This window comes from Corallococcus aberystwythensis (assembly GCF_003612165.1).
Classification (GTDB): Bacteria; Myxococcota; Myxococcia; order Myxococcales; family Myxococcaceae; genus Corallococcus; species Corallococcus aberystwythensis.
The window spans coordinates 1-44162 of the sequence record NZ_RAWK01000044.1 but is presented as its reverse complement, the minus strand read 5'-3'; the positions used below and the strand labels follow the sequence as shown (position 1 = coordinate 44162).

31 protein-coding genes are annotated in these 44162 nt (G+C 69.2%); 15 read left to right on the top strand and 16 right to left on the bottom strand.

Going from position 1 to position 44162, the window contains the following annotated elements; all coding sequences use genetic code 11:
* The coding region (locus tag D7W81_RS42960; RefSeq protein WP_497747164.1) for a response regulator at positions 1-225 on the bottom strand (225 nt) is incomplete at its 3' end.
* 138 nt (positions 226-363) lie between these two features.
* On the opposite strand from D7W81_RS42960, the gene D7W81_RS09645 reads away from it, so the two are divergent.
* Both D7W81_RS09645 and D7W81_RS09640 read left to right on the top strand, forming a co-directional pair.
* Positions 364-1152, top strand: a complete 789-nt coding sequence (locus tag D7W81_RS09645) for a glycosyltransferase family 2 protein (RefSeq protein WP_120555048.1) — start codon at positions 364-366, stop codon at positions 1150-1152.
* Positions 1153-1158: 6 nt separating this feature from the next.
* On the top strand, positions 1159-1995 hold the full coding sequence (locus D7W81_RS09640; RefSeq protein ID WP_120555044.1) for a ChbG/HpnK family deacetylase: 837 nt from the start codon (positions 1159-1161) through the stop codon (positions 1993-1995).
* A 157-nt stretch (positions 1996-2152) separates the two neighbouring features.
* Here the strand turns inward: D7W81_RS09640 and D7W81_RS09635 are convergent, their stop codons facing one another.
* From D7W81_RS09635 to hemE, 5 genes are all read right to left on the bottom strand, one after another.
* Complete coding sequence (locus D7W81_RS09635) at positions 2153-2812, bottom strand: class I SAM-dependent methyltransferase (protein ID WP_120555043.1); 660 nt, start codon at positions 2810-2812, stop codon at positions 2153-2155.
* A 67-nt stretch (positions 2813-2879) separates the two neighbouring features.
* Positions 2880-4019 (bottom strand): mannosyltransferase family protein, encoded by a 1140-nt coding sequence (locus D7W81_RS09630; protein WP_438503354.1) that lies wholly within the window; start codon positions 4017-4019, stop codon positions 2880-2882.
* A 96-nt stretch (positions 4020-4115) separates the two neighbouring features.
* The gene (gene fadJ, locus D7W81_RS09625; RefSeq protein WP_120555042.1) at positions 4116-6353 is read right to left on the bottom strand and encodes a fatty acid oxidation complex subunit alpha FadJ; all 2238 of its coding nucleotides are present in this window, start codon (positions 6351-6353) and stop codon (positions 4116-4118) included.
* Positions 6353-7654 (bottom strand): acetyl-CoA C-acyltransferase FadI, encoded by a 1302-nt coding sequence (gene fadI, locus D7W81_RS09620; RefSeq protein WP_120555041.1) that lies wholly within the window; start codon positions 7652-7654, stop codon positions 6353-6355. Before fadI ends, fadJ begins: the two co-directional genes overlap by 1 nt.
* A gap of 118 nt (positions 7655-7772) precedes the next feature.
* A complete protein-coding gene (hemE, locus tag D7W81_RS09615) occupies positions 7773-8816 on the bottom strand; it encodes a uroporphyrinogen decarboxylase (RefSeq protein ID WP_120555040.1) in 1044 nt (347 codons plus the stop codon).
* Positions 8817-8997: 181 nt separating this feature from the next.
* Between hemE and D7W81_RS09610 the strand changes: the two genes are divergently transcribed.
* Together D7W81_RS09610 and D7W81_RS09605 are read left to right on the top strand one after the other, a co-directional pair.
* Positions 8998-9468: a hypothetical protein gene (locus D7W81_RS09610; protein WP_147445410.1), complete on the top strand. Its 471-nt coding sequence runs from the start codon at positions 8998-9000 to the stop codon at positions 9466-9468.
* A gap of 74 nt (positions 9469-9542) precedes the next feature.
* Complete coding sequence (locus D7W81_RS09605) at positions 9543-10196, top strand: hypothetical protein (protein ID WP_147445409.1); 654 nt, start codon at positions 9543-9545, stop codon at positions 10194-10196.
* A gap of 3 nt (positions 10197-10199) precedes the next feature.
* On the opposite strand, the gene uvrA is transcribed toward D7W81_RS09605, so the two are convergent.
* From uvrA to D7W81_RS42760, 3 genes are all read right to left on the bottom strand, one after another.
* A complete protein-coding gene (gene uvrA / locus D7W81_RS09600; RefSeq protein ID WP_120555046.1) occupies positions 10200-12746 on the bottom strand; it encodes an excinuclease ABC subunit UvrA in 2547 nt (848 codons plus the stop codon).
* A 115-nt stretch (positions 12747-12861) separates the two neighbouring features.
* Positions 12862-13965 (bottom strand): serine hydrolase domain-containing protein, encoded by a 1104-nt coding sequence (locus D7W81_RS09595; protein ID WP_120555037.1) that lies wholly within the window; start codon positions 13963-13965, stop codon positions 12862-12864.
* A 44-nt stretch (positions 13966-14009) separates the two neighbouring features.
* Entirely contained in the window at positions 14010-14180 is a 171-nt protein-coding gene (locus D7W81_RS42760) for a hypothetical protein (protein ID WP_167508043.1), read from the bottom strand.
* 146 nt (positions 14181-14326) lie between these two features.
* Between D7W81_RS42760 and D7W81_RS09590 the strand changes: the two genes are divergently transcribed.
* From D7W81_RS09590 to D7W81_RS09575, 4 genes are all read left to right on the top strand, one after another.
* Complete coding sequence (locus tag D7W81_RS09590) at positions 14327-14869, top strand: hypothetical protein (RefSeq protein WP_120555036.1); 543 nt, start codon at positions 14327-14329, stop codon at positions 14867-14869.
* A gap of 91 nt (positions 14870-14960) precedes the next feature.
* Positions 14961-16415, top strand: a complete 1455-nt coding sequence (locus D7W81_RS09585; RefSeq protein ID WP_120555035.1) for an SDR family oxidoreductase — start codon at positions 14961-14963, stop codon at positions 16413-16415.
* A gap of 26 nt (positions 16416-16441) precedes the next feature.
* Entirely contained in the window at positions 16442-22939 is a 6498-nt protein-coding gene (locus D7W81_RS09580) for a type I polyketide synthase (protein WP_120555034.1), read from the top strand.
* 27 nt (positions 22940-22966) lie between these two features.
* The gene (locus tag D7W81_RS09575; RefSeq protein ID WP_120555033.1) at positions 22967-24040 is read left to right on the top strand and encodes a fatty acid desaturase family protein; all 1074 of its coding nucleotides are present in this window, start codon (positions 22967-22969) and stop codon (positions 24038-24040) included.
* A gap of 52 nt (positions 24041-24092) precedes the next feature.
* Here D7W81_RS09575 and D7W81_RS09570 read toward each other — a convergent pair whose 3' ends face one another.
* Positions 24093-26600 carry a DNRLRE domain-containing protein gene (locus D7W81_RS09570; protein WP_120555032.1) on the bottom strand — a complete coding sequence of 836 codons (2508 nt, stop codon included), beginning with the start codon at positions 26598-26600 and terminating at the stop codon, positions 24093-24095.
* Positions 26601-26804: 204 nt separating this feature from the next.
* On the opposite strand from D7W81_RS09570, the gene D7W81_RS09565 reads away from it, so the two are divergent.
* A complete protein-coding gene (locus D7W81_RS09565; protein ID WP_244227096.1) occupies positions 26805-28151 on the top strand; it encodes an FAD-binding oxidoreductase in 1347 nt (448 codons plus the stop codon).
* 3 nt (positions 28152-28154) lie between these two features.
* Here D7W81_RS09565 and D7W81_RS09560 read toward each other — a convergent pair whose 3' ends face one another.
* Positions 28155-29126 (bottom strand): hypothetical protein, encoded by a 972-nt coding sequence (locus D7W81_RS09560; protein WP_120555045.1) that lies wholly within the window; start codon positions 29124-29126, stop codon positions 28155-28157.
* Positions 29127-29273: 147 nt separating this feature from the next.
* Positions 29274-30899, bottom strand: coding sequence for a leucine-rich repeat domain-containing protein (locus tag D7W81_RS09555; RefSeq protein WP_120555030.1), 1626 nt, complete (start codon positions 30897-30899; stop codon positions 29274-29276).
* Between the two features lie 138 nt (positions 30900-31037).
* Between D7W81_RS09555 and D7W81_RS09550 the strand changes: the two genes are divergently transcribed.
* The 5 genes from D7W81_RS09550 to D7W81_RS09530 all read left to right on the top strand — a co-directional run bounded on the left by D7W81_RS09550 (position 31038) and on the right by D7W81_RS09530 (position 40823).
* A complete protein-coding gene (locus tag D7W81_RS09550) occupies positions 31038-35012 on the top strand; it encodes a hypothetical protein (RefSeq protein ID WP_244227095.1) in 3975 nt (1324 codons plus the stop codon).
* Between the two features lie 185 nt (positions 35013-35197).
* Positions 35198-36409, top strand: a complete 1212-nt coding sequence (locus D7W81_RS09545) for an acetyl-CoA C-acetyltransferase (RefSeq protein WP_120555028.1) — start codon at positions 35198-35200, stop codon at positions 36407-36409.
* Positions 36410-36443: 34 nt separating this feature from the next.
* Positions 36444-38621, top strand: a complete 2178-nt coding sequence (locus tag D7W81_RS09540; RefSeq protein ID WP_120555027.1) for a 3-hydroxyacyl-CoA dehydrogenase NAD-binding domain-containing protein — start codon at positions 36444-36446, stop codon at positions 38619-38621.
* A gap of 244 nt (positions 38622-38865) precedes the next feature.
* Complete coding sequence (locus tag D7W81_RS09535; RefSeq protein ID WP_244227094.1) at positions 38866-39843, top strand: hypothetical protein; 978 nt, start codon at positions 38866-38868, stop codon at positions 39841-39843.
* A 59-nt stretch (positions 39844-39902) separates the two neighbouring features.
* Positions 39903-40823, top strand: coding sequence for a diiron oxygenase (locus D7W81_RS09530; RefSeq protein ID WP_120555025.1), 921 nt, complete (start codon positions 39903-39905; stop codon positions 40821-40823).
* Positions 40824-40851: 28 nt separating this feature from the next.
* On the opposite strand, the gene D7W81_RS09525 is transcribed toward D7W81_RS09530, so the two are convergent.
* The 4 genes from D7W81_RS09525 to D7W81_RS09515 all read right to left on the bottom strand — a co-directional run bounded on the left by D7W81_RS09525 (position 40852) and on the right by D7W81_RS09515 (position 43912).
* Positions 40852-41457, bottom strand: a complete 606-nt coding sequence (locus D7W81_RS09525) for a hypothetical protein (RefSeq protein WP_147445408.1) — start codon at positions 41455-41457, stop codon at positions 40852-40854.
* A 103-nt stretch (positions 41458-41560) separates the two neighbouring features.
* Positions 41561-42091: a hypothetical protein gene (locus tag D7W81_RS09520; protein ID WP_147445407.1), complete on the bottom strand. Its 531-nt coding sequence runs from the start codon at positions 42089-42091 to the stop codon at positions 41561-41563.
* A gap of 47 nt (positions 42092-42138) precedes the next feature.
* Positions 42139-42654: a hypothetical protein gene (locus D7W81_RS41895; RefSeq protein ID WP_147445406.1), complete on the bottom strand. Its 516-nt coding sequence runs from the start codon at positions 42652-42654 to the stop codon at positions 42139-42141.
* A 13-nt stretch (positions 42655-42667) separates the two neighbouring features.
* The gene (locus D7W81_RS09515; RefSeq protein WP_120555022.1) at positions 42668-43912 is read right to left on the bottom strand and encodes a hypothetical protein; all 1245 of its coding nucleotides are present in this window, start codon (positions 43910-43912) and stop codon (positions 42668-42670) included.
* A gap of 43 nt (positions 43913-43955) precedes the next feature.
* Here D7W81_RS09515 and D7W81_RS42955 point away from each other — a divergent pair.
* On the top strand, positions 43956-44162 hold a 207-nt coding region (locus D7W81_RS42955; RefSeq protein WP_208721231.1), incomplete at its 3' end, for a hypothetical protein.

Here is a 44162-nt window from a genome sequence, read left to right as displayed (position 1 = left end):
AGATGTGTGTAAGAGACAGGCCTCCAGGAGTTCCCGGGCCTGTGCCCCATCCGGGCCACCGGAGCAGAGCAGGACGCCGTCTACCTCCTGGGTCAGCCCCAGGGCCTCCGGTCCGGAGCGCGCCACACGGAGGGCGAAGTCCTCCGGCCCTAGCGTGCGCACCAGGTGGGGCAGCAGCGCCTGCGAATCATCCACGACCAGAAGCGTGTAGGGCTGGGTTTTCACCGTGTCCCCGTAAAATGGTGACTAGGCGGTACTATACGGGTTTTCCACGAGAAGGGCCAATGGGTTTGCCTGTGGGTTGGCCCTCTGCTAGCGAGCGCCCGTTTCCTTCCGGACGGAACAGCGCGCGAGATGACCACCGTGGCCAGGTACCCGAGCATCAGCCTCTTCTTTCCTGCCTGGAACGAAGAGGACTACGTAGAGCGCGCCGTGAGCCGCGCACTGGAAGTGCTACCGAAGCTCACCGACGACTTTGAAATCATCGTCGTCAACGACGCCTCCACGGACCGGACCCAGGAGGTCTGCGACGCGCTGGCGGCGAAGGTGCCCCAGCTGCGGGTCATCACGCACCCGGTGAATCTGAAGCTGGGCGGAGCGATGCGCACGGGGCTGGCGGCGAGCACGAAGGACCTGGTGCTGTACTCGGACATCGACCTGCCGTGGGACATGCGGGAGCTGGAGCGGGCGCTGCACCTGATGAGCTACCTGGAGGCGGACATGATCTGCGCCTTCCGGTTCGACCGCACGAGTGAGGGCTCCAAGCGCATCGTGTACTCGTTCGTCTACAACCTGCTCATCCGGGCGTTGTTCGACATCCAGATCAAGGACGTGAACTTCAGCTTCAAGCTGATGCACCGCCGGGTGCTGGAGTCGATGGAGCTCAAGAGCCAGGGCTCGTTCATCGACGCGGAGCTGGTGGTGAAGGCCATCCGCAAGGGCTTCCGCGTGTTCCAGATGGGCGTGGACTACTTCCCGCGCACGCGCGGCATCTCCACGCTGGCGTCCCCGTCGGTCATCCTGAAGATGGTGAAGGAGCTGGTGAGCCTGTACCCGGAGACGCGCTCGCCGCCGCCGCCGGGCACGCCGGTGCGCCTGCCGCCGTCGGTGCAGCCCCTGCGTCCGGTGCAGGGCCAGGCGGGGCGCGGGTAGAGCGTCATGGCGTCGCGCACGCGCCTCATCGTCAACGCGGACGACCTGGGCCTGCACCCGTCGCTGGACGCGGGCATCCTCCGGGCGCACCGCGACGGCATCGTGACCAGCGCGACGCTGCTGGCCACGGGCCCTTCCGCGGCGGAGGCCGTGGGGCGGGCGAAGGCGCAGGGGCTGGCGGTGGGCGTGCACCTGGCGCTGTCCACGCGGCTTGCCTGCGCGGCCCCTCCGGAAGCCGTACGGACGGTGGCGCCGGGAGGGCGGCTTCGGGGCAGCTGGGCGGACTTCGCGAAGGCGTGGCTGACGGGGCAGGTGCGGCGCGAGGAGCTGGAGCGGGAGCTGTCCGCGCAGCTGGCCCGTGCTCGGGAGCTGGGCGCGGAGGTGGACCACCTGGACGGGCACCAGCACCTGCACCTGTTGCCGGGCGTCCGGCCGGTGGTGGAGGGCATCGCCGCGCGCGAGGGGCTGCCCCTGCGGTGGCCGGATGCGCTGCCGCGCGCGTCATGGCTGCGGGCGCCCGGCCCCGCGTTGAAGACGACGGTGCTGGCGGTGCTCGCGCGCACGGCGCCCCGGGCCCGGCCGGGCGTGCGGCGGGTCAGCGCGGGCGGGGTGTTCGAGGCGGGCCGGCTGGATGAGTCCGCGCTGCTCGCGGTGCTGGATGCGCTGCCGGCAGGGGACTTCGAGCTGGGGTGCCACCCCGGTGAGGGAGCGCCGCACGTGCCGGAGGATCCGGCGTGGACCTATGGCTGGGACGCGGAGCTGGCGGCGCTGACGAGCCCCCGCGTGAAGGCGAAGCTCGTGGAGCGGGGCATCACGCTCGCGAGCTACGGCCAGCTGGGCTGAAGGCTGCGCGGCAGGGCCCCGCCTCCAGGCCGATGAGAAGATGAGAGGCCAACTGGGCCTCCCCGGCGGCGGAGCACCTCGCGAACTGGTCCGACTGTCGGACCAGTTGGGACCACCTCGGGCGGGAGGTGGCTCGCGGCGAACGCGCTGGCTTCTGTCAGCGGGCCTCGGCGTCGTAGAGCAGGTGCGGCGTCGTGTAGCCCTCGCCCAGGCCCACCACTTCGCGTACCTCGAAGCCCGCGTCGCGCAGCAGCCGCACGCCGTCCACTCGCGGCTTTAGCACCATGCCGCCGCTGGCCTTGGTGCGCCCCAGGAGCGACACCATCACCCACTCCTGCGCGAGCGCCTTGGCGTGCTTCCAGGACCGGTCGCCCTCCACCTCCTTCAACAGGAAGCGGCCTCCGGGCTTGAGCAGGCCTCGCACGGACTGGAGGAAGCCCAGCCACTTCTCCTCCGGCAGCAGGTACAGCACGTCGCAGACGACGACCGCGTCCAGGGTGTTCGGCTGCGTGCGCGCGAGCTCCTCCACGGAGCCTACGTCCAGCGTCACGTTGGGCAGTCCTGACAAGGCCTGCTTCGCCCAGTGCACCTTGCGCTCGTCCAGGTCCACGCCCAGCACCCGGCGCTCCGGCACCGCGAGCGCCATCACCGCGGACAGAAGGCCATGCCCGCAGCCGATGTCCGCCACCGTCCCGGAAGGCAGGCGCGAGGCCACCGCGAGCAGGGGGGCCGATGACGCCCGTGCGTGCACGTGGAAGCGCTCGCCCGGGGGCAGGTGCGCATAGAGCTTCAGCGCCTGGTCCATGAGCCCGCTCATGACGCGCGCTCCATGCCCGGGGTCAGCGGGTTCGCCTCGCGCATCAGCGCATGCATCCGCCGCGCGCTCATGACACGTACTCCGCTGCTCCGAACGCCACTGTCAGCGCCAGCATCACGCAGGCGAACGTGGCGAGCACGCCCCATCTCAAGCGCGGCCGTTCCCGCAGCAGCAGCGCCAGCGTGAGGAACAGCGGGAAGGCGGCCAGGAGGTAGCGCCCCATGCCCATGAAGTCCTTGCTGGACAGGGCAGGCAATCCCACGATGGCCAGCGTGTACACGCCATAGCCCCACCCCAGCCGCTTCACCGTGGGCCACACCAGCGCGAGCGCCGCCAGGGTGACAGCCGCGTGCCCCACCAGCCGCAGGCCGTCCGACAGCGACATCTGGCTGCTGAAGCCCTGGAACCAGCGCAGCTTCGCCCACGTGCGCCAGCCCGGCTTCTGGTCCCACCCCGGCGCGGACTGCACCTTCACGAACGCGAACGGCTCGCCGAACGCCTTCCACTGGTAGAGCACGTACAGCACGAAGCCCGCCGCCGCGCACACCGGCAACAGGTCCACGAGGCTCCACTTCAAACCGCGCTCGTGCTTCCACTCCAGCCGCCGCGCCAGGAGCCCCACCACCAGCGCGGGCGCCACCGGCCGCGCCGCCGTGGCCACCGCCGCGAGCAGCACCGCCCACCCCAGCTGCCCCCGCTCCAACAGCAGGAACGCGCCGATGATGAGCAGGAGGAACAGCGCGTCCGAGTACATGGCCCCGTAGAGGAAGAACGCGAACGGGTAGAACGCCAGCAGGAGCCCCGCGTTCCGCGCCGCCTCTTCATCCGCTCGCGTGCGCGCCCACAGCGTGAAGACGTACAGCGCGCCCAGGCCGCACAGCATGGTGACGAGCACGCCCGCGAGGAACGTGTCCACGTGCAGGAGCCCCAGGCCGCGCAGCACCAGCGGATACAGCGGGAAGAACGCCACCGGGCTCTGCTGGCCGGGCGTGTAGCTGTAGCCCGCCGTCGCGATGTGCGCGTACCAGCCAGCGTCGAAGTGCGCCCATCCCAGGAGCGTGGGGGCGCCCGGCCACGTCAGCCGCGCGGGGCTGTAGCCTTGCGGAAACGCGAGCGCGGACACCGTCACCAGCGCGGTGCATAGCGCCAGGGCGGCGAGCCCGGCGGTCAGGACAACACGAGGAGCGGAACGGACCATGCGGAGCATGCGCTTGGTCCAGAACCGCCCCTCGCGTCAAGTCAGCCCCGGAAACAGGGAGAGGACCGTGAGCCGTCCCCTCCTCCGCCCCGGTGCGTCATGCGCTCAGGCTTCGTAGAAGCCCTTGCCGGCGCGCACCTTCTCCACCAGCAGCGGCGCGGGCGTGAAGCGCTCGCCGTACTTGTCCTGGTAGTGCTCCAGCTTGCGCAGCAGGTTCGCCGGGCCCAGGGCGTCCGCGTACCGGAACGGGCCGCCCAGGAACGGCGGGAAGCCCAGGCCGAAGATGGCGCCCACGTCGCCGTCGCGGGGGCTGCGCAGGATGCCCTCGCCCAGGCAGCGGATGGCCTCGTTCACCATCTGCAGCGCCACGCGCTCCGCCATCTCCGACGCGTCCAGGGACTTGCGGTCCTTGCCGTGCGGCAGCAGCAGGTAGACCTGCGGGTCCACGTCCTGCTTCTTCCCGTTCTCGTACAGGTAGAAGCCCTTGTCCGTCTTGCGGCCCAGGCGGCCGTCGGACACCACGCCCTCCAGCGCCTTGGGCGCCGCCATGCGCTTGCCGAACGCGGCCTCCATGATGGGGCCCACCTTCTGGGCCACGTCGATGCCCACCTCGTCCAGCAGCGTGATGGGTCCCACCGGGAAGCCGAAGTCCACCAGCGCCTTGTCCAGTTGGACGATGTCCGCGCCTTCCGCCAGCAGGTACGCCGCCTCGTTCATGTACGGCGCGAGGATGCGCGACGTGTAGAAGCCCGGCCCGTCGTTGACGACGATGACCGTCTTGCCCTGCTTCTTGCCCACGTCCACGCAGGTCGCCGTCACCCACTCCGCGGTGCCCGGGTGCGTGATGATCTCCAGGAGCGGCATCTTGTGGACCGGGCTGAAGTAATGCATCCCAATCACCTGCGAGGGGCGCTTGCTGCCCTTCGCCAGCTCGCCAATGGGCAGGCTGGAGGTGTTGGACGCGAAGATGGTGTTCTCGCCGGTGACGGCCTCCACCTCCGCGATGACCTGGTGCTTGAGCTTCAGGTCCTCGAACACCGCCTCAATCACCAGGTCCACCGACTTGAAGCCGCTGTAGTCCGTGCCCGCGCTGATGTTGGACAGCTTCGCGTTGGACTCGAGCCGGGTGAGCGAGCGGCGCTTCACGCGCTCATCCAGCACCGTCTGCACCTGCTTGAGCGCGCGGCCCGCGCCCGCGTCGTCCCGGTCCTTCACGCGCACGGGCACGCCCTGGAGCACGCCCGTCACATAGGCGATGCCGCCGCCCATGAGCCCGCCGCCCAGCACGGCCACCTTCTTCACTTCGCGCGGCTTCACGCTGGCGTTGGCGGTGCCGTTCTCCTTCTTCAGCGCCGTCGTCGCGAAGAAGATCTCCACCAGCCGCCGCGACACGTCCGTGAAGACCAGCTCGCCAAAGGCCTTCGCTTCCGCCTCCAGGCCCGCCTTGCGGCCGGACTCCAGGCCCACGCGGATGACCTGCAGCGCCTTCTCCTGCGCGGGGTACTTGCCGCGCGTCTTCTTCAACAGCTGCTTCCGGGCCTGGTCGAACATCACCTTGCGGCCCAGGGGGTTGTCCTCCAGCGCGGCCTCCGCCCACAGGTCCTTGCTGAGCAGGCCCTGGAAGAGCCCGGCGATGCCCTTCTTCTTGCCGCTCTGGGCCACGGCCTTGAAGCCCTGGTGCGCGCGCTCCACCTTGAGCGTGCCCGCCGCCAGCTCCGCGGCGCGCTTGAGCGCGAGGTCCTTGAGCATGGGCACGGGCACCACTTCATCCACGATGCCCAGCTTCTTCGCCTTGGACGGCTTGACGTTCTTGCCGGTGAGGATGAGGTCCAGCGCCGCCTGCGCGCCAATCAGCGCGGGCAGCCGCTGCGTGCCGCCGGCGCCGGGGATGAGGCCCAGCTGCGTCTCCGGCAGGCCCACCACGGACTTGGGGCTGTCCGTGACGATGCGGTAGTGGCACGCGAGCACCCACTCCAGCCCGCCGCCCAGGCACGCGCCGTGGATGGCCGCGACCACCGGCTTGGAGAAGGCCTCCAGCTGGTCGAACTGCGCGTGCGCCGCGCGGCTGACGGCCTCCACGTCCGCGGGGGACTTGATGGTCTGGAGGAAGTCGATGTTCGCGCCGGCGACGAAGTTGTCCTTCTTGCCGGAGATGAAGACCACGGCCTTCACCTCCGGGTCGCGCTCCGCCTGCTGGAGCAGCGTGGTGAACGCGGTGCCCACTTCCGGGGACAGCGTGTTCACCGGCGCGCCCGGCTGATCCACGGTGATGACCGCGACGCCGTTCGTGACGTCGTAGCTCAAGCCCTGCTTCGCTTCGACTGCCTCTTGCTTGGTCGCCATCACGCACGCTCCAGGATGACCGCGGCGCCCAGCCCGCCCGCGGCGCAGACGGTGCACAGCACCGTGTTCTTGTTCCGACGCTTCAGCTCGTTGAGGGCCTGCGTGATGATGCGCGCCCCGGTGGCACCGAACGGGTGGCCAATGGAGATGGAGCCGCCCGTCACGTTCAGCCGCGAGCGGTCCACTTCACCCACGGGCGCGTTGAAGCCCGCCTTCTTCGCGAACTCCTTGGACGCCAGCGCCTGGAGGTTGCTCGCCACCTGCGCGGCGAAGGCCTCGTGCATCTCCACCAGGTCGATGTCGGACAGCTTCATCCCCGCGCGCTTGAGCGCCACGGGCGCCGCGTACGCCGGGCCCTGGAGCAGCTGGTCGCCCGGGTCCGTGGCCGCGAACGCGTGCGAGCGCAGGAAGCCCAGCGGCTCGTAGCCCAGCGCCTTCGCCTTCTCCTCGCTCATGAGGATGAGCGCCGCGGCGCCGTCCGTCAGCGGGGACGCGTTGCCGGCGGTGACGCTGCCATAGCGGCGGTCGAACACCGGCTTGAGCTTGGAGAGCGCCTCCAGGCTGGTGTCCTCGCGCACGATGTTGTCCTTCGTGGCGGCCTGCTCGTACTTCGGCGGCACCAGGACGTGCATCACCTCGCCATCGAAGCGGCCTTCCTTCCACGCCTTGGCCGCGTTCTGGTGCGAGTTGAACGCGATGAGGTCCTGCTCCTCGCGGGAGATGCCGTTCTCCTTGGCCATCTTCTCCGCGCTCTCGCCCATGGTCTCGCCGGTGGAGTACTCGGCGATGGCGGGGGGCACGGGGATGAGGTCCTTGGCCTTGAGCTTCTGGAAGGGCTTGAGCTTGTCCGGCAGGCTCTTGCCCTTGGACGACGCGGCCAGCGCGTGCGCCAGGGGGCGGCTGGTGAAGATGGGCGCGTCCGACAGGGACTCGGTGCCGCCGGTGATGACGACGTCCGCGTCTCCCAGCGCGATGGCGTTGGCGCCCGCCACCATGGACTGGATGGACGTGGCACAGGCGCGCGCGACGGTGAACGCGTCAATGCGCTTGGGCAGGCCCGCCGCCAGCACCACCTCACGCGCGATGGAGGGCGCGGTCAGCGTGGGGATGACCTGTCCGAAGATGAGCTGGTTGATTTCGTTCGGGTCCAGGTCGCTGCGCTGGACCAGCTCCTGGACCACCATCCGGCCCAGGTCCAGCGCCGTCAGGTTCGCGAAGACGGTGCCCGCCTTCGCGAACGGCGTCCGCAGTCCGCGAACGATGGCCACCCGCCGGTGGCCGTTGCGCTTCTCGCTTGCCATGTGTGCCTCACCCTCTGTGAAACGAGTGAGGCGCTTCTAACGGCGGGCAATGCACCGCGTCAATGCTGGATTGATTCGTGAGTCAACTGGCCATCAGGAGGCCAGGCGGGCGCCCGGCTCAGCCGAGGGTGCCCTGCCGGAGGGCGGCGCCGTGCTTGTGGACGGCCTCCACGAGGAACTTCGCGGCGTCCGGGTCCGTGGGCGGGAGGATGCCGTGGCCCAGGTTGAAGATGTGTCCGGTGGGGCCGGCGCGGCGAATGATGTCCTTCACGCGGCCATCCAGCTCTTCACGCGGCAGGAAGAGGTGGAGCGGGTCCAGGTTGCCCTGCGTGGCGACGTCCGGCCCGAGGATGCGGCGGCCCTCGTCCACGGGGCAGCGCCAGTCCAGGCCGATGACGTCCGCGCCGGTGCGCTTCAGGAGCGGCAGGTGCGGCGTCATGTTCACGCCGAAGAGGATGACGGGGACGCCGGTGGCCTTGAGTTCCGTCACCATCTCGGTGAGGTACGGGAGGCTGAAGCGTTCGAAGTCCCAGGGGGACAGCTCGCCGCCCCAGGAGTCGAAGATTTGGACAATCTTCGCGCCGGCCTCCACCTGCATCTTGAGGTACGGGATGAGGGTGTCGGTGAGCTTCCGGAAGAGGCGGTGGGCCACTTCGGGCTGCTCGAAGAGCAGGCGCTTGATCTGGATGTAGCTCTTGGAGCCGCCGCCCTCGACCATGTACGCGGCCAGGGTGAAGGGCGCGCCCGCGAAGCCGATGACGGGCACGGAGTCGTTGATGGCCTTGCGCGTGCGGCGGATGGCCTCGGCGACAAAGCCGGTGCCCTCCACGGGGTCGGGGACGCCGAGCTTGTCGATGTCCGCGGGGGTGCGCAGCGGGTTGGGGAAGTGCGGGCCCTTGTCCCCCAGCTCCAGGTGGATGCCCATGGCCTCCACGGGGATGAGGATGTCGGAGAAGATGATGGCGGCGTCCACGCCCAGGCGGGTGATGGGCTGGACGGTGACCTCGGCGGCCAGGTCCGGGTTCTTGCAGAGGTCCAGGAACGCGATGTTGCCGCGGATGGCGCGGTACTCGGGCAGGTAGCGGCCCGCCTGACGCATCAGCCACACGGGGGTGGTGTCGGTGGGCTGGCGGCGCGCCGTGCGCAGGAGTCGGTCGTTCACGTCATCACCTTCGTGGGGCGAGAGGGAGGCAGGGGCTTCACTGCCCGGGGTGTACCCTATCTCCATGACCCGGATGAACCGTTACGTTCCAGGGCTGCTCGCGCTCGCATGCATGGCCTGCGCGACGGCACCTGCCGTTCCCCAGTGGCCGCCGCCGGATGAGCGGGTCCGCTGGGAGCCCGTGCCTGGCATCAGCATCGTGGCGCCGCGCCTTCTCCCAGGTGGCTCCGAGGCAGCGAACGGAACGACCCGTGTCCGCTGCGACCCGATGCGGGCCCCTGACACAACCACGTGGCCCTATGCCCGCCTCGACCGCGTCTGCTCTTGGGAGCACCTGAACTTCTCCAGGCAGTTCCGGCTGGACTGGTACCCGGACACCTTCGAGCCCGGGAAGTCGCCGGAAGAGAACCTCACCCGACTCGAGCGAGAAGCGGTCCAGCCCTTCGCGCCGAACCAGTACACGCGTTTGCCCGCCCCGTGGATGGGCTGGGAGTGGCGTGGCCTGGGTGAGGGACAGATCATCCGGGACCGATGGATTGTCGTTGGAACCGGGCTCCTCTTCCTTCAGGCAATCTCCGTCAAAGAAGACCCGTTCCCCGAGGGCGATGCCTTCCTCGACTCGCTGCGGGTCACCGCTACGGAATCACGGTGAAACCAATGGCGAGCCTGTTGCTGGTCTCATTGCGCTCCGCGACGAAGTGGGTTGCATCCGCCAGGATGACCCGGTTGAACCGCTACGTTCCGATCCTGCTCGCGCTCGAATGCATGGCCTGTGCGACGGGGCGGCCGGCAGCTCCCGCCCGACCACAGTGGCCGCTGCCTCAGGATTTGGTCCGCTGGGAACCGGTTCACGGGGTGAGTGTCGTGGCGCCTCGGGTGCTTCCTGGCGAAACGGAGCCGCACCTCTCAGGGCCGTATGCCGGGTGCGGGTACGAGAAGGGCGCCGCCCTCCTTCTCACTTTTGGTGAGCCTCAGCCTTTGACCGGCAACGGCGGCTGCTCGTGGAACCACGCGGACTCGGGCAGGCATTTCAGTATGAACTGGGAGGCCGATGTCTTCGCTCCCGAGGCCTCGCCCGAAGACAAGCGCGAGCAACTCCGGATGACGCTGCTCCAGCGCTATGGCGTCGTAGAGAACGAGCTCACCCAGCTACCCGCGCCCTGGTACGGATGGGAGTGGCGCATGGCCGGCACAGAGTGGTTGGGTCCTCCGGGAGAAATGCCGGATGGGCTTGGAGAGCTGCTCCGCGATCGCTGGCTCGTCGCAGGGACGAGCCTCGTCTTCCTTCAAGTTGTTTCCCCCGAGAGTGACCCGTTCCCCGAGGGAGAGGCCTTCCTCGATTCGCTGCGGGTCACCGCTACGGAGCCTGCTGCGCGGTAGGACTCAGCCTCCCAGCACCCGAGCCAGGTACGGCGCGGTGCGGCTCTCCTTCACCTTCGCCACCTGTTCCGGCGTGCCCTGCGCCACGACGCGGCCTCCGGCGTTCCCCGCGCCAGGCCCCACGTCGATGACGTGGTCGCTGGCGGCGATGACGCGCAGGTCGTGCTCCACGACGATGACCGTGTTGCCCGCGTCCACCAGTCCCTCCAGCTGCGCCATCAGCTTGTCCACGTCCGCCGGGTGCAGGCCGGTGGTGGGTTCGTCCAGCACGTAGAGCGTGTCGCCGTGCTGCGTGCGCTGGAGCTCCGTGGCCAGCTTGATGCGCTGGGCCTCACCACCAGACAGCTCCGTCGCGGGCTGGCCCAATCGCAGGTAGCCCAGGCCCACGTCCCTCAACACCTTCAGCGCCCGCTGGAGGGGCGGCTCGTCCGTGAAGAAGTCGAAGGCGCCGTCCACCGTCAGCCCCAGCACGTCCGCGATGTTCTTCTCCCGGTAGCGCACCTCCAGCGTCTTCGCGTTGTAGCGGGTGCCGTGGCACGTGGGGCATGGCGCGTACACGCTGGGCAGGAAGAGCAGCTCCACGCTCACGAAGCCCTCGCCCTCGCACGTGTCGCAGCGGCCTCCCGCCGTGTTGAAGGAGAAGCGCCCCGCGCCGTACTTGCGTGACTTCGCCAGCGGCGTTGATGCGAACAGCTTGCGCACGTGGTCGAACAGGCCCGTGTACGTCGCCAGGTTGGAGCGCGGCGTGCGGCCAATGGGCTTCTGGTCCACCGTCACCAGCCGCCGGATGGCCTCCATCCCCTCCTTTATATGGCCCTCGCTCGCCAGCACCGGCTCGCGGTCCAGCGGCTCGCCCTCCTCCTCTTCCGGCGCCAGCGTCTGCCCCAGCCTTCCCGCCACCAGCTCCACCAGCGCCTGGCTCACGAGGCTGGACTTGCCGGAGCCGGACACGCCCGTCACCGTGGTGAAGACGCCCAGCGGGAAGTCCACGTCCAGCCCGCGCAGGTTGTTGCGCTTCACGCCCTCCAGCCGCAGCCGTCCCGTGGCTTTCCGGGGTGCGCGGCGGCGCAGGGCTTCCTCCTCGAAGAGGTAGCGCCGCGTCCGGGACGCCTCCACCTTCGCCAGCCCCTCCGGCACCCCGCTGTAGAGCACGCGCCCGCCGTGCTCTCCGGCGGCGGGCCCCACGTCGACGATCCAGTCCGCGTGGCGGATGACGTCCACCTCGTGCTCCACCACGAACAGCGAGTTGCCCGCCTCCTTCAGCCGGTCCAGCGCCGTGAGCAGCGCCTCCGTGTCCGCCGGGTGCAGGCCCGCGGACGGTTCATCCATCACGTACACCACGCCAAAGAGGTTGGAGCGCACCTGCGTGGCCAGCCGCAGCCGCTGCAACTCTCCGGGCGACAGCGTGGGCGTGCTTCGCTCCAGGGACAGGTAGCCCAGGCCCAGGTCCGTCAGCACCTGGATGCGCGCGAGCAGGTCCTTCGTGATGCGCTGGGCGACGATGACCTTCTCGGGGTGCTCGCGGGCCATTCCCTCCGCGTCCTTCCCCTTCCCTTCCGCCGTGGGCTTGATGAGCGCCGCGACCTGCTCCAGCGGCATGCGGGACAGCTCCCCGATGTCGTGGCCCGCGAACTTCACCGACAGCGACTCGCGCTTCAGGCGCTTGCCTTCACACAGGTCGCAGTCGCTGGCGACCATGTACCGGGCGACGCGCTTCTTCATCATCGCGCTCTGGGTCGTCGCGAAGGTGGTCATCACGTAGCGCTTCGCGCCCGTGAAGGTGCCCATGTAGCTGGGGGTCTCCTTGCGAGCCATGGCCCGCTTCACCTCCGCGGACGTGAAGCCCGCGTAGACGGGGACCGAGGGCTGCTCGTCGGTGAAGAGGATCCACTGGCGGTCCTTCTTCGGAAGGTCGCGCCAGGGCTTGTCGATGTCGTACCCGAGCGTCACCAGGATGTCGCGCAGGTTCTGTCCGTGCCACGCGGGCGGCCACGCGGCGACGGCGCGCTCGCGGATGCTCAGCGAGTCATCCGGCACCATGGAGCGCTCGGTCACTTCGAACACGCGGCCGATGCCGTGGCACTTGGGACACGCGCCCGCGGGCGTGTTCGGGGAGAACGCGTCCGAGTCCAGCCGCCCCAGCTTCGGCGGGTACAGGCCCGCGCGCGAGTACAGCATGCGCACGGAGTTCGACAGCGTCGTCACGCTGCCCACCGACGAGCGGGACGTCGGCGCTCCCCGGTGCTGCTGGAGCGCCACCGCCGGAGGCAGCCCGTCAATGGCGTCCACCTCCGGCACGCCCACCTGATCAATCAGGCGCCGGGCGTACGGGGCCACGGATTCGAAGTAGCGCCGCTGCGCCTCCGCGTAGAGCGTCCCGAACGCCAGCGACGACTTGCCGGAGCCCGAAACGCCGGTGAAGACCACCAGCGCGTCGCGCGGGATGTCCACGTCCACGTGCTTCAGGTTGTGTTCGCGGGCGCCCCGGACACGGACGAAGCCGCTGGGGTCGGGAGTCTTGCCGGTGCGCGGTGTTTTCGGAGGTGCCATGCCAGGGCGGAAGTTGCCCACTGCCCGGGGCACGGTCATCCACGAAGCGCGCACCCCGTCGGGATCCCGATGTGCTCCAGGCCCTCACCGTCTGGCAGAGGACAGGACGGCAGGTTCAGCCGCCTGGCCGCTCGAGCCCGAGCGCCGCTGGCAGCACGTACTGTCCGAACAGGACCAGGGGGAGCGCCGAGCCCGCCTCATTATAGTGGCTGGCGGTGAAGGCCGCGGTGACGCCCAGCGAGGGCGCGATGAAGACGTACTGTCCACCGTTGCCCCGCGCGAAGGACACCTCCACCGGCGTGCCCTGGATGACGAAGCGGGCGCTCCACCATAGAAGGCCGTAGTTCGCGTCGCCCAGCGGTCCCAGGGCCTGGGTGGACCCGGTCACCCATGCTTCGGAAACCAGGCGCTCGCCCTGCCACGCGCCGCCGTCGAGCATGAGCTGCCCCACCTTGAGGAAGTCGCGCGGGCGCAGGCGCAGGTGGCCACCGGTGTCCGTGCCCTTCTTCCCGGCGGGCTGCCAGGCGAAGTCCTGGACCTTCATCGGCGCGAACAGCCACTCGCGGGAGAGCTCCGTGATGGACCGGCCGCTGACGTGCTCCAGGACCGCGCCCAGCAGCACCACGCCGCCCGTGCAGTAGCGCGTCACCGTGCCGGGTTCGTCCCGCATGGGGACGTCCACGATGAAGCGGGCCCAGTCGTTCGTGCCGTACATCCGCTCTTCGTTCCCGGGCGACTCCGGGTCCCAGTCGTCGCACGAAAGGCCTGAGCGCATCTGGAGCAGGTGGCGCAGCGTGATGCGGTCCTTGCGCGGATCCGGGTTCCCCACGGGCGCCAGGTGCGGCAGGAGCGGCAGCACGGGCGCGTCCAGGTCCGGCAGCAGGCCGCGCTCGTGCGCCATGCCCACCAGCAGCGACGTGACGCTCTTCGTGGCGGACCGCAGGTCGTGTGCTTTCTCCCGCGTGAAGTCATTCCAGTAGCGCTCGTAGAGGAGCTTGCCGCCGCGCGCGACGAGCACCGCGTCCGGCGCCTCCACGGTCCCTTCCGCCACGTCGTGCTCCAGCGCGTCGAACCACGGACGCTGGACGCCCGCGTCCTCGAAGGAAGCCACGGCCCAGCCGTCATCGAGCCGGTCCGGTGGCGAGCCCGGGCCCGTGGGCAGCTTCTTGCCTCCGCACGCCGTGAGGCACAGCAACAGCAGCGCCATTCGCAGGAACATCGCTTCATCCGCCTTCGCACCGGCCCTGGAGGCGCGGCAGCGTACTAACGGTTCTTCGCGGACTGCTCGCGAATGCGCGCTTCCTGTTCCCGCAGCGCGGGCGTGAACTCGGCGCCGAAGTCGTCGTCCTCGTAGACCTGTCGTAGCTCCAGTTCGTCCGGAAGCACGCCCGCCTCGGTGTCCTGGTCCGCCCTGCGGATGATCATGAATCGCATGGTCGTGGTTCCTCGCCGCTGCCTTTCCCTGGCAACGAATGGGCCCGCGGGAAATCGACACGGCTTTTTATTTTTCCGCCGCGCCTTCCAAGTCCGCGCAATGACGGGGCTTTCCAACCGCCGACCGGAGGTGTGACAGTTCCTCCATGCGCGTGGGCAGGACATCCGCCGGGACGAAGGCCTTTCCGGCCAGCGGCCTGCTGCACCCCGTGGTGCTGGGGGCCGTGGTGCTGCTCGTGCTGAACGACCACGTGTTCAAGGCGCGCTGGCCGTCGTGGTGGACGGGGAAGCTGTCCGACGTCGCGGGGCTCGCGATGTTCCCGGTGCTCCTCCAGGCGCTGTGGGAGCAGGCGTCCCGCCGGCGGGAACGGGACTTCCGTCCGTCGTTCGCGGTGATGGTGGGCGCGGTGGTGCTGACGGGGCTGTGCTTCGCCGCGACGAAGATTTCACCCGACGCCGGGAATGCATGGCGTTGGGCGCTGGGCGGACTGCAATGGCCCTTCTTCGCGCTGCGTGGATGGCTTCAGGGCCTGCGCATCCCCCCGGTCCGGCCCACGCAGCACGCAGTGGACATCACGGATCTGCTTACGCTGCCTTCGCTGTTCATTCCCCTGTGGCTCGGATGGCGGCGCGCTCGCGAACAGGCCGCGCGCATTCCCGCGCGTGAGCAGTCTTCGCCCCTTCCTTGATTGCTTCGTGCTGCTGCGTGAGTGATCACGCACGTGTCAGACCCCACCTGCACATTGCGCCCCGTCACGCATTGAACCGGCAGGGGCCACCATGTCCGCACATCCTTCGCAGCTGAATGGCAACACGTCCTCGAACATCCTGGAGCAGGTGCGGCAGTGCGCCGCGTCCGTCACGCGCTATCCGCTCGACATCCTGACGGAGCACGCGCAGCTCGAGGATGAACTGGGCATCGACTCCGTGAAGCTCGCGGAGATCGCCGCCGTCATCGCTCGCGAGTTCCACCTGCCGCCGGACCGGCTGCCGCGCAACGGGAAGGCGCGCACGCTCGGCGCCATCGCGGGGGCGGTGACGGAGGCCTTGGAAACGGCGCCGCGTCCGTCGCCTGACGTCGCGCCCGTGCCCGTGCCCGCCGTGGTTGAAGCGAAACAGGCCACCGGTGCTCCGGCCAACGTGGACCTCCTGCCGCGCGTGCGCGCCGTGTTCGCTCGCGTGACGCGCTATCCGGAGGACCTGCTCACGCCGCACGCGGACCTGGAGGACGAGCTGGGCATCGACTCCGTGAAGCAGGCGGAGGTGATGGCCGTGCTCATGAAGGAACTGGGGCTGGGCGAGGCTCCGAAGCCGTCGCAGCGCTTGCGCACGATGGCCGCCATCGCCGACGCGGCCCGCGCGCTGCTGCCGTCCGCGCCGGCCGCCGCGGAGCCCAAGCCCCGTGCACCCATCCACGCCGTGCCCGCGCCGCTCCCGTCGCGCACGGAGCAACCCTTCGCGGGGAAGGTCGCGCTCGTCACGGGTTCAGGGAAGGGCATCGGCCGGGTCATCGCGACGCGGCTGGCGCGCGCGGGGGCGACGGTGGTCGTCAACTCGTTCCACTCGCGGGAGGACGGCGAGAAGACGGCGCGGGACATCGTGGACGCGGGCGGAAAGGCGCTGCACCTGTGGGGCTCCGTGGCGCAGGAGGAGCACCTGGAGCGGCTGTTCACCGCGATCCGTGAACAGCTGGGCGGGCTGGACCTGCTCGTGTGCAATGCGTCCAACGGGCTCATCGGTCCGTTCGACCGCATCGCACCCCGGGACTGGGACAAGGCGTTCCGCACCTGCATCACCGGCACGTACGAATGCGCGATGCGCGCCCGTCCGCTGATGGCCGCGCGTGGAGGCGGAAGCATCGTCACCATGTCCACGTCCATGTCCCAGCGGTACATGCATGACCTGGGCTGCCAGGGCGTGGTGAAGGCGGGCGTGGAGTCCCTCACGCGCTATCTGGCCGCGGAGCTGGCGCCAGAGGGAATCCGCACCAACTGCGTGTCCGCGGGGCCCGTGCACGGAGAGCTGCTGGGCATGTTCCCGGACGCTCCGGAGCGCGTCGCGCGGTGGGAGTCCGCGACGCCTGGCGGACGGCTGTGCACCGCGGACGACGTGGCGGACGTGACCGAGCTGCTGCTGGGGCCCAAGACCCAGCGCGTGAATGGCGCCATCTGGGTGGTGGACGCCGGCCTCTCTGGAACCGTGGACGGCCTGCTGCCGGCCGCTCGCGCTTCCTGATCACCTTCCTTCCAGGAGCCACCACCATGGACTTCTTCGCCGTCCCGTACGACATCCACTTCGATGACACGATGGCCTACGGGAGCCATCACTTCCTCACCAACTTCAAGTTCCAGTGCGCGGGCCGGGAGCACCTGCTCTTCAGCCCGCACGCCTTCGAGGTGCCCGAGTTCCGGCGCGACTTCGACCAGGTGCTGCTGCTCACCTACGAGGGCTATTCGCGCAATCTCTCCCCGGCGGCGCTGGGGGACCGGCTGGTGGTGCTCACGTCGTTGGAGGAGCGCGGCGAGGTGTCCCTGCGCTTCTGCTTCCGCACGCTGAAGCGCGACGGCACGCCGGTGGCCTGCGGCTACCAGACCGTGCTGTGCGCGGACCGGCAGGGCGCGCTGCGCGCATTCCCGGAGTCCTTCCAGCGCAGCTTCGAATCCCTGGCGGCCCTCCATGAGCCCGCGGGTCCGAAGAGCTTCCGCGACCTCGCATTGCAGGGAGGCAGCGGTGTCCAGGCGCTGTTCCCGGAGGCCGTGCGGGAGCTGGCGAGGACCCTGCTCGCGGACGCCGCTCCGCGCGGTGTGTCCCGGACGGTCCGCCTTCCCGAGCCGGTGCCCGCGCCTGGCCTCCAGCTGCCCGCCAACGCGACGGCGTTCCTGTTCGCGGGACAGGGCACGTTCGAGCCGGCGCTCTTCCTCCAGTTGAAGGCGCTCCAGCCGGAGCTGCGGGAGGAGCTGCGGGCCATGGTGGAGGCGTGCCGTTCGCAGGGCATCGACGTGACCCCGCTGCTCGCGGCCGAGGACGTCACGCAGGTGGGCCGGGCGCTGGACGCGGCGCCGCTGTTGGATCAGCTCGGCATCTTCCTGTGCGGAGTGCTGGGGGCCCGGTGGATGGAGCGCCAGGGCACGCGGCCGGACGTGTTCGTGGGGCACAGCTTCGGGGAGATCGCGGCGATGACCGCGGCCGGAGCGCTGGACCTGCGCACGGGCGCGGAGGTGGTGTGCCGCCGCATCCGGGCACTCCAGACGGTGCCGGACGACCTGGGCACGCTCGCGGCGGTTGCGATGGCGGAGCCGGAGACCGTCCGTGCCATCGCGGAGTGTGGGGCCCGGACGCTGGAGGTCGCGGGCCGCAATCACTCGCGGCAGACCGTGGTCGCGGGTCCTCGTGAGGAGCTGGAGCGGCTGCGCGCGTTCCTGGAACGGCAGGGCAAGGGCTTCACGTTCATCTCCAGCCGCTACCCCTTCCATCACCCGAGCCTCGGCCCCGCGGTCGCCGCGTTCCGCTCAAGCCTCGCGGACCTCACGGTGCATCCGGCACGCGGGCCGGTCTATTCGCCCATCGAGCGGCGGGTGTACGGAGGGGGCCGGTCCGAGCTGTCCGGAGCGCTCGCGTCCCACCTGGTGCGTCCCTTCGACTTCGCGGGCGCGGTGGAGACGCTGGCAGGCGCGGGGTGCACGCGGTTCGTGGACTGCGGCACGGGGGGACGGCTGACGCGTATCGTCCAGCGGATCCTCCCCTCGGACTCGCCCGTGGCGCTGGCGTCCCTGGATCAGGCCCTGCCCGTGAGCCCGCCGGCCGCGGCGCCTGTCGCCCGGGATGCGGCGGCCGGGGTTCCGGCCATCGCGGTGGTGTCGCTGGGCTGCATGCTCCCGGGTGGCGCGAAGGATCCGGAGACGTACTGGAGGAACATCCAGCGAGGCATCAGCGGCATCGTCGACACGGGCCTGAGCCATCCTGACCAGGTAGGGGACTTCGTGGGTCCGGCGGTGACTCCGGACCGCACGTACACGCTGCTCACCGGGCGGGTCCTCGACGCCGACCTGGTGCCGCCTCCGGGCATCTCTCCGGAGCGCTTCCAGCGCTATGGCCGTGAGCAGCGGCTGCTGGCCATCGCGCTCAGCCAGGCGATGGAGTCCATGCGGTCCGGCTCGCCCGGACGCATCCAGTGCCTGCTCGGCTCCACCGCGGACGGCTCTCCCGAGTATGACGACGCGCTGTGCGTGGAGGCGGGAGAGGCCCTGCTGCGCGCGCGGGGAGAGACAGCGCGCGAGTTCTCCGCGCTGATGCGCGAGGCCCTGGGTGTCACCGCCACGGCCTCCGAGCTGGCGCCGCACCCCACCCTCCAGGCGGTGGTGACGGACATCGTAGGTCCGGGCGTGTCCACGATGCTGCTGGATGCGGCCTGTGCGTCCTCACTCTACGCCATCGCGCTGGGGATGAAGGCGCTGGAGCGCGGCGAGGCCGACCTGGTGCTCGCGGGTGGGGTGTTCTCCCCAGGGCCTGGGAACAGCTGTCTGTTCTCCCAGTTCAAGGGGTTGTCCGCGACGGGGAGCAGGCCGTTCGATGAGCGCGCGGATGGCGTCATCTTCGGCGAGGGCGCGGGCGTGGTCGGCCTGATGCGCCTGGAGGATGCCGTGTCATCGGGGCGCAAGGTCCACGCGGTCATCCGTGGCGCGGGGCTCTCCAGCGATGGGCGCAGCAGCTCCGCCAACGTCCCGCGAGCGGACGGACAGGTGGCCGCGATGGAGGCGTGCTACGCGGCGGCGGGCGTTGAAGTGGCGTCCATCCAGTACATCGAGGCGCACGGCACAGCCACGCCGGCTGGTGACACCACCGAATTGCAGTCGATTGGCCGTGTCTTCGGCGGCAAGCGCAAGGGCGTCCAGCTGGCCAGCGTGAAGGCGCTGATCGGCCACGTCGGGTGGGCCGCGGGCGCCGCTTCGGTCATCAAGCTGTGCAAGGCGCTGGAGCACCGGAGCTTCCCGCCGCAGTCCCACTTCGACCGTCCGGGCGCGGGGCTTCGAGCGCTCGGGCCGGACTTCGAGGTGAGCACGCGGGAGCAGCCGTGGCCTGGGAACGGGGACCACCCGCGCCGGGCGGCCACGAACGGCTTCGGCTTCGGCGGCACGAACGCGCACCTGGTGCTGGAGGAGTACCGGGGCGGCACGGTCAAGCCGCATGCCAGGGCCGTGCCCACGGAGGACTCGGCGCTGGTGGTGGTGGCCGCGGAGGGGATGTTCCCGGAGGCGCGTTTCGACGCCCGGGAGCTGAAGCTGCCCGCGTCCGTGCGGCTGTTGCCGGACATCACCGAGGACATGGACCTCACGCAGCACCTGGGGCTCATCGTCGCGAGCGACGTCGTGACGAAGCTGGGGGCCTTCGATTCGCTGCGGACGGGGACGGCCATCGTCCTGGGATTGGAGGGCAAGACGCGCCGGGGCGTGGAGGCCACGCAGCGCGTGCTGGCGGACTCCACGCGGCGCAGGCTGCGCGAGCATGTCCAACGGACGCCGGACGCCGCGAGGCTCCTGCCGCTGGTGGATCGCCTGCATGCGGCGGTGGGCGCGCTGCGTCCCTCCGGGCCGTACACGCTCCAGGGAATGATGCCCAACGTCACGCCCGGGCGGGTGGCGGGGGCGCTCGACACCAAGGGGCCGAACTTCGTGGTGGACGCGGGGGCCGGCACGCTCGCCGCGTCGCTGCGGGCCTCGCGGGCCCTGCTGGACAGTGGGTTCGAACTGGTGCTCGTGGGCAGTACGCACGTGCGGCGGCCGGGAGAAGGCCCCACTGCGTCCACGCCTGATGAGGGCGTGGCGATGCTGGCGGTGACCACGGCGGCGAAGGCGGAAGCGCGAGGCCTGAAGCCGCTATGCCAGCTGCGCATGTCCGAAGCGACGGGCACCGGGCCGGGCATCACGTTGCCGCCCCATTCCGCCCGGGAGGCACAGGAGGTGCTCCGCGCGGTGCGGGCCGCCGCCGAAGGACGCGCCACCACGCTGCGGTTCCATCCGGACGCCGCGACCGGCGCGAGGCTGGAGCTCCAGCTTCGTCCCGGGCTCAGTGCCCGACCCGAGGCACCGGCGGAGGCGCAGCCAACGAACTGGTCCGACAGTCGGACCAGTTGGGACAACCGGGGTGGGCACGCCTCGGCACCCGACGTGGCTGGAGCGCCTCCGCGCCATCCGAGCAACGGCACCCGGTCCGACAGTCGGACCAGCGTGGAAGCGCACGCGGGTGAGGCGCGCACGGCGGAAGCACGTCCGCCTTCGTCCCATTCCGTCCCAGAGGCCTCCGAAGGCTTCGACCACTCGGCGCCCATCGGCTACCACGCGCCGGTGCTCGTCGAGCGTCGGGCCCGGACGAGCGGAGCGTCACAGCTGCGCGGCCGGCGGGTGCTGTTCATCGCGCAGGACGAAGCCCTGGCCCGGGAGCTTTCAGCCCAGGCTCACGAGTTCTGCGGCCCCGAGTTCCGCATCCTCCACGCGGGCTCCACCGATGCGGGCTCGCGGATCCACGGCATCGACCTCACGCGGGAGGAGACCGCCGAGGCGGGCCTGGATGCGCTGGGCTTCGACCCACAGGTCATCCTCGCCGTCTCCCGGATGGCCTCCGGGGCCGGTGAGTCCACCGTGGTCGCGGACACGGCCTTGCGTCACGAGGCGCTGGAGCTGCTCTTCCTGTCGGCTCGCCGTGCGTATGCCGGACTGACCGCGGGCACGGTGACGCTGGCCAGCCTGTGCATCGGCGGCGTCGGTGAGCGCCGGACGTTGCACCCTGTCACCGGCCTCTTCGCGGGCCTGCTCAAGTCGCTGGCTCGCGAGGTTCCGGCTCGCGGCATCCGGGCCATCGCCACGACTCCGCTCCCGCTCCTCACGGCGCTCGGCCACGTCGCCTCCGAGCTGGGCACCGGGGACGACACCGCGCCCGTCGAGGTCTGCTTCGACGGCCCCGTCCGCTGCGTCCGGCTGCTCCAGCCCACGGAGGTCCCGGCGCGGCCCGCCGCCACGCTCGACTCCCAATCGGTGGTCCTGCTCACGGGCGGCGGTCGTGGCGTGACGGCCGTCCTCGCCGGAGCGCTGCTCAAGCGGTACGGCTGCAAGGTCGTCCTGCTGGGCCGCAGCGATCCGTCCGACGCGCCCGAGCGGGTGCTCCAGGCACGCGACGAAGACCTGGGCGCCGTGGAGCGCGAGTTCTACGCCTCCGAGCTCGCCCGCGACAACACCGTGCGGATGCCCGCGTTGCGAGCGCGCTTCGAGCGCCACCTGGCCGTACGTGAACTGCGGGCCACGCTCGACGGGCTCACGCGGCTCCCGGGCCAGATGACCTACCGCGCCGCGGACGTCACCCGCCCCGAGGAGGTGGACCGGGTGGTGGAGGAGCTGCTGCGCGAACACGGCAGGCTCGACCTGGTGGTCCACGGCGCGGGCACGCAGGTCTCCAAGAAGCTCCACCGCCGCAAGCTCACGGAGCTGCGCGGCACGCTGGACACCAAGCTGCTGGGCTTGCGCAACCTGCGCGAGTCCTGCGCACGCCGCCTCCCCGCACCCGTGCCCTTCCACGTCCTGACCTCCGCGTTCAGCTACATCGGCAATGACGGACAGGCGGACTACGGGGCGGCGAACGAGGCGCTGGACCGGCTCTGCGCCTGGGTCAGCGACGCGAGCCAGGGCGTGCGGTGGTGCAGCGTGGGGTGGCTCGCCTGGGACGGCATCGGCATGACGCGCGGCTCGGAGTACAAGGTCCTCGGGGCCAGCCGGAAGCTGCGCGGCATCCGCGCCGGCGAGGGCGAGGCGCTCTTCCTCCAGCTGGTGGACGGACAGCCCGTCCAGCCCATCAACGTCCAGCTCACCGAGAGCGAGCGCGCCTTCTACGGCCTGGAGGTGCTCGCCCCGCCGCCGCCCACCCCGGAGCCGCCCCGCCCGTCACGCCGGGCGCTCACGGTCGACGCGGCGAGCGTCCCGTGCCTGGAGGACCACCTCGTCCGGGGCACCCCCACCCTGCCCGGCGCCTGGGCCCTGGACCTGATGTTCCAGGCGGCCCTGGATGACGCGCGCCCCGAGCTGCGCACCGTCACCATCGAGGACGTCCGCTTCTCACGCTTCATCCGCGTGAAGCCCGGCGGACAGCAGTCCCTGCGCGCCGAGTGCACCCCGCTCACCGACAACCCGGGACAGCACAGCGTGCAGGTCAAGCTCACGGGCGACGTCGTCCATGCCTCCGGCGTGGTGCTGGAGCGCGACCTCGTCTACGCGGAGGCCCGCTTCACCCTGACGGCGGAGCCGCCCCGGACCTCGCCGCGACTGGAGGCCGCCCGCGCTTCCGGCCACGGCGTGTCCGTGCACGACCCGCACTGCGCCGCGGGCTCACCCATCGAGCTGCGCAGGATGTTCGACTGCCTGGAGGAGATCCGCCTGGAGCAGGACGCCCGCTTCGCGAGGCTCGGGCTGCCGGAGGCGCCACGGCAGGCGGGACACGGCGTGCCCGCGCTCGTGCTGGACGCGGCCCTGCGTCTGAGCGCGATGCACGTGGAGGGCGTGTCGAACGACGTGTTCGCTCCCATTGGCGTCCAGCGGGCCACGTTCGACCGGGACCTGGTGGCGCCCGACGCCAGGGCTCCGCGCCGCCTCACGCTGAAGGCGCTCGCCCCTCGCGTGGAGGGGGAGCTGCTCCAGTGCGGCACCGTGGCGGCGCATGACGAAGCCGGCCGCCTGCGGATGCTCGTCGAAGGCGGCATCGCCCGCCCCATGGCCTGAAACCCCTTCCCTGCCCAGGCACCCGCCATGACCGACTCCATCCCTTCCCTTCCCCTGGCCCCGGATGACGCCAAGCGGCTCCGCTCGGAGCTGCGCCGCGTGCTGCCCCCGGAGGCCTTCGAACGCCAACCCCTGCGCGGCATCGTGGCGCTCTGCCTCGTGCCGGTGGAGGCGGCGCTCATCTGGGTGCTCGGCACCTGGACGCTGCCCCACTGGGCCTGCCTCCTCATCGCCTTCGCGCTGGGCCAGCTCATCACCGCCGTGGGGCTGGCCGCGCATGAAGCCCTGCACCACTCCGTGTTCCACAGCCGCAAGTGGGAGAGCCTGCTGGGCTGGGTGGGCTTCGCGCCCTTCCTGGTGACGCCGGGCAACTGGCGGGCCTGGCACGTCCAGGCCCACCACAGCGCAGCCAACGTCCACGTGCGGGACCCGGACATCCTCCCGCGCAGGACGGACTGGCACACGCAGGGGTTCGCGAAGCTGTTCCACGCCATGTCCCCCGGCTCCGGACACTGGCTGAGCTTCATCAGCTTCAGCGTCTTCTTCACCGCGCAGGGCCAGGCCTTCCTCTGGCACCACTGCCGGCTGCCCGGCTTCCAGCACGTGCACCTGCACCGTGTCCGGGAGCGCGTGCTCACGGTGCTCATCACCGCGGGCTGGGTCGGGCTCGGGTGGGTGCTGGGACCGCGGGCCGCGTTCTACGCGCTGGTGCTCCCGCTGCTCATCGGGAACGTCTCGCTGATGATCTACATCGCCACCAACCACTGGATGCAGCCCGCGTCGGAGGAGACGGACAACCCCTTCGTGAACACCGCCAGCGTGGAGACCCACCCGGTGATGAACTGGCTGCACTTCAACTTCAGCTACCACCAGGAGCACCACATCTTCCCGGCGCAGAGCCCGAAGTACGCACCGCTCCTGCGCAAGCACCTGCGGGAGCTGAGCCCCCAGGCGTCCATCGTCTATCCCCACCTGCACGCCCTGCGCACGCTGTACCGGCGCCCGGCGCTCTACTCCGCGGATGGCCAGACGCTGATGGGCCGGGACGGCACACCGGAGCTGACCACCACGGAGCTGCGCCAGCGGCTCGAAGCCCCCTGAAGCACCCGGGCCCGGAACCCCACACGGTTCCGGGCCCGTTGCCTCACGGCGTCTACTTTCCGGGCCAGCTCAACGCGCCCCGGCTCGTCACCGTGCCGACGGGCACACCGAGCACCTGCGCCACGTCCGCGGGCAGCGGGCTGCCACTGAGGTACGCGGGGCTGGCGGCGCGCACGGCGTAGTTGCGCAGGGCCTGGTTCACGAAGAACGGGTCCCCACCCGACGCGAAGTCATGGCCATGGGCCTCCCAGCCATGGGTGGCGCGCATCGCGGCCAGCGACGTGTAGTTCACGCCGCCCGTGTCCACCCAGTTGATCAGCGACTTCCCGCTGCCACCGGAGCGGTAGTAGCTGTTGGAGTCCATGGCGGAGAAGAAGGTGTTCGGCCCGGTGTTGGTGAAGTTGTTGTCCGAGCGCGACGCCTTGAAGGTGGTGATGTTCCCACCCGACAGGATGTTGTTCACCACCTGCACGTTCACGGTGTCCGGCCCGATGTCCGAGCCGCGCCGGTCCTGTTCGTTGCGCGAGTCGTCGTAAACCCACAGGTCGATGGCGGCGTTGTCCACCAGGGTGTTGTTGTAGATCTTCGTGTTCGCCGCGCACGTCTGGATGCCGGCGTACGTGTTGTCGTAGATGAGGTTGGACGCGATGATCCCCGTGTCCGAGACCTCGTAGAAGATGCCGATCTTGTTGTTGCGGGAGATGTTGTTGACGATGACGCCGCCGCGGCAGTCCTCGTCACACCAGAAGCCCGCGCCGCCCAGGTTGTTCTCGAAGACGTTGCGGCGCACCGTGAAGCCATTCATGTGGGCAATCTTCACGCCCGCCTGCGCGCACGAGCGCGAGCAGTTGGTGCCGAAGCGCTCCGTGTTGTTGGCGTTGACGATGTTCTCCTCCAGGAGCAGCCCGTCCGCGACGACCGGGGAGGAGTTGGTGGAGCCGTTGGAGCCCACGGCGGTGAAGCCGTTGTTCGCGAAGACGGAGCGGCGCACCACGCCGCCCTGGGGCTTGATGCTCAGCGAACCCGCCGCCATCCGCGTGAAGACGCAGTTCTCCACCAGTGAGTTCGTCGCGCCGATGTACACGGCCGCGCTCGTGGTGCCGCTGTACTCGTTCGTCGCGTACCGCCGGAAGCCCAGGCCCTTGAGGGCATAGCCGCTGACGCCCAGCACCAGGGCCACGGGGCGCGCGGCGACCTCCACCGTGTGGCCCGTGGGGTTCGTCGCGATGTAGAGGCGGCGGTTGGTCCAGTCATAGAAGAAGTTGCCCGGCGTGGCCTCCGCCAGCGTCTTCACCTCATGCACGTAGGCCCCGTCGATGAAGACCATCTGCGGGTCGCCCGCGGCGGGATTCGCCGGATCGCCATACATGTCGAAGTGGCTGCACGGCCCGGTGTTCGTCGTCGGCTGGGCGTCGTACTTGTAGAGGTAGTAGCCGCCGTTGCAGAAGCTGGGCGTGCTCCAGTCCATGAACCAGTGGCCCGCGCCATCCGAGGTCCACGCCGAGGCGGGCTTCACGTCCGTGCCGTCGAACCAGACCTGTTCGTGCGGGTAGGCCTGGAGGGTCATGGGCTTCGTCGCGACCCGGTAGTTGCCCGCGCCGTTGTTGAGCCAGTCGCGGTACGTGCCGCCGCGCACCACAATGGTCCCGCCGGACGGCACCAGCGCGACGGCGCGGTTGAGCGTGGCCACCGGCGCCGCCTGCGTCCCCGCGTTGCTGTCATTGCCATTCGTCGCCAGGAAGATGGCCCCGGTGGGGATGGGGTAGTTCGTGTCCGGAATCGTCGCGCCCGTGTTGTCCAGGCCGGAGAGGCCCGGGTTGCCCCCAGGACCCTGGCCGTCCGGCAGCGCATAGGTCACGGTCAGCTTCGGGCGGTTGGCGAGCGTGGCGGCCTCCGACGAGTCCAGCTCCAGGCCGTCCAGGTTGGTGGGGGCGTCCAGCACGAAGCCCTGGTTCGTGGCCGCGTTCGCGACCCAGCCCTGCACGGCCGCGATGCCCGCCGCGTTGAGGTCCACGCCGTAGCTCCCCGTCGTGCCCGGCAGCAGCGTGGCGAAGGACGTGGCGCCCCGGTCCGCCGTGCCGCTGGCACCGGCCCCACTCCACGGTGAGCCGGTGGCCGCGAGCGTCCAGGTGGCCTGCCCTTCCGTCCACGGGCGGCCCGCGGCGTAGAGGAAGTACCCCTCTCCGGTGGTGGAGTTCCTCACGTTGAAGGTCAGCCGGACGGACTGCACCGTCGCGTTCGCGGGGATGGCGCTCACGTCGAAGCGCAGCAGACCGTTGGACGTCTTCCCCGAGCCCGTGGGGTAGTCCCGGTCCAGGCGGATCAACCCGTCCGCCCCCAGGTTGACGGCCGGGGTGTTCTCCAGGAGCGTGGCATCCGACGCGCCGGTGTACGCGGCCGACGGCGAGACCTGCTCCTGGAACGACACCGTCACGGGTGCCTCCAAGGCGCTGTCCACGGTGGAAGGGGCGTCCGCGCCGGACGGCACGTCACCGCACGCCACGGTCAGCAGCAGGGGCAGGAGGGCCGGCGCGGACATCAACTTGGGAAGAAACGACATCAAGAAAGCTCCGTTCGGAAAAAACGGAATTCTCGCCAAACCTGTAAATTAGTTGCGGGGAGGCAGGCTGAGCCCGCCCGTGGGGCAGGCGTCCGAGAGGGCCCCGTGCCGACCGGCGAGGGCTCACCATGCACTGCGGCATCCCCACCCTTCCACCAACGGAGGAACTGGATGCTCACGGAGTCGGTCACAGGGGGTCCCGGGATGGGCACGTCTTCCCGGGCGCAGTCCCTTCACGAAGCGAAGGTGGAGGCCATCGCCCGGCAGTTGAAGCAGCGGAAGGGAAAGGGCCCCGCGTCCTTCAAGAAGAAGTCGCCTCCCCACAGCGTCCCCAAGCGGTTCGACTCGCGGCGCCGCGATGAGAAGGTGGACCTCAGCGACCTGGATCAGATCCTCGACATCGACCCCGTGGGGATGACCTGCACGGCGGAGCCCGCCGTCACCTTCGATGAAGTGGTCCGCGCGACGCTGCCGCTCGGGCTCATTCCGTACATCGTCCCGGAGCACAAGACCATCACGCTCGGGGGCGCCATCGCGGGGTGCTCCATCGAGTCCATGTCCTTCCGCCAGGGCGGCTTCCACGACACCTGTCTGGAGTACGAGGTCATCACCGCCAAGGGCGACGTGCTGCGCTGTTCGCCGCACGAGGATCCGCTCCTCTTCCAGATGATGCACGGCTCGTTCGGGACGCTGGGCATCCTGTCCAGGCTCCGCTTCAAGCTCGTGCGCTGCATGCCGTACGTGCGCGTGACGAATGAGACGCACACGTCCCTGGAGTCCTTCCAGAAGGGCATCCAGCACCACTTCCAGAACGAGGGCGCGGACTACCTGGACGGGCAGATCTTCTCCCCCACGAAGCACGTGCTGTGCGTGGGCCACTTCGTGGACAAGGCGCCGTACGTGCACCGCTACGACTGGCTCACCGCGTACTGCGAGAGCATCCCGCGCCGGAGCGAGGACTACCTCCCGACGTACGACTACCTTTTCCGCTACAACCGGGGCGTCACGCACGTCAAACCGAAGAACCTCCTCGCGCGGGCGCTCTTCGGGAAGCTCATCCACTCCGACAGCGTGCTGCGGACCGCCAATCGCTTCACCCAGCTGCTGCCGAAGAAGGACCCGCCGGTCATCGTGGACGTGTTCGTGCCCTTCTCCCGCACCGCGGAGTTCATGGACTGGTACCACCGCGAGATGAAGCACTACCCCGTCTGGTGCGTGCCCTTCCGGCGGACGCGCGACTATGAATGGCTGACGCCCCAGTGGTGGTCCGGCATGAAGGACCCGCTGTTCCTGGACCTCGCCGTGTACGGCATGCCGCAGCCGCCGGGCCGCAACATCTACAAGGAGATGGAGGACGAGCTCCAGCGCATCAACGGCACCAAGACGCTCATCTCCTACAACTACTACGACGAGGAGACGTTCTGGAGCATCTGGAACAAGGACTCGTACCAGGCGGTGAAGCAGCGCACGGACCCGGACAACCTCTTCCGGGACCTGTACGTGAAGACGTGCAAGGCGGCGCTCGGCCTGGATTCACCGCAGGCCGGATAGCCGTCAGCCAATCTCCGTCTTGAGGTTCAGCGGACCGGCGGGGACGCCGACGTCGTGGAGCGCGGGGTCGTCCTTCTCCGTCTGCCAGGCGTTGGCCTCCGTCACGGTCTTGCCGGTCGCCTCGTTGGTGATGGACATCTTGCCGTTGTGGCCGGCGGGGGAAATCTGGCTGGTGTCGAAGCCGCTCCAGCCCGTGCCGGAGTTCGCGAACGTCGCCTCGCCCCAGGTCTGACCGGAGTTCGCGCCGGGCTTCGCCGAGCCGTCCTTGGACGCGGCCCACGCCACGCTGGTGTTGCTGTCGAACGCGACCACCTGCGACTGGCCGGGCTGGAGCGTGAACGTCTTGGGCGTGCTCTTGTCGAAGTTCTGCCCGTCGTTCGGGTTGCCGTTCTCGCCCGTCTTGTTCCAGAGCGTGAGGGTCTGCGGCTCGTTCGTCTTGTTGGTGAAGGTGTTCGTGTACTTGAACTGGCCCTTCTGGCCTTCGTCGATGAGCTGCATGTTGCTGTTGTAGGGCGACCCGACGTTGTTCTTGGCCAGCCACGGCGCGTTCGCGGGAGCGGGCTCCGTGGAGCCGGCGGACGGCGGGCCAAAGCCGGGGCCCGCGTCACTGTTGTACGTGGGGTGCGCCGGAGCGGCCGCGCTGGCGGTGGAAGCCGCGCCCTGGACCGGCGGAGCCTCGGCACCCTGCGCGTCCTGACCCAGGTCGCCCAGCGACGGCACGCCCAGCTCCTGCACCAGCTGCGTGAGCTGCGCCACCATCTCCGAAAGCTGCTTCGTGAAGTCCCCGGAGGCGCCGCCTGGCCGGCTCGGCCCCTGCTCGAAGGAGTCCGTCATGAGCATCCGCCGCAGGTCGTTCCGGGGAGGCTGCGCCGGGGTGCCCACCCCGCCCTGGGCCGGAGTCGCGGCCGGCTTGAGCTGGGAGATGCTCGAGGAGGGCTGGAAGGAGGACGCGCGGTTCAGGGAGGAGATGGACATGCCGGGACCCAAGAGCACGGCACATGCCAACCCGCAGGCCTCGTCGGCCCTTCGTGAAATCAGTCACTTGGGACAAGCGCTCCACGCCACGCAGCGCCCGGCACGATGACGCCGTTCATCACCTGATGACTGGCGTCACCAGTTCGCTCAGCCGGCGCGGGCGGCGAAGACGTCGCGCAGGCCCGCGATGAGCGCATTGCCGGGATACGGCTCGCCAAGCGGCCCCAGTGCGTCTCGTAGCGCTCCGAAGAGCGCGTGGACGTGCCGGGGCTTGTCGCCGTCCCAGTCCAGGTGCCGGGCAATCTCCTGGCTCTGATTCCGGAACTTCTCCAGCGCCGCGTCATGGGGCGCCTCCGTGGGGAGGTTGATGCGCAGGAGCAGCGCCAGCAGCGCGAGCACCTCCGCGAAGTCGTAGCGGTCCGCCTTCGCGTCGTAGAAGGACTCCTGCCGCACGTTGTCCGGGCGGAACCAGTAGCCGATATAGGCCGCCGCGTTCTCCGCGGCGTGCCCCACGTCCACCTGGAGCTGGGCATGGAGCTCCGGATCCACGTGCGTCACCAGTGACCGGACGATCGTGGCCTTTTCCAGGGCCGTGCTGTCGAAGCGTCGTGTCGGCAGCGTGCGCAGCGGCGTTCCCTCAAAAGTGAGCACCTCCAGCTTCGGCAGCCGCGTGAGGACCTCCGGGAAGTCGAACATGAGCTTTACCTGCTGCCAGCTCCCGAAGGCCCGCCGGACGTAGGCATAGGGGTTGTTGATCAGGTTCACCCACCGCAGCTCGACGCATCCGGCGAGCGACTCTGGCAGCCGCCAGAGGCAGTTGGTCGACAGGTTCAGCACCCGCAGCTTCTTGAGCTCGCCCATGGACTCCGGCAACGCCAACAGGCCATTGCCTTCCAGATTCAGCTCGCGCAGCTCCGTGAGCTGTCCCAGTTCCTCCGGGAGCGTGCGGAGGTTGTTGTGGCGGAGGTTGAGCTTCTCCAGCTTGCGGAACAGGAAGAGCTCCTCCGGCAGGGACGTGAGCCCCTTGTTCTCCAGCGTCAGGCTCTTGACCTTGTCGGGCTCCGCGAGCTTCTTCGCGACGAACTGGCGGAACGCCTCCCGGACGCTGGTGAACGCGTCGCGGGCGATGGGCTTGCCCGCCGCCAGCCGGGCCCGCGCCTTCTCCAGCGAGACACGGCCGTCCCTCTCCACCGCCGGGACGAAAACGCCCTTCGCTTCGTAGAGGTTGCCCGTGTCCTCCACCCCGCCGGCCACCGCGAACACCTTCGCGTCCTGGCCCAGATAGCGGTGCGCGTCGACGGAGCCCGCGACGTTGAAGTCGTAATGCGAGGCAATCGTGCGGGCCTTGAGGTTGCCGCCCACGGTGACGCTGCCGTGGTTGTAGACCGCCACCAGGTCTCCGGTCGTCACATCGCCAGTGACATGGAGCCGCGTGCCGCCGATGGCGATGCTCTTCGCGACGAGGTTGCCGTGCACATAGAGCAACGGACCGAAGTCGTTCTCCCAGTTGAGCACGCAGCCCTCGACGGTGAGATTGCCGCGCACGATGAGGCCGACGAAAGGCGGCGCGTCCTCGTCATCCTGGGCGAAGATGCCCTGGCGGAAGTCGAGCCCCAGGTCGTGCGGCATGACGACGTTTCCGGTGAGGACGAGCACGCGGTCCTCGTCGTCATTGCGGCTGCCGGGGGCCTGCACCTCGTCGCGCACCTGGGCCCAGGTGAGAATTTCGAAGGGCAGGTCGCTGAAGGCAGTCCGTGAGGGCTTCTTCGTCATGTACCGGGGTCTACCCCACCCGGCCCGCGCGTAGCATCCGGGACCACCGCCACGACCAGGAATCCGGGGCCGCTCCGTATCGAATCGGAACGGCCACCCGCAACCCTCCACGGTGGCCCAACGAGGGGGAGTTCCTTCATGCAAGTGATTCAGGAAACGCCGTTGACGGGAGAGGTGCGCCCGCGCGGGACCACCAGCCGACGCTGGCTCGCGGGCATCGTGGCCGCGCTGGGCCTCTGGGGCTGTGGTGATGCCGTCGACGCGCCCGAGCCCACCGCCAGCCTCCAGACCGCGAAGGAGGGCCTGACGTGCTCGCCCGCGGACATCGCCACGGGCGAGTGGGCCTGTACCGGCCAGTTCACCTACAGCCTGGAGTGCTACACGCAGCAGTCCTCCGCGGCGTGCGGCGAGGACACCACGCCCAAGACGTGCACCTCCTACGGCACGTGCCGGCACGCGGACTTCGGGCAGGAGCGCATCACGAAGCAGGTGGTGTTCCCGCTGGACGCCCGCTTCGACTTCTCGTGCGAGCCCCAGGCCCAGAACTACCTGATCGCCAACGTGCCGGTGTCCTCGGATCGCGTGGGTGTCACCTGGACGTGGTTCATTGGAGCCCAGCCGGGAGGCGAGGAGTCACTCGTCGGCGGCACCCTCAAGCGCGGGAGCACCGGCGGCGCGGGCGTGGGCCGGGACTACTGCTACATCACCTATTCGAACTACCCCACCGGCCAGTTCGCGATGCGCACCGGCCCCCAGTGCGGCACCACGGAGGCCGCGTGCACGGTGGCCTGCCAGAACCCGAAGACGTGCCAGGTGAACGGCGCCTGGGTGACGGACGCCACGCAGTGCGGAACGATGACGGGCCCGTGCGGCGCCGGCAGCGGACCGAAGCTCTACAACACCTGCCGCGACGCGGCCCACGGGCTGGCACCGGACGCGGACTGCGGCGCGGGCTTCGTTGACGGTCAGGCCCCCGGCGGCTCCACGCTGGCGCAGGTGCAGGCGCAGGCGGCCGCGCAGTGGGCGGCGTCCGGCAGCCAGGGCGCTCCCGTCTATGACGCGCCCATCACCTGCTCGGAGTGCAGCCACACCTTCTCGCTGTCCGCGCAGGAGCTGAACCGGCGCGTGTACGCGGCCATCGCCATGTCCCGGCAGCAGCCCAAGCTGAACCTGCTGGCCGGCGCGGCGTACACCCTCGCCCGCGACAACCCGGCCCTCACGCAGGCAGAGCTGACCGCGCACCTCAACACGCTCTCCACCGCGCTGGGCACCTACGCGTTCGACCCCGCGAAGGACGGCGCAGGCCCGATGATGCGCGTGATGCTGCGCATGCTCGTGAAGGCCGAGCCCACCCTGCCCGCCACGACCGTTCCCGGAAAAGCGCTGAGGGCCCACGCGCGCGCGCTGCTGGCCAGCATGCAGAACGGATTGGACACGCCGCAGGGGCTCGACAACACCTACTCCCAGGTGGAGCGCTACGCGGAGGCCTCCGCCTTCACCGAGGAGACCTGGAGCAAGCTGTACGACCTGGCGCAGGGCAACGTCGCGCTGGCCGGCGCGGTGAACAGCGGAGGCATTGGCGCCGGCGTGGGCGTCCACACCGTGCACACCACCGCGCAGATGCTGACCGCGAACCCCCTGGGCCCCCTGGCGGGCTTCGTCCTGCCCCGTCTCGTGAACGGCCGGCTCATCACCACTCCGAACGAGGCGCGCACCTTCATGGGGACCGCGAGCACCGCGGGGCTCAACGCCATCCAGGCGTACTCGGACATGCTCAACAACCTGAACGTCGCGGAGCAGGCGTACCGGTCCGCCCTCGCGCTGAAGAAGCCCACGCCGGCCTCACTGGCGGGAGGCGAAGGGGCGCCTGCCGCCGTGGATGCCTCCGCGGAGGAGGCCGCGCTCAAGGCCGCCATCGCGACGGCGAAGACGCGCGGCACGGAGCTGAAGGACCAGCTCAACGGCGTGCGGGAAGGCGTCACGACGGGTCTGGGCATCATCTCCCAGCTCTTCAGGCTGGATGGGACCGAGGGGTCCGTGCAGTTCGCCAACGATCTGGTGAAGTTCACCCAGGCGCTCAACACCACGCTGGAGGCGGTGTCGAAGTACGCGGAGAGCTCCATCAAGATCGCGGAGAAGGTCGCGGGCGTGCTCAGCCTGGGCGAGAAGGGCTTCCAGATCGTCAGCGCCGCGGTGTTCAGCGGGCAGATCATCAGCGCGGTGTTCCAGCTCTTCTCCCTCCTGCGCAAGCCGGCGGAGCCGCCCATCGAGGCGGTCATCCTCGCGGAGGTGCGCAAGCTCCACCAGCTGGTGGAACAGATGCAGGGACGGATGCTCAGCCGCTTCGACCGGGTGGATCGCAAGCTCCATGACATCCACACGGACATGCTGTCGCGCTTCGCGCTGGTGGACTGGAACCTGGGCCAGGTGAACCAGAACGTGGAGGAGGTCCAGCAGTCGCTGTACGCGCTCCAGGCGGACCTGAACCGCGTGGACCAGAACATGTACGCGTACTTCGAGGACATGAAGGACGACTACTTCACGGGCTCCGCGTGGCTGTACCTGGGCTGGAACCGCCGCTACCCCGTGCCCCTGGACCCCGCCGGGTTCGCCGACGCGGAGGGGGACTTCTCCCTCTGGGGAGCGCACGACGCGAAGGTCTCCACCATCCTCGCGGGCGTGGACGGACGCGGCGCCAACGCCGCCATCAGCCCCGCGGATGAGCTGGCCTCCACGGCCATCTCCCACAACATCAACTACCTGCGGGAGTTCCCCCACCAACTGGGCCAGCCCATGCTCGCCACGGGGCGGCTGTCCAGCCCCAAGGACTGGATGGCGGGCGCGGAGGCATACGCGCAGCTCTTCGAGGAGCAGCCTGCGCATGGCGCCGCGATGCTCTCCACACGGCACGGAATCCTCATCAACGCCGGCACGGAGCTGGACACGGCGTTGAGGGGAATTGGCAAGCCGCTGTTCGCCGCGCTGCACACGCGCTACACGGCGGACTGGGCCACGCTGAAGCTGCTGCTCGAGCAGTCGGAGACGCTGTGGCGCAACGACCCCAACCGGGGCATGTACGGCATCGACCTGTGGGGCGCCCCGGAGCAGGAGCCGGCGACGCACGTCCTCAAGCAGGGGGACAAGCCCGTCGTGCCGTGCGCGGGCGGCCAGTGGGGTGACTACAACGGAGATGGCGCGGCGGACGTCCCGTACGTGGACCCGGCGCGCTGGAACCACGACGTGCTGCGCCCGCTGCTCATCGCGGACAACATGAACGTGGACCAGGCCTCCATCGACCTGTGCGGCGAGGGCAGCTGGCAGCTGTACTCCGAGGTCTTCACCGGCCTGGGCGGCCTCTACGAGCGCAAGTACCGGCTGCAGTCCAACGTCTACGTCCGCTACACGTACCGGGACGCCGCCACGAACACGGTGAAGTCGGAGAAGATCTACGGCCACATCTTCACGGGCGGCCAGGAGTTCGTCGTCCTGGTGCGCGGCGCGGACCGGCCCACGTACAACCCCAACAACACCCAGAACCCGCAGGAGTGGATGGCGAAGCGCTGGGGCTACGTGCAGGGCAACATCGCGCCCACGACCTACGCGATGGCGGACGCGCTGCGCACCAGCGTGCGCGCCCGGATGGTGCAGGAGCTGAAGAGCCAGCAGAAGCAGCTCTACGGCTCCATCTCCACGCGGATGGCGCAGGGCGGTGACCCGCTCCAGGTCCAGGCGAAGCAGCTGACGGGCACGTGGCTGGCGTGGCAGACCTACGTGGCGCTGGCGCTGCCGCTGTCGGTGGAGCACGACGAGCACCTGCGCGGCCTGCTGTACGGCGACGACTCCGTGCTGTCCGGCTACGACACCCTGCTGAACGTGGAGGTGGCGCCGGTGATGAACGACGTGCAGGACATGTACTCGTTGTTCAGCCTGGCCGCCGCCCCGCCCGCCTCCAACATCCTGACGGACCTGGCTCCGGCGGTGACGTCGCGCGCGGACCGGCTGAAGGCCGCCGTGGACGCCTCCCTGGACGCCCAGGCCACCTCCGGCGGCCCGGAGGCGAGCGCCTGGACGGAGGCGACGCTGCTCCGGCTGCGGCTCAGCATCCCGCAGTGACGCGAAGCCACACTTGAAGCAAGCACGGGCCGCGGGGAATTCCCCTCGCGGCCCGTGTCATTTCCATCACCACCCGCGCGGTGAGTGAAGGCGATGGAGGAAATACACCCATCCCCCATCTGTTCGCGGACACGCGAGTCCCCCGGTCCCTGTAGCGTCCTCCCCTTCTCACAAGGAGGCTCCCCGTGAGCCAGGAAGCATTCATCTTCGACGCCGTCCGTACCCCTCGCGGCAAGGGCAAGAAGGGCGCCCTGCACGGCACCAAGCCGGTGTCGCTGCTCGTCGGCCTGGTGGACGCGCTCAAGCAGCGCCACCCGAACCTGGACCCGAAGCGCATCGACGACCTGGTGCTGGGCGTCGTGTCCCCCGTGGGGGACCAGGGCGCGGACATCGCCCGCACGGTGGTGCTGGCCGCGGGCCTGCCAGACACGACCGGCGGCGTGCAGCTCAACCGCTTCTGCGCCTCCGGGCTGACGGCGGTGAACCTGGCCGCGCAGCAGGTGCGCTCCGGCTGGGAGCACCTGGTCCTCGCGGGCGGCGTGGAGAGCATGTCCCGCGTCCCCATGGGCTCGGACGGCGGCGCGTGGGCCATGGACCCCGCCACCAACTACGACACCTACTTCGTGCCGCAGGGCATCTCCGCGGACCTCATCGCCACCATGGAGGGCTTCACCCGCGAGGACGTGGACCGCTACGCCGTGCGCTCCCAGGAGCGCGCGGCCCACGCGTGGGCCAACGGCTACTTCCAGAAGTCCGTCGTCCCCGTCGTGGACCAGAACGGGCTCGTCATCCTGGACCGCGATGAACACATGCGCCCGGACTCCACCGTGGCCTCGCTGGGCCAGCTGAACGCGTCCTTCACGGCCATGGGGGAGATGGGCGGCTTCGACGCGGTGGCGCTCCAGAAGTACCACGCGGTGGAGCGCATCCATCACGTGCACACGCCGGGCAACTCCTCCGGCATCGTGGACGGCGCGGCGCTGGTGCTGGTGGGCTCGGAGCAGGTGGGCAAGGCGCTGGGCCTCACGCCGCGCGCGCGCATCGCCGCGGTGGCCACGTCCGGCGCGGAGCCCACCATCATGCTGACGGGGCCGCTGCCGGCCACCCGCAAGCTGCTGGACATCGCCGGCCTGACGGCGAAGGACATCGACCTCTTCGAGCTCAACGAGGCCTTCGCCTCCGTGGTGCTCAAGTACCAGAAGGACCTGGACATCCCGGACGAGAAGCTCAACGTCAACGGCGGCGCCATCGCCATGGGCCACCCGCTGGGCGCCACCGGCGCGATGATCCTGGGCACCGTGGTGGACGAACTGGAGCGCCGCAAGGCGCGCCGCGCGGTCGTCACCCTGTGCGTCGGCGGCGGCATGGGCGTGGCCACCCTCGTCGAGCGCGTCTGAACCCCTCCCCTTTCAAAGACATCCGAGCGAACCCATGAGCGAACAGAACACCCTGCGCTGGGAACAGGACTCAGACGGCATCGTCGTCTTGACGATGGACGACCCCTCCCAGTCCGCCAACACCATGAACGCCGCCTACGTGAAGTCCATGCGCGCGGCGGTGGACCGGCTGGTGAAGGAGAAGGACACCGTCACCGGCGTCATCATCACCTCCGCGAAGAAGTCCTTCTTCGCGGGCGGCGACTTGAACGACCTGCGCAACGTGAAGAAGGAGGATGCGAAGCAGGTCTTCGACCTGGGCCAGGAGATCAAGGCGCAGCTGCGCACGCTGGAGACGCTGGGCAAGCCCGTGGTGGCGGCCATCAACGGCGCGGCGATGGGCGGCGGGCTGGAGATCGCCCTCGCGTGCCACCGCCGCATCATCGCGGACGTGAAGGGCGCGCAGGTGGGCCTGCCGGAAGTGACGCTGGGCCTGCTGCCCGGTGGCGGCGGCGTGGTGCGCACCGTGCGCATGCTGGGCATCACGGATGCCCTGATGAAGGTGCTGCTCCAGGGCCAGCGCTACCGCCCGCACGAGGCGAAGGAGCTGGGGCTGGTGCATGAGGTGGTGGCGTCCGTGGACGCGCTCCTGCCCGCGGCGAAGGCGTGGGTGAAGGCGAATCCCAGCGCGCAGCAGCCGTGGGACCAGAAGGGCTACAAGATCCCCGGCGGCACGCCGTCCCACCCGGGGCTCGCGGCGAACCTGCCCGCGTTCCCCGCCAACCTGCGCAAGCAGCTCAAGGGCGCGAACATGCCCGCGCCGCGCGCCATCATGGCCGTGGCGGTGGAGAGCACGCAGGTGGACGTGGACACCGCGTTCACCATCGAGTCGCGCTACTTCACGGAGCTCGTCGTCGGCCAGGTCGCGAAGAACATGATTCAAGCGTTCTTCTTCGACATGCAGCACATCAACTCCGGCGGCGGCCGTCCCAAGGGCTTCCCGCAGCACACCGCCAAGAAGGTGGGCGTGCTGGGCGCCGGAATGATGGGCGCGGGCATCGCGTACGTGTGCGCCAAGGCCGGCATCGACGTGGTGCTCAAGGACGTGAGCCTCGCGTCGGCGGAGAAGGGCAAGGGCTACTCCGTCAAGCTGGTGGAGAAGGCCGTCCAGAAGGGCTCCACCACGAAGGAGAAGGGCGACGCGCTCCTGGCGCGCATCACCCCGGCGGAGGACCCGGCCGCGCTCGCGGGCTGCGACCTGGTCATCGAGGCCGTCTTCGAGGACGTGAAGCTCAAGCACAAGGTCTTCCAGGAGATTCAAGGCGTGGTGGCCCCGGACGCGGTGCTGGGGTCCAACACCTCCACCCTGCCCATCACCCTGCTGGCGGAGGGCGTGTCCCGGCCGCCGGACTTCGTCGGCATGCACTTCTTCTCCCCCGTGGACAAGATGCCGCTGCTGGAGCTCATCGCCGGCAAGCAGACGAGTGACGCGACGCTGGCGAAGGCCATCGACATCGCGGTGCAGATTGGCAAGACGCCCATCGTCGTCAACGACAGCCGGGGCTTCTTCACCAGCCGCGTGATTGGCACCTTCCTCAACGAGGCCATCGCCATGGTGGGCGAGGGCATCGCGCCCGCGTCCATCGAGCAGGCGGGACTCCAGGCGGGCTACCCCGCCGCCCCGCTCCAGCTGGTGGACGAACTGACGCTGACGCTGCCCCGGAAGATCCGCCAGGAGACGAAGGCGGCCGTGGTGGCGGCGGGCCAGCCCTGGGAGGAGCACAGCAGCTACGCGGTGGTGGACGCGCTGGTGGACCAGCACGGGCGCAAGGGCCGCTCCACGGGCGGCGGGTTCTACGACTACGCGGACGGCAAGCGGACCCAGCTCTGGCCGGGGCTGACGCAGCACTACACGAAGCCCGGGTACACCATCCCCTTCGAGGACATGAAGGAGCGGATGCTCTTCGCGGAGGCCCTCGACACGGTGCGCTGCTTCGACGAGGGCGTGCTGCGCTCGGTGGCGGACGCGAACGTGGGCTCCATCCTGGGCATCGGCTTCCCGCCGTGGACCGGCGGCGTCGTGCAGTACATCAACGGCTACGAGGGACCGTCCGGCACGGGGCCGCGCGGCTTCGTCGTCCGCGCGCGCCAGCTCGCGGAGCGCTACGGGAAGCACTTCCTGCCGCCCGCGTCGCTCGTCGCGAAGGCGGAGCGCGGTGAGCTGCTCGAGTAGCCCCTCTCCCCCATGAGGGGGTCCCAACCCGCGGGAGCGTGCGTCCTTCGAAACTCGCGTCACGCTCCCGCCGCGGTGGCGGCCCAGCCCCATTCGCACCACTGTTGAGTGGTTCACGGGTTTTGCATTCCTGGCCGGGTAGACCTGTCCAGGTCGGTTCAACCCCTCACGTCAGGGTAGAGGATTGCGGGAGCCGCGCTCGTTAGGCTTCGCAGTCGTCGCAATGCCCTGTGGGGGGATTCACATGAAGACACAGACGTCGAGCATGGGCCGTGCCGTGGCATGTGTATGCCTGGGGTTGTTTCTGGGCGCGGGAGGCTGCGCCGGAAGCGAAGAGGATGCGTGGGCGCCACTGGAGCAGGGCGCGCTCGCCCAGGAGGTCATCGCGACCAACGGCCTGTCCACGAACGGGCTCTCCACCAATGGCTTGTCCACGAACGGCCTGTCCACGAATGGCCTTTCCACCAACGGGCTCTCCACCAACGGACTGGCGGCCAGCTCATTCACGGCCTGGTTCAACGGCAACGCATCCGTCGAGTACTCCGACATGGTGATGCGGTATGTCGTTGCCTGCGCCCTGCCCGCTGGCCAGACACGCGTCTGGACCCATCCCACCACGGGCGTCACCTATTCCTGGCCGGGCCGCCTGGGTCTGGCCACGGCCTGGGCCCAGGGCGCCGCCGCCACGGTGGCTGAACAGCAGCGGATCTCCGCCTGCCTCGCCGCGCATGTGAACAAGTACGGCGTCTCGGTTCCCATCTCGGTCCGGGGCCGCGACTCCACGGGCGCCGCCATTCCCATGGCGTCCGGCGAGGCCGCGGACTACCCGGAGAAGGAGGCCTGCTTCTTCGGCAACCTGTTCACCGGCGAGGGCGTCTTCGTCGGCAGTGACCGCACCCTCAAGAAGGCGGAGAGCACCCCCCGGGGCTGCGCGCTCTCCGCGAAGAACTCCGGTGAGAACACGGGCTGTGCCCCGCTCCAGCACGTGGGCTCGTGCTCGAGCATCTGCACCCGCGATGCGACGCACACCTTCTGGGAGCGCTGTGTCATCAACGGCGTCTCCTACCAGCCCCTCACCACCCAGCTGCGCTCCCAGGACATCTACACCTGCGGGGACGGCGTCTGCCAACTCACCGAGTCGTGTGGCACGGGCAAGACCTACGACAGCTGCGCCGCGGACTGCTCGACCTGTGGCGCGAGCGCCAACCCAGGGAGTCCTTGAGTTATCCTTGACGGCTCCACGGATTGACTGGAAACAAAGAGCAACTGTCTGATGGGGGAATGCTCAATCAAACCCCGGAGTACCAGTCCTGTATCCAGAGTTCCGAGCGGGTGTCCTGGCGAATTGATGAGCTGTTGCCCAAGGACACCGTGCTCGATTTCAGCCACCGCTTCCTGTCGGATGCGCTGACCGGGACGGAAGCCATTCCCTTCCTGAGCACGGAGGAGCGGCTGCTGCTGAATCAGATCCGCTCCAACAGCTATGCCCACCTGTTCCTGTTCCTGGAGGAGTACGCCGTCGCCCTGGCCTCCCAGCGCGCCGGACTGGAGCTGCACGGGAACGCGACGCACATGCGCGCGCTCCTGCGCTTCACCGAGGAGGAGCTGAAGCACCAGCAGCTCTTCGCGCGCTTCACCGACGCGTTCGCGAAGGGGTTCAAGGTCGCCCCGGCCCTGCTGGACAACCAGGTCGAGGTGGCCCGGGCCATCATGGCGAAGTCGAACCTGGGAGTGCTCATCTTCAACCTGCACATGGAGCTGATGACCCAGCAGCACTACCTGGAGACGGTGCGCGGGAACCAGGACGAGACGTTGGATCCGCTGTTCTGCAACCTGCTCAAGCACCACTGGCTGGAAGAGGCGCAGCACACGCGGCTGGACTTCCTGGAGGCCCAGAAGATCCTCGCCGGGGCGCCCGATGCCCTGGACGCGGCCCTGAACGAATACGCGGAGCTCCTCCAGGCGCTGCGGGGGACCCTGAACGCCCAGCTCGCGCTGGACCTCCAGACCCTGGAGAAGGCAGCGGGGCGCACGTTCACGCCCGAGGAGCGCCAGCAGCTGTCAGAGGCCCAGGAGCGTTCCTACGTCTGGGGTTTCATTGGAATGGGGATGAAGGCGCCCCTCTTCCTCTCCCGCCTGCGCGCGCTCTCCCCCGTGGCTGAACAGCGCGTGCTGGAGCTGGCCCCGACGTATTACGCCTGAGCGGCGGGGCCCTGCCCTGCGACGGCCGTCAGAGCACGCCCGCGGACGCCTTCGCCTGCGTCTTGGCGAAGACCTCCCGCAGGCGGGTGGCGACCTTGGGCATCACGTCCTCGAAGGCGAACTCGGTGGCCTGGCGCAGGGCCTCCTCTCCCGCGAACGCCCCGCCCATCCACGCCGAGGCCGCCTTGCTCTTCTGGGACTCGCCCTCGAACAGGTCACTCACCTGGACGGCGTCCTGGCTCCCCCGGGAGCGCACCGTCAGCTTCAGCTTCGACACGAAGCCACCGCCGTTGACATCGAAGAACTGGATCTCCGGGACGATGAGCACGTCCGCGTCACCCAGGTCGTCGGGGCTGGAAGCCTCCTGGACGGACTGGAAGACGGTGCCCATCATCTGCGGGAAGCTGCGCGTGAGCGCTTCGCCAATGGAGATGTTCCAGGTGTGCGCGGCCCCCAGGACGAAGTAGTTGTCCGAGTCGATGCGTTCCTTCTGCTCGGGTGAGATGAAGTAGCGCGCACGCAGCGCCAGCGGCGTCCCAGCGTTGGACATGGGCGCGGGGCTCGGCCGCACCTGGTGGGTACAGCCAACCAACGCGAGCACCGCGAACAAAGGCAGAAGCAGGGTCTTGGACATGGCGGTGTCATAGCCCACACATCACGCCACGCCCCATCCTCCCCAAGGACGATTTCCCTCCGAACCCATGGGTGCACCGCCACCCAGACGCCTGACGAGGTGCCTAGCGGAAGTGGCGGCCGAAAATGAGGTTGGCGGTGACGCCGTCGTCCCGGCGCCAGGCGAGGTGGGCCATCGCGCCATCGACGCGCATGAAGATCTCGCCGAAGCCGTCAGCCTCGGGGTGGCGCGTGTCGACGAAGATGTTCTCGCAGCAGCCCAGCCAGGCGAAGGGGTTGTAGGTCCCCGGGGTGTGATCCGGGCGCCGGAACCAGTCCAGGGACACGGGGCCGCCCAGGATGGGGCGAGAGGAGGCGCCGGGGATGTAGCGCCGTCGCTGGATGCTGCCGTAGTAGCGCAGCAACTCCATGGCGGAGGCGTGGTAGCCCTGAAGCACCGGAAGCCCGAGCCGCTCCAATCGCTCACGGACTTCAGGGGCCTGCGCCGCGTCCAGCAGCCCTTCCGAGTCCAATGCAATCAGGAGGAAACGGCGCCGCGCGGACACGGTGGCATGCTCATCGGCCGTCTTCGCCTGAGCGGCGAGCGCATCCAGTTCCGCGACGCGCGCCTCCAGGTCCTTCCATTCATTGTCCATCACGGCGTCCACGGTGCCCCCTCGTCGAAACCGCGTCTACACCCGACTCAATCATACTCATCTAATTCCGTCACATGGATAATGGCGCCGTCAAAATCCCTCTCAATCCTGCGGACTGCCCGTCTCCCTTCGTCATACTCAATCTCCCAGGACCGATTGAATTCACGCTTCGGGCTGAACCAGAGGGTTTTGAGTTCACGATTGCCATCCGGGCTCGACCACTCCTGAACGAATTCTCGAAGCAAGCCGGCCTCATCATAGCGTTGGCTTTCCTGCATCAAAAGTCCGTCCACCAGCGCTTTCGGTCCGATCAGCCAAAATGGAACCTGCCCATATCGTGCGTGGTGCTGTTCTAGCAGTGCAGGACCAAGCTGAGTGCGATCATGGTAGTCCACTTTCAGCACCTCGCCATTTCCAACCAGTTCGGCACGTTCAAGCCGGCCATCGCAATACCAAACAGACTTATAACCTTTGCGCTCAAAAGCAGGAAGCTCCTCGGGCGCCAATTCATGAGCATCCGTATATGGCCACATCAAGAAAAACCTCTGCAACATCGCTCCCACGCCTCACCTCAAATCAAAAGCGAATGAATGGTCCCAAGTCAAAAGCGTCAGCACTGCTAACGAGCGACACATCGATCGAGATGCCTTCTCCTGCGATCCCACGGGCGGCCTGCGAAAATGACGCCTCCATTTTCCTAGACATTCCGCCCCAGACGACATCAAGCAAGCGCTCTCTCCACCATTCACTGTTGATATGCGCCTTGGTCTCTCTATCGAAAATCAATTCCTTCCCATCTGCCAATCTCACCCGCAGACGCAAACGAATCGCCTCATACGTGACGGCATCCACGCGCACCGCGATGTCGATGTCCTTCGCGGGTGACTTCGTCACCGCGCCGCCCTGGACCACCACGTCGTCCGTGGGCATGCCGTACTCCTTGAGCAACGCCAGGAGCTTGGACTTGAACACGTCAAACGACGCCTTGTCCTTGAAGCCATACGGATAGCCCCGCGCCTGCGTCTCCTGCGCGCCCTTCAGCCGTGTCTCCACGTACTCCGCCACGTTTGGCAGTTCCTTCGCCCCCGCCAGCCGCTCTGCAATCTGGTTGCTCGGCTTGCGGAAGTGCTTCACGTAGTAGACGCGCAGGATGTCCATCACGTCCCGAGGTGACTTCACCGCCAGGGCCTTGATGCGCTCGAACTCGGCGCCGCTTGCTCCCGTCAGCGCTCTCAGCGCGTCGTCTCTCGCGCTCCCCGTGCCCGCCAGGGCTTCCTCCGCGAGCTCCCGGGCCCGGTCGTGCCGCGTCTGGACCTCCTTCACCAACTCCGGTGGGGCCCCTGCCTCCGTCAGCAGGCCCAGCTTGCGCTCCAGGTGCGCCGGTTCGTCGAGCCCCATATTGCTCAGCACCTGGTCCACCTGCGCCCGCCGGCGGGCCATGGCCACCGCCCCTTCCGAGCTGCCATTTCGCGCCTGCTCCTGCTGCAGCCGCTGCAGTTCCCGGTAGAGCGCTCCCATCTCCTTCGCCGCAGCCCGGTCGTGCGACGTGGCCTCCGCGCTCCCTGCCCCCTCCTGGAACACCCCCGCGCGCATCTGCGCGTTGATCTCCTCCTGCGTGGCGTCCGGGTGGCGTTGGACGATGTCCGCGATCTCCGCCAGCTCGTGCCCGATGCTGAAGCGCAGGTCGTCCGAGTGGGTGAGCTTCGCGTGGATTTGAATCTCCGCGTGAAGGCCCGGGGACCTCCGCCCTCTCCTGGGGGATGGCCGTCTCGGTGACCACCCGGTCCGCCTTCTTCCCGGTGAGCTGTCCTCCCGTCTCATACGTCCCCAGCCCCTTGATGCCTCCCAGGCCGGTGCTACTCGCGTGCGCGGCCTCCGCCTGCCCCCGCATCCGCAGCCCCTGCATCACGAGCGAGCTGCCCACCTGGATGCCCGCGTCCCGCAGCGCGCCTCCCAGCAACTCCATCGTGCGCGCCAGCCGCAGGCCGGGCGGCAGTGCCTCCAGCGCGGCCAGCTCCTGCACCAGGCTCGCGGACATGAGGAGGACGCCCAGCCCGTCGGCCCCCAGCCC

Excerpts from the sequence above, each read along its gene's own strand:
- D7W81_RS09640 (WP_120555044.1), top strand. The coding sequence starts at position 1,159 with ATGGCGTCGCGCACGCGCCTCATCGTCAACGCGGACGACCTGGGCCTG.
- D7W81_RS09635 (WP_120555043.1), bottom strand. The coding sequence starts at position 2,812 with ATGAGCGGGCTCATGGACCAGGCGCTGAAGCTCTATGCGCACCTGCCC.
- D7W81_RS09630 (WP_438503354.1), bottom strand. The coding sequence starts at position 4,019 with ATGCTCCGCATGGTCCGTTCCGCTCCTCGTGTTGTCCTGACCGCCGGG.
- fadJ (WP_120555042.1), bottom strand. The coding sequence starts at position 6,353 with ATGGCGACCAAGCAAGAGGCAGTCGAAGCGAAGCAGGGCTTGAGCTAC.
- fadI (WP_120555041.1), bottom strand. The coding sequence starts at position 7,654 with ATGGCAAGCGAGAAGCGCAACGGCCACCGGCGGGTGGCCATCGTTCGC.
- uvrA (WP_120555046.1), bottom strand. The coding sequence starts at position 12,746 with ATGGCACCTCCGAAAACACCGCGCACCGGCAAGACTCCCGACCCCAGC.
- D7W81_RS09595 (WP_120555037.1), bottom strand. The coding sequence starts at position 13,965 with ATGTTCCTGCGAATGGCGCTGCTGTTGCTGTGCCTCACGGCGTGCGGA.
- D7W81_RS42760 (WP_167508043.1), bottom strand. The coding sequence starts at position 14,180 with ATGCGATTCATGATCATCCGCAGGGCGGACCAGGACACCGAGGCGGGC.
- D7W81_RS09590 (WP_120555036.1), top strand. The coding sequence starts at position 14,327 with ATGCGCGTGGGCAGGACATCCGCCGGGACGAAGGCCTTTCCGGCCAGC.
- D7W81_RS09585 (WP_120555035.1), top strand. The coding sequence starts at position 14,961 with ATGTCCGCACATCCTTCGCAGCTGAATGGCAACACGTCCTCGAACATC.
- D7W81_RS09580 (WP_120555034.1), top strand. The coding sequence starts at position 16,442 with ATGGACTTCTTCGCCGTCCCGTACGACATCCACTTCGATGACACGATG.
- D7W81_RS09575 (WP_120555033.1), top strand. The coding sequence starts at position 22,967 with ATGACCGACTCCATCCCTTCCCTTCCCCTGGCCCCGGATGACGCCAAG.
- D7W81_RS09570 (WP_120555032.1), bottom strand. The coding sequence starts at position 26,600 with ATGTCGTTTCTTCCCAAGTTGATGTCCGCGCCGGCCCTCCTGCCCCTG.
- D7W81_RS09565 (WP_244227096.1), top strand. The coding sequence starts at position 26,805 with ATGGGCACGTCTTCCCGGGCGCAGTCCCTTCACGAAGCGAAGGTGGAG.
- D7W81_RS09560 (WP_120555045.1), bottom strand. The coding sequence starts at position 29,126 with ATGTCCATCTCCTCCCTGAACCGCGCGTCCTCCTTCCAGCCCTCCTCG.
- D7W81_RS09555 (WP_120555030.1), bottom strand. The coding sequence starts at position 30,899 with ATGACGAAGAAGCCCTCACGGACTGCCTTCAGCGACCTGCCCTTCGAA.
- D7W81_RS09550 (WP_244227095.1), top strand. The coding sequence starts at position 31,038 with ATGCAAGTGATTCAGGAAACGCCGTTGACGGGAGAGGTGCGCCCGCGC.
- D7W81_RS09540 (WP_120555027.1), top strand. The coding sequence starts at position 36,444 with ATGAGCGAACAGAACACCCTGCGCTGGGAACAGGACTCAGACGGCATC.
- D7W81_RS09535 (WP_244227094.1), top strand. The coding sequence starts at position 38,866 with ATGAAGACACAGACGTCGAGCATGGGCCGTGCCGTGGCATGTGTATGC.
- D7W81_RS09530 (WP_120555025.1), top strand. The coding sequence starts at position 39,903 with ATGCTCAATCAAACCCCGGAGTACCAGTCCTGTATCCAGAGTTCCGAG.
- D7W81_RS09525 (WP_147445408.1), bottom strand. The coding sequence starts at position 41,457 with ATGTCCAAGACCCTGCTTCTGCCTTTGTTCGCGGTGCTCGCGTTGGTT.
- D7W81_RS09520 (WP_147445407.1), bottom strand. The coding sequence starts at position 42,091 with ATGGACAATGAATGGAAGGACCTGGAGGCGCGCGTCGCGGAACTGGAT.
- D7W81_RS09515 (WP_120555022.1), bottom strand. The coding sequence starts at position 43,912 with ATGAGACGGGAGGACAGCTCACCGGGAAGAAGGCGGACCGGGTGGTCA.